Genomic DNA, 55,680 nt, shown 5'->3' with positions numbered 1-55,680 from the left:
GCCCAAACGACGACCTCGGGGTGCTCGTAGAACCTGTAGCCCTGGCCACGGACGGTACGGACCGTGTTGGCGAGGCGGCCCAGCTTGGAGCGGAGGCGGCGGATGTGGACGTCGATGGTGCGCTCGTTGGGGACCTCATCGGCGTTGCGCCACAGGCCCTCAAGGAGTTCATCGCGGCCCACCGTCCGGGTGCCGTTCTCGACAAGGTAATTGAGCAGTTCGAATTCCTTGAACGTCAGGTTCAGCGATTCGCCGTCAAGGTGCACTTCGCGGCGGGCAAGATCAATCAGAACACCGGAAGGACGCGGCTCCTGCGCCTGCTGCAACCGGGTATTGTCGGTGCGCTGCCGGGCATTCACTGTGGGGTCGCCGAAGGTGGAACGTACGACGTCGAGCGCCGAGCCGGGTGCGTTGGCGGGAGCGATTGCCACGGCGGCATAGCTCTCGGCACCTGTAACGAGTGACTGGGCATAAGCCCGGATTTCCTGCGCCAGCTTGGCAATTGAGGTACCTGCGGCCGCCGCAGTCTCCTCGTCGATGCCCATGTAGAGGACGAATCCACGGGCAACCGTGTCGTTGGCGACCGGGCGGACACCGCTGCCGGGACCGGCAATGACCGGGGTGGGGGCGGTCACCGGTGCCGGGTCCGCGGCGGGCACGGCCCGAAGCTGACCATAGGAGTTGGGGTTGTAACCCTGCGGCGCGTAGCTGGAAGCGGAGGGAAAACTGCTGCCCGATCCGGGGACATAGCCCTGCCGGAGGCCGGCTGGCTGGGCCGGCTTGTTGGCGTTGCGGACTGAGATGTGGACGTATCCGGATGCAACTGACATGGAATGCTTACCTCAATGTGAATGGCCGTCATCGCGGCACGAATGCTGAGTTCCCCGGAAGTGTTGGAACACATTCTGGGGAAGTTGCCCGGCACTGGGCTTGTTGGGGACGAATGCCTAAAAACTCTCTGGGGTTTGACAGTTAGGCGTGCATTCGACAACAGCGCATGTCGGCAGCAGCGGGTGTGCTGGGCCAATAATCTGCAGTTGCAGGTGCTGTTGAGTTCTTGTTCACAAATGAAGTGTGCAACGTAACAATAAGAACTTGCAAGTAACAATGGACGCTTTAGTCCGGATAGTGAGACGAATCGGTAGTTTGTGGCGCACATCACGATTCGCTAGAAGACCTCGACTGATAGCACTTTTGCGCTTGACAGAGCCTTAAACCGTAACCAGCCGAATTTTTGAATGAGAAGATCGCCCCAAAGCGGTTTTTCTTCAGTTCTCAATTGAGTGGACTAACCAGCAATGAAAAGTTCCCACAAAGTCCAGCTTTCGACGAGGGGGCTGTTGGGCTGGCATTCATAGCTTACCGAGGGCTCCGTCTTGACCCCCGGCACAATGACGGCGATGGCATCGCACCCCTGCCCCTGCTACCGGGTTTCACCGGCCTTCGTGAGATCAGTCCATTTACTCCTGCGAGGCGCTAACCAGGACTGAATCTTCCGCTTTTTCGGCCTTGGGGTTGTCGGCGAGTTTTAACCAAACGACTCCGCCGATGATCACGGCAAGCCAAAAGGCACGGGTCGGGGTGAGTGTTTCGTTGAAGAAGATCGGGCCGAGGACGGCGGCGCCGACCGAGCCAATGCCGGCCCATACGGCGTAGCCGATCCCCACGTCGATCTTCTTGAGGGCAAGGCTGAGGCAAAACAGGGTCGCAAGGAAGAACGCGAGGGCGGAGATTGACCAGCCCGGGACGCTGAACCCTTGGCTGCCGCCGACGCTTAGTGCGTAGCCGACTTCGAATACGCCGGCCACGAGCAAGACGAGCCAGGCCCCGGTGTTCCTGCTGTCGATGACGGGTGTTGCCCTCATTGTTCTGTCCGTTCTAGAAGAGTGGAAGGAAAAGTGGATGTTCCGATGCGGGGTGCGGGCACCGTGTGTGGAGTCTCACGTGGCTCCACTGAGCTGGAGTCCGACGACACCGATGATGACGATTCCGATGCCGGCTCCCTGGCGCCAGTTCAAGCGCTGACCGAAGAGCAAACCGCCGAGAATGGTGATGCCGACCCCGGCGACCGAAACCCAGAGCGCGTAACCGACGCCGACATCGAAGGTCAGGAGCGCCAGGCTGAGGAAATAAGTGGCGACTGCGCCACTGACGAGTGTGGTGATGGTCCACCACAAGCGGGTGAAGCCATGTGCCTTGCTCGCTGCGAGGGCGACGGCAATCTCGAAGATCACGGCGATACCCAGGTAGATCCAACTCATGATGTTCTCCTTTTTGTTGGTGTTGCGAGGTAGGTACGGGCGATCGCATCTGGTCCCGCTTTCGAGGACGCGGATGGCAATTTACTGCATGTACATGCATGTAAGTAGAGATGGCTTTTTCGAATCGTTTTGCTGGTGAAGCCTATGGCGAGGTGAGGGCACCGATATCACGCAGTGCCCCACTGAGCTGGTGTGCATCGAGTTCCGGAAAGTGCACAGTAATGTTGCTGAGAAGCTCACGCACCCGATCCTCGTACACGCCGCGCACCTCTCGGAGCAGCGCTTCCCCAGGCTCGGTTATGACGGCGTAGACTCCACGCGCGTCGTCGGGGCAGGCGTCGCGGTACGTCAGGTTCTTTTTCTCCAGGCGGCTCACCAGGCGTGTGGTAGAACTCTGGTTCAGACCTATCTGCTGGGCGAGCTCGTTGACGCGCAACTCTTTGTCGGAGGCATGGGCGATATGCGCGAGCGCACGGTAGTCCGTCAGGCCGATTCCATGGGTATCCGTGAGCCACTTGCCTAGACTCGCGTCCACTGCGGAGGCGAATACGGCAACCCGAGACCAAGCCGCACTGATGTCCCCGGACCCCGAGGGGTCACTTTCTTCAGATATCTGCATGTGCATACAGATAACTTACCGCAGCCGCACCCGCACGGCAAACACTTGTCCGAAAGCCTCCGTCGCGACTCCCCCGACGGCCCGTTCGCCGCGAGGAGTGGCTCAGCAAGAGGAGGGGCGGGCGGCCCATCATCCAACCGAGCGGAAATCGAGCGGAAACCCGGCGCCCCCTCGTGATCTCCGTTACCAAAACGTGACTAAGGTGGCAAACCCCTGTACCGTGGATGGGGTGTGGCCACCGTTCCGGCTGCATGACCGGGTGAATGCCGAGCTCTGCCGCCACCCGGATTCCTCATGATCAGGCAGAGGCGGGGAACCCACAGTCCCGGGCACGAGTCGCCCTAGGGGTGAAGCCATCGCGTGATTGTTCCGCGTGGCCGGATGACCTCATCCGAATCCGACAGCTAACTCCGCAGGCGTTGAGAGGCTAAATCATCATGACTGATTACCAGGATCACGCGCGCGTGAAAAACGGTACGGAGCAGGCCCATGGCCGGCGCCGCACCGCTGAATCAACCGCCGTTCCCACAAGTTCCATCCGCACTGTCCGCAGCCGAGTTGTTGACTCGGCGCATCCGGTACCCAGCCGCCGCACAGCCGTTCTGGGCGTAGTCCGGCGCGCTGCCGTGGTGACGGCGTCCTGCGCCCTGCTCATCGGCGCTGCCGCTGCCGGTCAGGCTGGCAGTAATCCGATGGCACCGGCGTCCGTTGTCCAGGCTGTCTTGCCGGAGTCGGCGGCGAACTCCACTCCCGCCGAGGCGCTTGCTTCAGCAGCGGCGGAGCAGTCCGCGATGAAAGCGGATCCGGTACCGGCGCCTGCGCCTTCCCCGGAGGCGCCTGTTGAACCGGCTCCGGCCGCTGCACCGGCAGAACCTGCTCCCGCTCCGGCACCCGTAGAGCCAGCGCCCGTGGCGCCCGCTCCCGCTGCTGCGCCCGAACCTGTTGCCGTCAACGACCCCGCTGGTGCCCAGGCCTACGCGCTGAGCCAACTGGGTTCCTACGGCTGGGGCGCCGGCCAGATGCCGTGCCTGACCACGCTCTGGACCAAGGAATCGGACTGGACTACTACCGCCACCAACCCCACCAGCGGCGCTTACGGAATCGTCCAGTCACTGCCGGCCGAAAAAATGGCAAGCGCCGGTGCTGACTACCTCACCAACTACCGCACCCAGATCAACTGGGGCCTGAACTACATCCAGGAGCGCTACCAGTCCCCGTGCGGCGCCTTGAACTTCCACCTTGCCAACAACTGGTACTAAAAGTCCTCACGCTCTTTAGCAAGGCGGGGAAGAACTGGCGGGTTCTACCCCGCGTCCCGGTATGGCATGTACTGGACAGACCACTGATTGCCGTCGGGATCGGCAAAGTACACAAAGTGTCCCCAGTCAAGGATCTCCACGTCGCTGACGTCCACGCCCTTCTCCGTGAGGTGCCGGTGCGCTTCATGGATATCGCTCACCACCAACTGGAGATTGGGGGCGGTGCCCGGAAGTGCGTCGCTGATGCCTTCACCGATCGCGATGGAACAGGCTGAGCCGGGCGGCGTCAGCTGCACGAACCGCAAGGTGTCGCTCACTCGGTGGTCATGGTCCGCGTTGAATCCCACTTTGTTGACATAAAAGTCCTTGGCCGCATCGACGTCGGACACGGGCACAAACGCAAGTTCAAGTTTCCATTCCATTCGGACAGGCTAGCCCTGGGGCCGGACAGACGGAAGGGCCGGTTCAATTTGAAGCCGGCCCTTACGTCTATCCAAAGCGGATCTTAGCCCGCTACGCCGTAGAGCCTGTCGCCGGCGTCGCCCAGACCGGGAACAATGTAGGACTTCTCGTTGAGTTTCTCGTCAATGGACGCAAGCACAATGGTCACGTTGGCGTCGGCCAGCTCTTCTTCCAGCTTGGCCAGGCCTTCCGGCGCTGCCAGCAGGCAGATGCACGTAACGTCCGAGGCGCCGCGGCGGAAGAGGAACTTGATGGCTTCGCGCAGGGTCCCGCCGGTGGCAAGCATGGGGTCCAGCACGAAGATCTGCCGGTCCGTGAGGTCCTCCGGGAGGCGCTCGGCATAGGTGATGATGTCCAGGGTTTCCTCGTCCCGGGCCATGCCCAGGAAGCCGACCTCCGCGGTGGGAACCAGCTTGGTCATGCCCTCGAGCATGCCCAGACCGGCGCGCAGGATGGGAACCACCAGCGGCGTGGGCTTAGTGAACGCGGTGCCGATAGTGGTGGCAACGGGCGTTTCAATGGTGACGTCCTGGGTACGGACATCGCGCGTGGCCTCATAGGCCAGGAGCGTTACCAGTTCCTCGGTCAGCTGCCGGAAGACCGGCGACGGGGTGTTTTTGTCGCGGAGAACGGTGAGTTTGTGGGCGACCAGCGGGTGGTCCACGACGAGTGTGCGCATGAGGTCAAAACTATCATCCGGTCACTGAGGATTTTATTGCCGGCTGGGTCCGCCGGGCCGGCCGGAGTCCTCCGCATTGTGCGTGATCTCTTCCTTCACCACGTCCCGTACTATAGGCCTGTCGAACGACGGGGCCGGGCCCACGTGCTCGCGGCGGGCGATGGCGTAAAAGAGCCGGTGTGCCAGAATCACTATCCCCAGCCACGCGAGCCCCAACAGCCAGGCGGCCACGACGTCGGTCAGCCAGTGATGGCCCAGGTACACCCTGCTGAGACCCATTGCGATGATAAACAGCGAGCCTGCCGTGATGGCGGTGATCCTGGCCCAGAGGATATCGAACTGGAGGCACATCACGTAGACCAGCACGCCGATTACCACCGTGGTGTTGAGGGTGTGCCCGCTGGGAAACGAGGGTGAGGTTTCAAACGGCGGGACGGCGTCGATATGGTCCGGACGGGTCCTGCCTACCAATCCCTTACCCACGGTGGTGGCCGTGGTGGACACGGCGGCGGCGCCAGCCACCAGGATTAACGGACGCCAGTTGCGGCCCAGATACATCAGCCAGACGGTGAGGACGGACGCGAGGATGGGCATACCGATCCCGCCGCCGACGTTGGTAAACGCCGTCATGGCGGCATCAAGTTGGGGGGTCCGCAGGCTCTGCGCGTACTGGAGCGCGGGGATATCCAGGGAGGCCAGCCCTTCCTCATCCACTACGCTCTCGTAGACCTCCGCCCCGGCCAGGGCCAGGACAATCACCAGGAAGCCGCCCACCGCCATGGTGATCCACAGGGCCGCATATGGTTTGTACCAGGTAAGCAGCCGGTCCTTTATCGAGTCCATCATTCCCCTCCGGGTCTCAGGCCAATCGGCAACCGGGTAAATATCGAAACTATCATTGAGCCATGTTCGCGGCAGAAAATTCTTTTCCGGCTGATGCTATGGTCCCGGCCGAGGCGCAGCGCTTTGCCTGGATGGAGCTGGCGTTGGCGGAAGCCCGCCGGGCCCTGGAGACGGACGACGTGCCCATCGGCGCCGTCGTAGTAGGCCCTGACGGCACCATCCTTGGCTCCGGCCGCAATGAACGCGAGGCATCCGGGGATCCGACGGCGCACGCGGAGGTGATTGCCATCCGGCAGGCTGCCGCCCGGTTGCGCGTGTCCGGTCCAAGCGGAGGCGACGGGTGGCGGCTGGCCGACTGCACGTTGGTGGTCACCCTGGAACCCTGTGCCATGTGTGCCGGCGCGACAGTGCTGGCCCGGATTCCGCGCGTAGTGTTCGGCGCCTGGGACGAGAAAGCAGGAGCGGCCGGCTCGGTGTTTGACGTGCTCCGCGAGCGCAGGCTCAACCACTGGGTGGAAGTGTACGCGGGCGTGCGCGAGGACGAATGCGGGGCCCTGCTGCGGGACTTTTTCGCCGGGCATCGGGTCTAACTGCTTCCCCGCCTGCCAACCTGCGCCGGCGCCACGGCGGCAAGGACGGCCTGGGCGGTTTGGTCCCAGCCGGGCAACCGGCCGCGCGATTCCAGCGCTGCCGCCCGCCACGACTCCTGCACCTCCGGTTTGGTCAGCCAGCGGTTGAGGGCAGCCGCCAGCGGTGCCGGGTCCTCTTCCCCGCCTATTGCTTCGTTAAGTCCGACGGCGGCACCCGGGATGGGTGCGCCGTCGGAGGTTCCCAGCGTGAGGGCTTCTTCCGCGCCAGTTCCCGCGCGGACGATCACGGGGATGCCGCGGGCGAGGGACTCGGTGACCGCCATGCCGAAGGTTTCACTGCGGGACACCAGCAGGCTGAGGTTGCTGCGCTGCCATTGGGCGGCCAGGGCGTCCCCGGTGAGCTCGCCAGTCATGCTGATCCTGTCCCCCAGCCCCAGCCGCCGGACCTCGTGCCCTATGGCCGAGGCGTACTCCGGATCCGTCTCCGTCGAGCCCACCAGGGACGCCGTCCACGGTAGGTCTGCGAGCAATCCCAGCGCCCGGACTATGAGGAGCTGCGCCTTGTTGGGCCGCAGCGCGGCAATCACGGTGAGGTGCGGCGGCGTCGACCCTTCCGCAACAGGGCCCGGGTGTGTGCCTGGCACCGCCACCACCGGCTGCAGGCCGTACAGTTCCTGCACCTCCCGGGCGGCCGTCGCACTCGGGCAGGTGACGCCGGCCGCGGCCGCGAGCGCCCGCCGTTCGCGGGGCAGATCCTCGCGCAGCGGCATGTGCAGCAGCACCCAGGGAGCCCGGCGTGCGAGCGCCGCATACTCCAGTTCGTCAGGGCAGGCGGAGGCGATCAGCCCGTCCACGAGGGTGACCGGGACTGCCTCGCCGCTGTCCTCATTCCACGCGCCGAGCAACCCGGCCACCCGGCGTCGTTCCTCCGCGCTGGGGGCCGGCCAGCCGCCGTCGACAGGCACCACCTCAACCCGGGCACCCAGTCTTGCCAGTGCCTCGGCGAGGCTGGCGTTATAGATGTTGCCGCCGGAGGAATGCCGGATATTCCCGGGAATCAGCAGGCACAGGGGCGGAAGGGCGACGATGTCAGGCCCCCGGAAGGTCCATGCTGTAGCTGGCCCAGGCGTCCGGGTTTTCGCGCAGGGTGACGTCGAGGCCCGCCAGTGCGGGGCCGTCCACGGCGTCTTCCAGCCGGGCAGCCACCTTACGGGCGATATATTCTGCCAGCGCTTCCGTGGTGCTCAGTTTGCCGGCAAAGTCCGGGTGTTCGTCCAGGTTCTGGTAGTTCAGGCCTTCCAGCACCTCGTCAATGATGGCCCCGGCTTCGCCGATGTCCAGCACAATCGCGTTTTCGGTCAAAGTACGACGGCGGAAGGTCACCTCTGCCACGAACGTCGCCCCGTGCAGGCCCTGGGCAGGTCCGAAGACGAGGCGCGGGAGACTGTGGGCGATCATAAAGTGGCGGCGGACGGTCAGGCTGAACAAAGGGTTACCTCGCGTTCTCGTGGGCGGTCTGGACTGTTTCGGGGTCTTCGGTGGCCGGATATTCGATGACGTGGCACAGGGCCTGCAGGCTGCCGTCGGCCAGCCCGCGAACCACGCCCGGGAGCTCGGCGAATGGTGACGATCCGGTGAGGAAGGCGTCGAAGACCGGATCTTGCAGTAGGCTGACGGCCAGGTTCAGGCGGTCGCTGGTGGTGCGGCGGTGCCTGCGTGCCCGCGCGACAACGCCTACCTGGCTGGCACGGATGGCGAGCCGGCGCGCGTGGAAGTCCTCACCCAGCGGGATGGTAACGCTGCGGTCCGCGTACCAGGACATTTCGACGACTTCGCCTTCGTCGCCCACCAGCTGGAGGGAGCGGGCCAGCCCGTCGTCGGAACCCGAGCAGTGGATGACGATGTCGCAGTCCGTTTTAGCCTGTTCCGGGGTGGCGAACTCGACATCCAGCTGGTCTGCCAGGTGCTTGCGCCCGGTGTCCAGGTCTACCAGTTGCAGGCGGGCCAACGGGAAGGTGCGCAGTAGCGTGGCCACCATGCCGCCCACCAGACCGGCACCCACGACGGCAATCCTGTCACCTAGCCGCGGACCGGCCTCCCACAGGGCGTTGACCGCAGTTTCCACGGTGCCGGTGAGGACGGCGCGGCGGGACGGGACGGCGTCGGGAATCCTTGTCAGTTGATCTACCGGCACCACGTAACGGTCCTGGTGCGGGTTCAGGCAGAACACGCGCTGCCCCACCCAGTCGGCTGGGCCCTGCTCCACGATGCCAACGGAGAGATAGCCGAACTTCACCGGTCCGGGGAAGTCACCTTCCTGGCGCGGTGCGCTCATCCTGTCCGCCACCCGGTCCGGCACGGCGCCGCGGTGGACCACCAATTCGGTGCCTTTGCTGATGCCTGAATAGAGGGCGCGGACTATGGCTTCATCGTCTTTGGGTGCGGGCAGTTCTTCGGCGCGGAGCTCGCCGTTCTCGGGACTCACGGTCCAGTAAGCGGTGGCCTGGCGGGTTTGGGCTGGAATAATCATCTTGCTTACGAATCTAGCGCCGCCCGCCCGTTTTGGGGAAGCGGGCCGCACTCCGGTACCCTAGTCAGGTTGGTGACGTGTCCGAGCGGCCGAAGGTGCAACACTCGAAATGTTGTTTGGTGTAAAAGCCAACGTGGGTTCAAATCCCACCGTCACCGCCAAGTAGCAAGGCCCTTGGTTTCCTCTGTAATACGGGAACCAGGGGCCATTTGCTTTGCCTTGAGGGGGTTCCAGCGGTAAAGCGTGCCGTAGTAGATTTCTTCATGTCCTGCTGTACTGGATCCTGTGGACATCAAGCCATGTGCAAGGCCAATCCGAGAGGACAATTCCTTGGACTCAGAAGCAAACAACCATCCGGCGAACCCCTTCGAGATAATCTTGCCGGTCCAGGACTGGACGCTTATCGACGCGACCATGGACAACACGATGGTCATCGCAGACCAGAATGGTGATGTGTTCACCGCGGAGCAGAGCCGCATCGTCAGGATGGCAGGCTGGGCAGCAGCCGGCCATCACCCTAAGGCTGAGCAGGGGTGGGGAGGTTGGCCGCCCCCGGACGAAAATTTGAGTATCGAACTGCCGGCCCCCACGTGGCACTTCATAGTCGGCCAGCTGCGACGTTGGGACGAAATGAACTCTCTCATGAATCCTCGCAGGGACGGTGAGCCGGAAGCGGGGAGCCTGGAGCTGGCCCAAATGCTTGAAGTACAGCTCAGCTGAGCCCTGATTGGCCCTGCTCAGTCTCGCGACTTTGTTGCAGTCCCTCGGGCGGGCGCAGTCGCTCCGGCGGGTGCAGGTCAATGATCGGAAGGTGCCCGTCAGTGCGGATGGCGTCTCCGCCACCGTTGCGGTGGTGGTAGCCGCTGGAGTAGTTACGAATGGTGTGCACCCCTTCAACAGCGTTGGCCGAGCGGAGCGTCTCGATAATGAAGTCGCGTTCCTCATCAGTGCGGTCGGCGATCTTATGGGTGATCTGGAAGGTGAAGAGGGACAGTCCTACGCTTCGGTCGTAGGTACCCGCCCCCACCCAGTCCACGGCCAGACCCCCGGGCAGCATCCACCCGGTCGGGCACTTCCAAAACCGTACGTGGTGCCGTTTGCGGGGGTTCCCGTCAATCTCGCGCTGGAAGGCGAGGTCTTGTTTGTTTCCGAAAACATAGAGAGAGCTCACCGGTGCTTGCGGGTAGCTGCGTCCCATCACTGTGGAGGTCAAGGTTCGCCAGGCCGTGGCCGGGGTGATGGGATCGGCTTCCACCCACCCGGCGGTCCGCATGGCTTGCCGCAGCTCCCTCTCGGGTCCCACAACCGCCAGGTTCACGGGGTCGCCGAGCACGCCGTCACCGGTCCTGGTCCGTCCTATGAAATAGTCCGGGATGTACAGGCTGCTGAGGATCTTGTGGACGCGCGGCAGCAGGGCGTATGCCAGGATCAACCACACCGGCAGGAACACCCACGCCTGCTCCGGGCCACGCGCAAGCCGGGCAAGCAGGAAATAGTAAACAGCCCAACCCACTGCCGCGGTCACCACCAGGTACAGCAGCCGCTGCAGGACTGCCAGGACAGTGGCCCATCTGCTTTGCCTGCGTTCAACCGGGTTGCTGGAACGTGAGTGGTCCGGCTCATGCGGAGCGGCCGGCTTCTCCCCGTCAGTCATCACAAGTCACGGAAAACCTTCTTGTTTACCGGTAGCTCAGTCGCCTCCACCGCCGCCGCCTCCATCACTGCCGCCGGCGGCACCAGCGCCAGCATCGGGGCCATCGTTGTTACCCATGAGAGCTGCTCCCCCTGCAACAGCAGCAGACCCGCCGCCGTCGTGTCCTTGGGTTGAGCTCTTTCTATGCTCAGACTTCCTGGCGCTCCTTACCACCCCGAGGATAATAAGCACCGCTACTACAAGGATGAGCCCGAAGATCAGTGCACCAGTTGGTTCCATGGTCAGATTCCCGTCGTTTAGATCTCGCTTCAGTCTTGGAATCTACACCGACACCTACGACACCCACGAGAGGAAAGCAGTCCTACCGCTTCGAATTGTTGACCCGAACCCGCTACTTGAGTTGCTCGTGCGGCATTGGAATGTGCACTGCGGGGTCGCACTCGAACATGGGCGGGTTCTGATCCAGAGGATCCAGCAGACACCGACTCTCCTGGCCGTCGAATACTACCCGGACGTATCCGGGTTCTCTCGGTCTCCTCGGGGTGTGCACGAAGCGAATAACTTCGCCACCCCTGGACTCCACCTTGGCCGTGATCTCTGCTTCACTCTGGGCTCTTCCACCAGGTAGATGTAGGACAGATTTGCCCCTACCGTCAGTAGGACGATAGCCATGAACACGTTGCGCACCGGGTCCATGACTTGCCGGCGTCGCTTCCTGCGCTCTATCCGGAGCTTCCTGGCACGGATCCCGGACCCGCTGCTTGAGCTAGTCATGCGGCACTGGGATGTACGCTGCGGGGTCGCACTTCGAACACGGCAGGATCCTGCTCCAAAAGGTGCAATGCACAGCGGGTCTGCTCGCCTCAAACACGACATCCCTCCCGCTCCCGTTACCTGCGCTGGTCATAGGGGCCATCTTTGCCGGCCACGCCCAGCCCAATAGCAAAAAACACCCTGTGCACTCCTTTCCGGAGCGCACAGGGTGTTCAGACCAGCAGGCCTACTGTCCAGCGGCAGCCAGGGTCTGGCAGGCCGCGATGTCGTTCCCGACTACGGTCTCCATTGCCGCGACTTCCTCGGGCAAAGCACCGGTCTCGTGGCCATGGGCCAGCATGAACTCATAGAAATCTGAGTAAGCGGCCTGGTTTGGGCCGGGAGCAGAGGCGAGTGCCTTGAATACCGCCGACGACGCAGCATCCCTGTCTTCCTCATTGGCGGCGGCTATGTTCGTTATGCCCTCCGTCAGCACTGCACAGAATTCCGGTGATACCGTTCCGGCGCCCTGAGCGGAATCAGTGGGCAGCTCACCGGTGGTCACGGGGGTTTTCTGCTGTGCGATGGCTTCCTGCTGCTCTGCGACATCGACTGCTGCCTGGCCAGCGGAGATACCGACCATGATCATTACGACGATCATCACGGCACCCGCCACAATTCCGACATAACCCAGAATCACGCCGGCCAGCGCGAGGCCACGGCCTTTTTCGCCTGTCCTTTTAATCTGGGACAAGGCGATGTGCCCGGTGATGATCGCAGCCAGGGAGACGACGAAAGCGCTCACTAGCGAGATGATCGCCAAAACGTTGTACTTCGGCTCGGGCTGCAGCTGCGGCGCGCCCTGGTAACCGTTCCCGTGGGGGTAGCTTTCCGTGGGGACAGCGGGCGCGTCAAAGGGCGGGATGTTGTTGCTCATGGAGTTCAGGTCTCAATTTCATTTTCTGGGTGAACGACTAGCAGGTAGAGCTTCTTCACCTTTAGCCTAACGTATGGAGTAACTCGGCCAAGAGCCAGAAGCTCGGGGACAACTGGCATATCTCGCTGGTAGTGCCACCAATTCAGCAGGAAACCAACGGGATCATATTCAGTGAGTTCAGCCGCGGACCTGCATGTCCACCCAGACGAGACGGTGGTCGCTGCTGGGAAATGGATAAACACCGGTCAGCCGCGAAAGAGGGTCAGCCTGGGTAGGCCAAAACACCCCGGCGTCGAGCACTTTGGACCCGCGTGAGGGCAGCACGTAATCCGCCCTCAGATTCCCGGGTGCGGTGTCCGCGAAGTCAGCGGTGTCATAGCGAGGGTCACCGTCATGCGTGGCATTCGCGCCGCCCTGCAGTGCTGCTGCTTCCGGCGCACCTTCGGAGGCCGGCAGCGGGTCCACAACACGCTTGCTGTCAAGGAGCTGGTTGATCGCGGCGTCAACAGAGTCACCATCAAACGGGTCGGCATTCTGGTCGCCCACGATGACGAACGGTTCGCTCGGCTTCAGCCCACGCCCGGTACCTTCGTCGTCAACAATGTACGCCGACTTGCCCGGGGTAACGTAGTCAGCCCAGAACCGGATCTCATCATGGTTGCGGCGGCCGTTCCGGTCCTCGGGGCCGTCGAAAGTTGGCGGCGTTGGGTGGGAGGCGAGCACGTGCACCGTTTCGCGACCGACCTTCACCGGAACATCCCAGTGCGACTTGCTCGACAGGCGCACCACATCAAGCTCCTCCGGGGAAAACCAGTCCGCCGGTTCGGGCGTCGCCAGGTCGTCAGGCAAAAGCGCACCTGGCATGTCTTTCCACAGGAAGTTCTGGAACGTCCGCACTTCCTCCGTCACGATCGGATACTTCGACAGGATCGCCATGCCGTATTGGCCCTCAAACGCACCGAAACCGAAGGCGTCGTCGCCCCCCGCTATGCGCCCGTCATTGTTCAGGTCGAATCCGCTGGGAATTCCGGTGTTCGACGGCGCTACGTAGGCGTAGGGGTAATCGACAGGGTCTGCCCCGCCTTGACTGACGGCGAGGTAGTTGTCGCGGAACAAATCGGCCGCACGCATTCCCGGCACGTAGTCGAACTCGTTCAGCAAGATGATGTCCGGGTCCGCCCGCTGAATGACCTCGGCAACGGTACGCGCCTGCTGGTCATCCGGGGTGCTGAGATCCGCCTCAAGCTCGCCGGCGCTTGCCCGGTTGAGCGACAGATTGTAGGTGGCAACCCGCAGGTCGACCGCGTGATTCTTCTTGGGCTCTGCGGCTGCCGGGACTCCGCCGAAACCGACGGTAAGGCCGCCAAGAATGACAGCGGTGACGGCGGCGGTGAGTGGGCGGTTCGTGGACATGGAAACTCCTTGGCGGCGGAAATGGCGGGACGAAGGACGGAACTCTATGGAGATGCCCGGCGCGTGCTGCGCCGGGCATCTTTACTGCGCTGGTTCAGTTCACGGAAACGTCATTTTCCGCGTGCTGACGGCGTCGGAACAGCAGGAATGCGGCACCCAGCAGCGCGAGGACAACACCCGCCCCGGCGATCAGCAGGACGTTGGTTCCGGTCTGCGCCAGGTTTCCGCCGGGACTGAAGTAACCACCGCCGTCGCTTCCAGCGCTGGAACCATCACCTGAACCACCGCCAGCGATCGGATCCACGGACGGCTCGGTCGTCGGCCCGTCGGTCGGGTCGTCGGTCGGCGTAGGTGCCGGGCCGGGCTCGACGGCGATTGCCGCTCGGCCCAGTGGAGCCGGCTCGACAATGCCGAACTCCTCGAAGTATCCGACGGCCGCGATGAGATCGATCTGGCCGCTGTCTGCCCGGTTCGTGCCTGCAGCGAGGGTCGTGAAGTTGTCGCCACCGGCGGCCAGGAACGAGTTGGTCGTCACCCGGAACACTTGACCATCGGTGACGGGCTCACCCTGGAAGTACATGGCGACGATGTGCTCACCGCGCGGCGCATCAGGAAGGTACGTGTAGGTGAATCCTACCGAGACGCCGAGGTGCAGCTTGGACCGTGACGAGCCTTCCGGCTGCCACTGCTCTTCGAGCACCTGCTTCAGTTGGACTCCCGTGAGGTCCATGGTGAAGAGCGTGTTGCCGAACGGCTGCACGCTTGCCACCTCCTTGTACGTGACGGTGCCGTCCTCGCCATACAGCAGATCAGCACGAAGGCCCCCGGGGTTCATCAGCGCGATCTGCGCGGACTCACCGCCGAAGCTGTCATTCGACGTCGCCCACAGCTGCATGTCCGCAACGAGGTTTCCGAGGGAAGACTCGACGCCGCGATCGGAACCATTCGTCCCGCCGCGGAGAATGTCAGCGGTGATGGAGCCTACCGGTTTAGCGCCTTCTTCCGCAGCGGCCGCACTGGCTGCAGCAACAATGCCTGCAACTTCCGGGTCCGCCTCGTACAGCGGAAGGTTCTCCTTACCGACCTCCTCGGTCAGCGGCAGCAGCGCCGACGAAATCGACACAATCGTGTTGTCGGCACGGTCCACCTCAATCTGCAACTGGTCCAGCGTGGTGCCGTACTGGCCCGCCTGCAAAACGGGCCGCTCCCGCCCGTCCTCCCAGCCGGCTACCGGGAACGAACAGTTGTACTGCTGGTGGGTGTGGCCGGAAAGGATCGCGTCGATCCCGACACCAGCGCCACGCACCAGCTGTCCATACGCCGTCGCCTCCGTGGCAATGACGGCACAGTCGTCGGTTTCAGAGCCATCATGGGCGAGCAATACCAGGACGTCGGCCTCCCCGTTGGCGGCGTCGCCGTCCTTGAGCTGCGCCGCCACTCGGTTGGCTGCTTCGAGCTGGCTGCCGAACTTGAGCCCCTCGATTCCGGCAGGTGAGACTGCCGACGGCGTTGACTCGGTCACGGTGCCAATGAAGCCGACGCGAACACCATCGACCTCTTCTATGTAGTACTCATCCAGCGCGGGCTCACCTGTTCCGGCGTCGTACACGTTTGCCCCAAGGCCAAACTGCGTGCCGCCGTAACCCGGCAGTACGCGTCCGGTCAGGTCGGCGAAACCGCGGTCGAACTCGTGGTTGCCCACGGCGGAGGTATCCAGCCCGGCCTCGCGGAGAGCGTCGATGGTCGGGGTGTCCTCCTGGGAGAAGGACGTGAACGTGGAAGCGCCGATGTTGTCACCGGCCGAAACGAAAAGCGTGTTCGGGTTGGCGGCCCGCAACTCGTTCACGGCACCGGCCAAAACGGCTGCGCCCGCTTCCTCGCCGTTGGCCTCGATGTGCCCGTGGAAGTCGTTGATACCGAGTACCTGGATGGTCGTTAGATCAGAAACGGTGCCGATGCTGAAGAGTGTCGTGGTGCCGGACACCTCATTGCCTACGGCGAGCATCGGCTCCCCCGTTGGCGAGCCGTCTGCGGGGATGAAAGCCAGCCCCTCGGGGCCAAGATCCCCCGCCTGTGCCAGGTCCCCGCCATCTTCCACGGACTGGGAGAAGTCCCGGTTGTTCACATAGGTGACGAAGGTGCTGGTGGCGGGATCGGTGATGTCGTAGACGGCGATGCCACCGACACGCTCGAAGCCCATAAACGCGTAGGTGCGCCCGCCTACCTCACCGATCGCGAGGTTCTCGGGCTCCGGGCCCTTGTCGTCGCTGCGGCCCTCGAGGTTTGACTCTGAATGGTTGGAATTGAAGAAGGCAGGGTTGGCGGCGGCGGTGATGCGTTCAAAATCCTCCCCGGAGTCAAAGACCTGCTCACCAGTGGTGGTCCAGATGGAGAAGGAGCGGCTTCCGAACGCGTAAAGCTCTTCGTAACAGCCTGCACCGGTAAGTCCGCTGGCCGTGCTGATGTTCAGGCGGCCGAGGTCGGCGTCGCCGGTTAGACCGATGAGCGGGCTCGTCTCACAAAGCGGCGCCAGGCCGTCCTCGCCGAGATCCTTGATACGTGCGGGCTCGGCGTAACTGCCCCATTCGCGGGCGTCTCCCTCATTGGCGGTTACCAGGTACGTCTGGCCGCCGGCAGTGTAGGCGTTGATCCCGTCCGGCATGTACAGACCGTTCAAGCCCTCAAAGGTGCGGATATTCACGGCCGGCGCGCCTTGGGGATCGCGGTCCGAGGCGTCGAGCCCGTTGCCGGGAAGCCCGTGATCCTTCGCACCGAGTGGCCAGATGCCGGTAACGGTGGCAGTAGCGAGGTCAACGACGGCTACTGCATTTGCCTCCTGCAGCACGACATAGGCGGTACCGCCGTCGATCGCCACGTACTCTGGCTCCAGGCCCTCCGACACCGGCTTCATCGAACCTGGTATCCCCGCGAAGACACGAACGCCATCGGGCAGTACCTTGCCGCCGCCGGCCTCGAAGGCGCCGAAACCCGCGGTGCGAACCGCTTCCTGGGCGGGCGCGGCGACTATGCCGGGAAGCGAGACGACGCTCATCGAGCCCTCGGGATCGACCGAATAGTCGTCGTTTGGTTCGCCCTCGTTGGCAACGACCGCCACGGTACCGTCCTTGGAGATGCTCACCATGTCCGGCAGCGCGCCGACCTGCACTGAACCGAGGGCGCCGCCGTCGCCTGCTGCGTTGAAGAAGACGAGCGATCCGGGCTCGGTCTTGACGGGTGCTTCAAGCGCAATGACGCCGAGCCCGTCCGGGCGAATCGAAACCGAGTTCGCCACGCCGTCGCCCTCGATGGTGAAAAGCTTGACCGGAGCGGTCGGATCGGCGACATCAAGCACGTCCACCGCGCCCAGCTGGGCGTTCACGACGAACATGCGCTTGCTGCCCGCGTGATAGGCGACTATCTCGGCCGCTGACTCGTCAAACACCCCGCTCTCGTAGGAGCCGAGCGGAGTCAGGGCCAGCGCGGCGCCAGGAGCCGAGTAACTGATGGGAGAGGGTACGACGGCGGCACTCGCCGGGAGTGCCAAGAGGCAGGCGCCCATCACGGCGGCGGCAGCAACGGCTGCAACACCTTTCGTGATCATACGAGGGAACGAACTGGACGGAGGCATGTTTCTCCCGGGTCGAAAGTCGGTGGCGTCCTTGCCTGTATACGGTCCGAAGATGGAGGCAAGATGAACGGATGGCGACAGCCACGTGGCAGCCCTGGGGACCACTTGGCGAAGCGTGGACTGCCTGCGGTTGTTGCGCCTCAACCCAGCACCCCGTGCCGTATACGCCTGCCACCCGTCTTTGATGAAATCGCCATCCCACCCGACGGCGACACCGCCGGCCGGTCCCAGCAATCGTCTCCGCAGTTCATGCCGGGAACCGCGCACAGGTTGTTAACTGCCTGAAGGTTGCACCGAGCGTTCGTCGATGCAACCTTCAGCATGTGCTGCAGCGTGTCATCGAGGATCGAAGCGGTGTCCTTCCGCCTTGGACGGCATCAACGCCAGAATGTAAACAACCAGACCGCCAACAAAGGGAACAAGCCCAAAGAACGCAAACGGACCTGCCAGATTTGCATCATGCAGGCGCCGTCAGAGCAACGACAGCTGAGGCACCAACAGCGCCAACCCCAGAACGACGACAAGAATGAAACCAACCACCATCAGACCGCCAGTAGGCGCGTTCACGATCCCGGGAGGGCCTTCATAGAAAACTTCCTGCCCCGTGGCCGGATCGAAACCCATGGACTGTACGACAGGGTTCTGCTGAGCCCAGACAGTACTGGCCACGATCCCGGCCGTCATCGCGACATACGGCACCACCATCACCAGAAAAACAAAAAGCTGGCTCCACCAGAACTCACTCCGCGAGGCGCGACCCGCGAACTTGGCATACTTCGCAAAGAACCGCTTCACCGACCTACCAAACGACGCGCCATAATGAGGCGCCTCAAAAAAATTTCACTGAATCGAAATGCATACCGTCCCGGACTCATGGCGCCATCAGGCCACCCAAGCAAAACAGCCTTGTGGTTTCTGACTTGATCGACACTGGTCCGCGCTTCCTTTGGACCGCCAACGGCACCATAGCTTTCCAGCTTCTCCGCCTCGGTATAGAACTGTCTCGTCGTTCAGATGCCTAGAAGTAGTGAGCCCCGTGGTTGCCGCCTCCGGAGATAGACACATAAGATTCCAGCGTGGTACGGCCCGCCTTGCGAATCGCCGAACATCTGAATGTAGTCCAGATACGCCTCGGTTCACTGGATAACGGGCGACCCGTTCAAGCGCTGCCGCCGGTGGCGACTTCTATTGCCGCTGCCCGCAGTTCCCTCAGCAACTTTGCGACACGGTCATTCACCTCGACATCCGCTTTTCCGTCAACCATGACCACTACGTCATTTAAGCTGCCCGTGCCGCGATATGCCGAAAGGATGCCTCTGGCGACTTCCTTTTGCCCCCCTGGGAAACTACTGGACGCACGGAGAGCCGACAACATGCCTTCAAAAAATCCCGCCTCTGGCTCATAGGAGAAGCTCCTAAAAACCGTGGCAAGTTCTGCCGTGATCTGCTCCAAAGATGAGGTCATTTCAAACTCCATGAATCGGTGACATTGACGTTCGAGAGTGTCCAAGGCTGCTCAACCAGAATCTGTTCTGTGCCACCCATATACAATCCTCCCTGGTTCGCCACTTCACCCCTGTATATGACGGTACCTGGGGGAACTGTACGGCAAATCCTGTGTCAAGCGGGGCACGCTTTCCCCCTGGCCACACCGGAGGAACCGCTTTATCGATACGCGTTTGCCCGGGCAAACCGTCGCAAATGCTCGAAGCAGTAGCCGGCGGCGAAAAGGGGATACGGTTCTCTGACGGCTGTGGCGGGGCACTGGCCGTGGACAGCTCGGGACTGACTGTAACAGCCCTGCAGATCACGCCCCAGTGCACCGTGCGGGCCAGTGTCGGGAACTTCACCGAGCTTCAATCTCCGAGTTTCGGCATCACGTCGCGGGAAAGCTCCATCGGCTGACGTTCCTCATGCCAGGCGGCTCACCATCACCGGCGTCGTGCAAAAAAGACGGCCACCCCGTCGTCGGGATGGCCGTCAGTTTCCGTTCGTTGTGGGGTTAGTGCTCCGCTTCTGCGGCCGCCTTCTTGGCGTTCTTTTCGGCGTCCTTCTCGGCGCGCAGCACCTCTGTGTCGTGCTGTTCTTCCGCTTTTTCCTGGTGGATAACCTCGGCGAAAAGCTTCTCCATTTCCTTGGCGACGCCTGCGGCTGAGGCCGGGTTCTGGCCGGTCACCAGCCGCTCGTCAACCACCACCTTCTCCTCAAAAACTTCGGCGGAGACGTGGGTGGCGCCCTGTTCCTCAAGTCGGTCTGCCAGGAAGAACGGGATGACCTTGTCCTTCCCTGCGGCAACCTCTTCGTCGTTGGTGAAGGCGGCCACCTTCCGGCCTTCAACGAGGCGGAACCCGTTGTCCAATTCCACGTTCAACAGACCCGCCGGGCCATGGCAGACCGCGCCAACGAGGCCGCCGGCGTTGTACACGCTGGCCACGAGGTTCTGCAGGCCTTCGCTGTCCGGGAAGTCCCACATGGTGCCGTGGCCGCCTACGAGGTAGACGGCGTCATACTGGTCGGGATCAACGACGTCGACCCGGGCAGTGTTGAAGAGGCCGGCGCGGGTAGTCTCGTCCTCCGTGAAGGCCACCTGGATGGGGTCTGATGTGTCCACTTCATCGCGCGGTGGCTGGCCGCCCTTAATGGACGCAAAGTCGACGAAATGCCCGGAATCCTTGAAGACCTTCCAGGGATGTGCAGCCTCGGCCACGTTGTAGCCGGTCTTCTTTCCCGTATTGCCAATCTCGGAAACGCTGGTCAGTACCATGAGGATTTTCTTCATGAAGTGCTCCTTTCGTCCAACTTCCACCCTACTCCCGTCACTACAGGCCCCGCTCCCCCAACCCGGCTACTGGCTGGGTTGGCAACGATGCGGACAGCAGCAATCAGCTGTTTCCGGCCTTGGCGAACTATTGGGAATGGTACAGAATGCGAGCATGGACATCACCGATAACGGACCACAGCCGAACGCCTTCAACATCGAAAGCGCCACGACGGAAAATGCCGCCTACCGCCGCGTGGCCTGGACGGGCAAGCACCTGCAGGTGACGCTCATGTCCATCGAACCCGGCGCTGCGATTGGCCTTGAAGTGCATCACGGGACCGACCAGTTCCTGCGCATCGATGCCGGGAAGGGCCGCGTGAAGATGGGGCCTTCGAAGGACGATCTCCCGTTCCAGAAAGACGTCACGGACGGTTGGAGCATTCAGGTGCCGGCAGGCACCTGGCACGACGTCGAGAACACCGGAGACGAAGCACTCCGCCTCTACACAATCTACGCGCCCACCCATCATGCCCAGGGCATCGTCCAGGAGACACCTGAGGATGCTGACAAGGACGAGGAGAAGGGCCTTGACGAGCCGCCGGAATGGGTCGAGGAAATTGACGACAAGGGCGAAGAGACCGCCTAAAGCGCTGACCTGAGGTTTCGACGGCGGCAACCGGACAGCATGCCCTCTGTTACACACCCGGACTTCCGGGGCCCTCAGGCGTCCGTTGCACATCGGCCGCCAACCGGCGCAGCCGTTTCAGGGCAGCCTGCTGGCTTGGAGCATCGCGTCCCAAGGCCAGGTGTACGAGGCTTAGCGTCACCCTCGTTGCCAATTTCACGGGAAGTGGAATGGGACCGACCCGCGCCGTTTTTAAGCCCAGCAGCTCCCGGTACTTCGGCTCCAGGCTGGTCACGGCGGCTGCGAAGAGCACCCTGTAGCCGGGTTTGAAGGCCGGATGGATGGGCGGATCCTTAATAAAAGCGACGGTTTCCGCAACCCGCTCGTCGGAAACCAGCTCGCCGTCGTCGTACCATCGGTCCAGCTGCCGGCGCATCTCCTCCTCGGTGAGCGGCGGCGAGGGCACTCCCATCAGTAACCCCGCCTGCGCCCATTCGCGCACGTAGGCATCCGGCCCTCCGGGAATGGGACCGCCCCAGAGCTTGTGGGCAGCGAGGAAAGCGTCCGTGAAAGCTATGTGGACCCAGCGGAGGAGCTCGGGATCGTTCGCTGAATAGCTTTGGGAACGGCCCGCGCCATCCACATATGTTCCGCGCACGCGTTCATGCAGCCGGAGGACCCAGTCAGAGGCTTCACGGGCGGCCGCAGTGGAACCGTAGCTGACAGTGAAGACCCACCGGATGGTCCCGGCGAGCCGGCCTAACGGGTCTTCGCGGAAACGGGAGTGGTCGTGCACGCCGGCGAGCGCTCCTGGATGCAACGCCTGCATCAGAAGCGCCCGAATTCCGGCTACGATCGTCGGCATTCCCCCATGCACTGTCCAAACGGCCGAACCAGGCAGGTGATAGCCGGCATCGTCTCCCTCGGCGAGCCTGCTCACCCATTCCGGAACCGCGTCCGGCGTGCCCGTAAAGGTCCGTTTAAGTTCGCCCCGCCACTTCGTGAGGAAGTTGAACATCCCGCATCCTTTCCTGCCAATCCGCGGGTTTGCACAGCGGGGACGACCCAAAGTGGAGCAATTCCGCCGGCAACACGGCGGATGCAGCCCTACATCGGGTCGGTGCCGGACCCCATCCTGGTGCCGGTCCCGCCGCTGCCACCCTGATCCCCTTTATGCCCACGCAGGTTTTCCTGGACCTTTCCGAACAGGTCCTTGATGGTGGACTCGGTGTTGGTCAGCACGTCCGGCTGAAGGTAGATGGTCTGGCTGGTGGAAAGGGTGTAAGCGGACTTCAGGTCGCCCTGGTCCGAGGCCCCCTCCAGCGCGATGGTGGTGGTCCCTCCGCGGCGGGCGATGGCCGCGATCCTTCCAAACACCTGGACTTCGTCATCAGTCTCGAAACTGACGGTCTGGCCTACATGGGTTCGGTTAATTGCACCGACTGACGTTGCCTTTTCATTGCCGGTCCCTGCATAAGTCATGGTGCCCTCCTGAGGCAATGGCGGCGGCTGATGCCAGCAGTCTAGTTCCGTCCGCACTGCCCGGTACAGGACTAAACGGCGTAACTTTTGCGGCACGGAGCGAGTGCCCACCCAGCAGGTTCTCGGACCTCTGCCGTCGGCGTGCCCATAAGTGACGCATTCCGCAAGCGGAGTCCAGGCCAGCGGCCAATCCTTTAAGGGGGCTGCCCCGAATCCCAGTAGAATCTAGAGCAACCGCCGGCCCAGCAACCAGGAGGAACCCGTGCACCACAGCAGTGCCACGGTTCCACCGCACCAGGCCCTGAGCCGCAAGGTCCCCTTCCACGCGTTGCGCGCAGGCATGGTGGCCAGTGCCGTCGTCGGACTGGCTGCTGGTGCGCACGTCATCGGTGGCGGCGCCCTTCCGGCGCTGCCCATCCTGCTGGCGATCGTGACGCTTACGGGACTGGCGTCCACCACCGCCACCCGCTTCAGATTGAACGCCCCCGCCATGCTTGCCGTGCTGGGCACCGGGCAACTGCTCCTCCACGAGGCGCTGACCGCACTGAGCGCCGCCCCCGTTGCCAGCCAGAAACTTCCGGGCAGCCATGCCGGCCACAGCAGCCAGGAGCACGGTGAAGTGTTGGCCGCCATCGCCGTTGGGGGGCAAATCACGGCGGAACAGGACCACGGCTTCGCCGGCATCGGCATGGTCCTGGCGCACACCGCGGCAACACTGGCCTGCGCCGCGCTCCTGTCCCGCGGTGAGGCCGCCTTCTGGGCTCTGGCCGCGTGGTTGCGTCCGCTGGTCAACCTCCCTGAAGCTGTAGCTTTCGACGCCGGTCACTCACCGGCGGCAGCCAGCCCGCCGCCGTCGAACACCCACCGCCCTTGGCGGAACCTGAGGCAAGACAGCCGACGCGGCCCGCCTTCCGCCGTCGTATTTTCCTGACCCCACTCAAAAATCCCGCCCCGCAACGGGGCATTATTTGCCGCACGCCGTGACCATTCCGGGGTGCGCGAAAGGCACACCATGAACAGCTCCACCATCCGTCGCGCCATCTCCGCAACCGCCGTGGCCGGCGGCACAGCCGCGCTCCTGCTCACGGGCATCGGCCCGGCAGCTGCGCACGTAACCGTCACCCCGGACAAAACCGGCGCCAACGGCTACGCAGTCCTCAACTTCGCCTTCTCACACGGTTGTGAGGGTGCCGCCACCAGCAAGATCACCATCACGCTGCCGCAGGAACTCAACGCCGCAACGCCCACCGTGAACCCGAACTGGACCGTGGAAAAGGTCACCGAAACCCTGGCCGAACCCCGCACCCTCGCAGACGGCAGCAGCATCACCAGGCGCACCAGCCAGATCGTCTACACGGCCAAGGAACCCGTGGCCGATGGCCTGCGGGACACTCTGGCCCTCTCCGCCAAGCTCCCGGATATTGCCGGCACCACGCTCTTCTTCCCCACCCTCCAGACCTGTGAGACCGGGCAGACGCATTGGGCGGAGATCCCCGCGGCGGGCCAGGATCCGCACGATCTCGAGGCTCCGGCACCATCACTGACCGTTACGGAGGCAGCGGCCGAGGGAGCCGACGGGCACGGCGCGGACCAAAAAGCAGAGCCCGCCTCGGCAAGCACAACTGAGGACGCCGGAGCGAACGTCCGCAGTTGGGGAGGGCTGGTGGCGGGACTCGGCGGCCTGGCCTTGGGCGGCGTGGCGCTGGCCCGCAGCGGACGCTCCCCCAAGCAGGGCACAACAGCCGGCAACTGATACCTGAGCTGGGGAAACAGGGACTTGATGCCCGGAGCATTACGATCCGGGCATCAAAACCGGCCCAAAGCCGCGCCGCCGTTGACTCGCCGCTGCCGTACCGAAAAGGTGGAGCGATGAGGTCTCAGCGATTCACCCACGGTATTCTCCTGACGACGGCGGCCGCGGCAGGCGCCCTTCTCCTGGCCGGCTGCGGCCCAAGCCAGCCACAGACGCAGGAAACACGGACGACGTCGGCCGCCCCGACGTCGTCGATCTCCCCTTCCAGCCCCAGCACTTCGCCGAGCGCACAGCCGTCCCCGCCCTCCACCCCCGGTGCGAAGAGGTGCACCACCGAAACCCTGACCGCGTCCACCGACGCCAGCGGCGGCGGCGGCGCGGCGGGCAGCGTCTACATGACCCTGCTGCTCACCAACAGCGGAGCGGAGACCTGCATGCTAATGGGCTATCCGGGCGTGTCCCTGACCGCCGGACCGGAAGGCGAGCCCATCGGCGACCCGGCTGCACGGGAAGAATCCAAGCAGCCGGTGGAACTGCTGCTGGCCCCGGGCGAATCGGGCGGGGCGGTGCTGAGGTACGTGCAGGCCGGCAACTACCCGGACTGCACTATGACTGATGCGGCGGGCTACCGGATCTACCCGCCGGAAGACTTCGGTTCACTGTTCATTCCCCAGCCAACACGCGCCTGCAGTAACGCGGGAATCGGCCTGCTGACCATCGAATCTTTTCAACCGATGGGCTAGCAGTTCTTCGATCCTCCCTTGATACCCATCGCTTCATAAGTAGACTTACTAAATCTGCTGTTGAATCGATGGGTATTAGTGGACAAGGGCAATGACCCGGAACGGACTGCACCATGACCTCGCTGTGGCTTGACCGGAAGACCGAATTTTCCAGTGATGCATTTGTCCCAGGGAACATGTACGACACCGTTGTAGCCGGCGCCGGACTGACCGGCCTGGTGACGGCCTTGCTGCTGGCCCGCTCCGGCCAGAACGTGCTGGTCCTCGAAGCCCGGCAGCCCGCAGCCGTGACCACCGGCAACACCACCGCCAAGGTGACGCTGCTCCAGGACACCGTGCTCTCACAACTGGGCCGCCAGTACTCGCCGCGAGTGGTGAATGCCTACGTGGAGATGAACCGCGAAGGCCAAAGCTGGCTGCTCCGCTACCTTGATTCGAACAACCTGCCTTACCAGCGCCGCACGGCCTACACCTACGCCACCACCTCCGAAGGCGCGGAGAAGCTGCGGATGGAGTTCGCTGCCGCCACCTCGGTGGGCTTGGATGTCGACTACGTCCGGACTGCCGGACTGCCGTTCCACATCTCAGGCGCCATCGCACTGGCGGAGCAGGCCCAGATCAATCCGTTGGACGTCATCGAGACCCTTCTTAAGGACGTGAAGGCCCACGGCGGAACAATCGTAAGCAACGTCAGGGTCACAGGCGTCAAGGGCTCAGGACCGGCAACAGTGGAGACAAGCCGCGGCAAGGTCCGGGCGACGAGCGTAGTACTCGCGACCGGCACGCCCATCCTGGACCGGGGCCTGTACTTTGCCAAGCTCAAGCCGCAACGCTCCTACGCGGCGGCCCTGGAGATGCCGGGAACAATGCAGGCGCCGGAGGGCATGTACCTCTCCGTCGAACAGCCCACCCGGTCCTTGCGCGACTACCCGGCGGACGGAATTATTGCCTCGGATGACGGCGCCGGCGCGGGTGGCAGCGCGGGGGGTGCCAAGCCGCTGCTGCTGGTGGGCGGCAGCGGCCACCCTGTGGGCAAGGCAGATTCCGAGCAGGCGCACCTGGACGATCTGCTGAACTGGGCGCAGGCGCACTTCCCCGGCGCCCGCCCCACCCACACGTGGTCTGCCCAGGATTACCAGGCCGTCAACCTGATGCCGTTCTTCGGCAGGCTCCCCCGCGGCCGCGGGGACATCTACTTCGCCACCGCCTACAACAAGTGGGGGATGACGAATGCGGTGGGCGCCTCGTTGGGTATCTCCGCCGATATCCTCGGCGGCCAGATCCCCTGGGCGGATACCATCCATCGCCGGATCACCGCCCCACCGGCGGCCGCGTCCGCCGTCGGGCTTAATGCTGAAGTCGGAGCGACACTCGCCAAGGACTGGGCGAAGCTCCTGAAACGTCCGACGCCGGACGGGGCACCTGAGGAGGGCACCGGCGTCGTCACCCGTTCCGGGATGCGCCCGGTGGCGACCTCCACGGTGAACGGTAAAACCTGCGCCGTCAGCGGCAGGTGCACGCACCTGGGCGGCATCCTGCACTGGAACGACTCGGAGAAGACCTGGGACTGCCCGCTGCACGGTTCGCGCTTCACGCCTGAGGGCGAGAACCTGGAAGGGCCGGCCACCAATCCCTTGGCGAAGATGTCGGACTCCAGCAAAGGGTGAGGTGCGACCGTTTCCCGAGCCCGGTGTCACTGCTGGCTTCACCCGTGTCATGGCGCTGCCCGCGGTAACCCAGTTCATTCGGCGGTTCCTGTCTTGGCTGGCCGCCGCCCGTCCGCCTATGAGGGAAGCACGACGCCTGCTGGTCGAACGCCTCGGGTAACATCGCGCAGGTGACTATTGGTGCGTTAGGGACAGAGCGGAGGGACGCTGCTGCCAAAACGGGGCGCCCCGCAACCCTCCTTGTCGCCGCGCTGTTGGGGGCGGTGCAGTTGCTTGTGGGCGCGCTCACGGCGCGGTACCCGTCTTACTGGGCTGATGAAGCGGCTACCCTCACGGTGGCATCACGGCCGCTCCCTGACATGCTCAGGGTTCTTGCTGACACGGATGCGGTACACGGCGTCTACTACGCCGTGCAGGGCGCCTTCATGGCGGTGGCGGGCACGAGCCCGTTCCCTTCCCGTATGCCCTCCGTTCTCGCGGTAGCGCTGACCGTCTCCGGGGTTGTAATCCTTGGTGACCGGCTGGCAGGGCCGAAAGCTGGTACCTACGCGGGCATCGTCGCACTGTTCCTGCCCGGCCTCGCATGGACCAGCACCGAGCTTCGGTCCTTCTCCTTTACCGCGCTCCTCGCGGTAGCCGTGCTGTTGCTGCTTGAGGTGGCGACCCGGAAGAACGCTGCAGGCTGGTGGGTGGCTTATGGGCTGGTTCTTGCGCTCTCGGTGTGGGTGTTCGTGTTCTCGGCGTTACTCGTTATCCCCGCTGTGCTAATGGCGTGGTCGAGGTTGCGGCTGCGGGCGTGGCTTTGGTCTACGATTGCCGCGGCGATCGCCTCAATCCCTGTTCTGTGGTGGAGCGCCGGGCAGGCAGGGCAGGTGTCTTGGATTCAGGATGATCCGTGGGAGCTAGCTCGCAGCGTCCTTGTAGGACAGTATTTCTTTGGCCAGCGCCCCAACGAAGCTGACGGGAGCGGACTCGCACTCGTCGTCCTCCTGCTCGCCCTGGTGACAGCGGCTGCGTTGGCATGGTTCGCGATCCGCCGAGAGCCCACCCGTGAGACGTGGACACTCATCCTGTGGGTCGCCGGGCCCACACTGGTCCTGGCCGGGGTCACCCTTCTCGGGAAGCCGCTCTACGTGGAGCGGTATCTGACTTTCACAGCCCCGGGCTTGTGTCTCTGGTTCGGTGTTGCGCTGGCATCCATGCCGAAACGCGCCGGGCTGGCCGTCCTTACGGCCTTCGTCTTGGTCGCCACGCCGATCCTCGTGAGCCAGAAGATGGAGGGCTCGAAGCGGGACAACTACGCGGCCATGGCGCGATTCGTTGCCGAGGAAAAGGTGCCTTCATCCGCGGCGATCTACTCCGCGGCACAGTCCAGGGGAGTGCTGACCTCCTACCCGGACCAGTTTGCCGGTGTCGAGGACGCACTGCTGGTCACCGGGCCCGCGGAGACTAACTCCTTCTGGGGCGTGAACGAACCCGCAGACACCTTCCGGGCGGACACGTTGTTGGACCGCCAGGTATTCGTGTTCACCCAGACCGTCTACCCTCTCGACCACCCGCTCATGGCTGACCCCTACCGCTTACTCGGGGATGATCCGTACGCAGCACGCCTGCTTGACGCCGGGTGCCAACTGGACGGCGAACCGCTCGTAAACACCTACATTATCTACGTGCTCGATTGCTAAAAAGAGGCCCCATCCTTGACCGGGGTGGGCTTTCCTGCGTTTGAGATGGGCTATGAGCGGCACGCGCACGAGAAGCATTTGCACCGGCGAATTTGGACTGGCGGCGTGAGCTACCCATGAAAAAACGCTGATTTTCCTCATCATGCCAGATTTATGTGCCGCACTGGTTTGGTTTCGCGGACAGAGCTGGGGATCAACCAGGCGGCGTTCGTTGGACATCTCCGTTTCGGCGGCACGGCCATGTCAGTGGCTTGAGGCATGATGGAGAAATGCAGGGTCAGGAGCTTCTAGGAATGGACCGGTTCAGCCGGCCCACCCGTGAGTGGTTCCTGGGCGCCTTCACTGTTCCCACGCCTGCACAGGAGGGGGCCTGGAACGCTATCTCTTCCGGCCAGCACGCCCTGGTGGTGGCGCCTACCGGCTCCGGTAAGACCCTCGCCGCGTTCCTCTGGGCCCTGGACCGGCTCCTGGTCTCGGCGCCCGCTCCGCCGCCGGAACTTCCCGGCATGGGGGAATCCAAGCCTCGCGGCCGCATCCGCGCGCCGAAGCGTAAGACCCGCGTCCTCTACATTTCGCCGCTCAAGGCCCTGGGTGTCGACGTCGAAAGGAACCTGCGTGCCCCGCTGATCGGCATTACGCAGACAGCAAAGCGATTGGACCTCCCGGCACCGCTGATCACGGTCGGCGTACGCTCCGGCGACACCCCCGCGTCGGACCGGCGGGCACTGCTGACCAACCCGCCTGACATCCTGATCACCACCCCGGAGTCGCTGTTCCTGATGCTGACGTCCCGGGCGCGCGAAACGCTCAGCGAGGTGGACACCGTCATTGTGGACGAGGTCCACGCCGTTGCAGGCACCAAGCGCGGCGCGCACCTGGCAGTCTCGCTGGAGCGTCTGGACGCACTGCTCTCCAAGCCCGCCCAGCGCATCGGCCTGTCCGCCACTGTGGAGCCGCGCGAACTGGTGGCCCAGTTCCTGGCGGGCAGCGCGCCAGTGGAAATAGTCGCACCGCCATCCCGCAAAACCTGGGACCTCACTGTCTCCGTGCCTGTGGAGGACATGTCAGATCTGCAGGGCGCCGCGGGCGCCTTCGATTCGGGGCCGGCGTCGGGATTGCAGCCACAAGCGTCCATCTGGCCGCATGTGGAGGAGAAGATCGTGGACCTGGTGCTGGACAACCAGTCCACCATCGTGTTCGCCAACTCCCGCCGCCTTGCAGAGCGGCTTACAGCACGGCTCAACGAGATCTACGCGGAACGCCAGCTGGTGGCCGCGGCTGGCGGCGGCTGGGATATTCCGGCCGAATCCGCTGCCACCGTTCCCTCCTCCACCGGCACGCCTGCCCACATGATGGCCCAGGCCGGCAGCACCTCGGGCGCCGATCCGGTGCTGGCCCGGGCCCACCACGGTTCCGTCTCCAAGGACCAGCGGGCTCTGATCGAGGACGACCTCAAGTCCGGCCGGCTGCGCTGCGTGGTGGCCACCTCATCCCTGGAGCTGGGCATCGACATGGGAGCTGTTGACCTGGTGGTGCAGGTCGAATCGCCGCCCTCGGTGGCCAGCGGGCTGCAGCGGGTGGGCCGCGCCGGCCACCAGGTGGGCGAAGTTTCCCAAGGTGTGTTGTTCCCCAAGCACCGCGCGGACCTGGTTCACACCGCCATCACCGTGGAGCGGATGCTGGACGGCAAGATCGAACGGCTCGCCATCCCGGCAAATCCGCTGGACATCCTGGCCCAACAGACCGTCGCGGCTACCGCGTTGGGAAGTATCGACGTCGAGGAATGGTTTGCCACGGTGCGCCGCTCTGCACCGTTCGCATCGCTGCCCCGTTCCGCATACGAGGCCACGCTTGACCTGCTTGCCGGCCGCTACCCTTCGGACGAATTCGCCGAGCTGCGGCCACGCATCATCTGGGACCGGAATGCCGGCACCATCGAAGGCAGGCCCGGGGCTCAGCGCCTGGCCGTCACTTCCGGCGGCACTATCCCGGACCGCGGCCTGTTCGGCGTGTACATCATCGGCACCGAGCAGGAAGGCTCAGCCAACCCGGGAACCGACGGAAAACCAGCAGCTTCCCCGGCCAAGGGCGGCCGCCGCGTGGGCGAGCTGGACGAGGAAATGGTGTACGAATCCCGGGTGGGAGACGTCTTTGCGCTGGGCGCCACCAGTTGGAAGATCGAAGACATCACTCACGACCGCGTGCTGGTCTCCCCCGCCTTCGGCCAACCGGGGAAACTGCCGTTCTGGAAGGGCGATTCACTGGGCAGGCCCGTGGACCTGGGCCGGGCGCTGGGTGCTTTCGTCCGCGAACTGTCAGCGTCCGACGTCGGGCCGGCCATGGAACGCTGCAAAGCCAGCGGCCTTGATGACTTCGCCGCCGGGAACCTGATCCAGTACCTGCGTGAACAGCGCGAGGCCACCGAGGTGGTGCCCAGCGACACCACCCTGGTGGTTGAACGGTTCCATGACGAACTTGGCGACTGGCGCGTCATCCTGCACAGCCCGTTCGGCATGCCGGTCCACGCGCCGTGGGCCCTGGCGGTGGGCCAGCGGCTCCACCAGCGCTACGGCATGGACGGTTCCGCAATGGCCGCCGACGACGGCATTGTGCTCCGCGTTCCCATGATGGAAGACGAGCCACCGGGCGCCGAACTGTTCCTCTTTGAGCCTGACGAACTTGAGGAAATTGTCACCGCGGAGGTGGGCGGCAGTGCGCTGTTCGCCTCCCGGTTCCGTGAGTGCGCTGCCCGCGCGCTGCTTCTGCCGCGCCAGACTCCCGGCAAGCGGCAGCCGCTGTGGCAGCAGCGCCAACGGTCCGCCCAACTCCTGGACGTTGCCCGGAAGTATCCAAGTTTCCCGATTGTGCTCGAAACCGTCCGCGAGTGCCTGCAGGACGTGTACGACCTCCCCGCACTGAAGGACATCGCCGCGTCCGTGGAGCGCCGCGAACTGCGGATCCTCCAGACCACCACGCAGCAGCCCTCGCCTTTCGCCAAGTCCCTGCTGTTCGGCTATGTGGCGCAGTTCCTGTACGAAGGCGATTCCCCGCTGGCCGAGCGCCGCGCCGCTGCCCTGGCCCTCGATTCAACACTTCTTAACGAGCTCCTGGGCAGGGTGGAGCTGCGCGAACTGCTGGACGCCAAGGTCATCGAAGCCACCGAGGCGGAGCTGCAGCGCCTCGCTCCGGGACGCCGCGCCCGCGGGCTGGAAGGCGTGGCGGACCTGCTCCGGCTGCTGGGGCCGCTCACGGCGGAGGAGGTTGCGGCGAGGCTGGAGCCCGTCGAAACCGAAGCCCCGGTGGCTGAGCCTGCCGAAACCGAAACCCCGGTGGTTGAGCCCGTCGAAACCGAGGGATCTCGACAAGCTCGATCACCAGAAGCCGCGGCCCATCTCACGGCACTGCAGCGCGCCAACCGGGCCATCAAGGTCAACATCGGGGGCGTGGAACGTTTCGCTGCAGTGGAGGATGCCGCCCGGCTCCGTGACGCCATTGGGGTGCCATTGCCCATGGGTGTGCCCCTGGCTTTCATCGAACCGGTGGATGACCCGCTGGGTGACCTGGTTTCCCGCTATGCCCGCACCCACGGCCCCTTCACCGCTGGGGAGGCAGCGGCGAGGCTGGGGCTTGGTGCCGCCGTCGTCAGTGCCGCACTCAAGCGGTTGGCCGGCGAGGGCCGAACCGTGGAGGGAGAGTTCCGACCGCACCCAACGGCCACGGAAGCGGGGGACGCTTCCGCAGAGCTTCCTCCCCCGGCTCCTTCCGCACCGCCGGCCAGCGAATGGTGCGATGCCGAGGTGTTGCGCAAACTGCGGCGACGTTCCCTGGCGGCCCTGCGCGCCGAGGTGGAGCCGGTTGATGGCGTCGCATACGGCCGGTTCCTGCCGGCCTGGCAGCACGTTCAGACGGGTGGACAACAGGGCCAAAGGGGCCAACCCGCACTTCGCGGACTGGATGGTGTGCTCACTGCCGTAGACCAGCTTTCCGGCATCCCCGTTCCGGCGTCGGCGTGGGAACCGCTGATCCTGGCCAGCCGGGTATCCAACTACCAGCCAGCCATGCTGGATGAGCTGATGGCCAGCGGCGAGGTCCTATGGTCGGGCGCCGGCGCGCTTCCGGGAAACGACGGCTGGGTCAGCCTGCACTTGGCCGAGTCCGCCGAATTGACGCTGAATCCATCGCCCGAATATGAACCTGGCGACGCCGCGCAAAGGATCCTGGACCACCTGCAGAACAACGGCGGCGGCTACTTTTTCCGCCAGCTCACGGAAGTCGCCGGCGGAATGGACGCAGTATTGAGCGACGCCGATGTCACGTCCGCCCTGTGGGACCTCGCCTGGGCCGGACGCATCACCGGGGACACTTTCGCGCCAGTCCGGGCCCTCATCGCCGCCGGACACACCGCACACCGGCAGACCGCCAAGGCGCCCCGCGCCAGGGCTCCCCGGCTCAGCCGGTTGGGCCGTTCGCACGGTACCGGCCTGCTTGGTTCGCCGGGACTGGCCGGCGGACGGTACAGCTCTGGTGGCGCGGCGCCCACCCCGCCAACTGCGGCGGGCCGCTGGTCAGCACTGCCGCTGCCCGAACTGGATCCCACCATCCATGCGCGGGCCACCGCTGAACTCCTGCTCGACCGCTATGGCGTAGTCACCCGTGGATCCGTGATGGCCGAACAGATCCTGGGCGGCTTCGGCCTGATGTACAAGGTGCTGGCGCGCCTGGAAGAGGCCGGGCGATGCCGCCGCGGTTACTTCATAGAGCACCTCGGCGCCGCCCAGTTCGCCGTGCCCGCCACCGTAGACCGGTTACGCACCTACGCGGAGGACGCCGCTATGTCCAAAGCCCAGCCCTCCGCACTGGCGCTGGCAGCCACTGACCCCGCCAACCCTTACGGCGCCGCCCTCCCCTGGCCGGCCATGCAGGTGGAAGCCGGGACGGGGCACCGGCCGGGGCGGAAGGCGGGGGCGCTGGTGGTAATGGTCGACGGCGCGCTGGTCCTTTACGTCGAACGTGGCGGCAAGACGCTGCTCGCCTTCTCCGAAGAGCCGGACGTACTCACCGCTGCGGGCGCTGCGCTGGTGAATGTGGTCAAACGGGGGGCAGTGGACAAACTGATCATGGAAAAGGTCAACGGGCACGGCATTCTGGACACCCCAATTGCCTCTGTACTGGCGGCGGCAGGCGCGTACTCCACGCCCAAGGGGTTGCGGATCCGTGCCTGAGGGGGATTCTGTATTCCGGGCGTGCGCCGAGCTCCATGCTGCCCTGGCCGGGCAAACCCTTACTGCCACCGACTTCCGGGTGCCACGGTTCGCCACCTTGAACCTCGCCGGCTGGACAATGGAGGAAGTAGTGCCCCGCGGCAAGCACCTGCTGATGCGGGTAAAGAGCCCAGACGGCAAACGGCTCACCATCCGGTCCCACCTCAAGATGGAGGGAAACTGGCAGGTATACCCACCCGGCGGCCGTTGGCGGAAACCCGGCTTCACGGCCCGGTGCGTCCTGCGCACCAGCGTTGCCGACGCCGTCGGATTCTCCCTGGGCGAGCTGGAAGTGGTCCGGACGGATCAGGAGGGTTCCGCCGTCGGGCATCTGGGGCCGGACCTGTTGGGACCCGACTGGGATCCCGAGGAAGCTGAACGGCGGGTGCGCGCGGCCCCTGAGGTCCCCATCGGGGTTGCGATCCTGGACCAGCGGAACCTGGCCGGGATCGGCAACATCTACCGCTGCGAGGCGTGCTTCCTTGCCGGCGTCCACCCCGCCACAGCGGCACGGGACGTTGCTGACCTGAAGACGTTGTTCGCGCACGCCAAGTTGCTTCTGGAAGCAAACCTCGGGCCAGGGAGGCGCATCACTGTCCTGCCACAGGCGGGAACCTACCGGGACAGGACCATGCTGGCACGGGGAGGGCGACCTGCACGGTATTGGGTGTACCACCGGGAGAACCAGCCGTGCCTGCGCTGCCGCACGCCCATCAGGCATGCCCTCCTTGGAAAGCCAGGCGGCGAGGAGGAGCGGGATATCTATTTTTGTCCGCGGTGCCAGCCCACCCCGGAAAGTCCATAAAGTTGCAGCTTATGCTGCGGTGGTGGGAGCTTCTGCTTGCAGGTGCCGTTCCACTGCAGGTCCTGACGCCGGTGGCTTAGCCCGCTCCGCCACCGCGAACAGCGGCATCAGCCACTGGACCAGCGGACCGATGGCCAGCGCGTAGACAACGGTCCCGACGCCCACGGACCCGCCCAGCAGCCAGCCCGCTGCCAGGACCACCACTTCGATCAGGGTGCGGGAAACCCGGACAGACCAGCCGGTGCGCCTGGCCAGGCCGGTCATCAGCCCGTCCCTGGCGCCCGGGCCGAACCGTGCGCCGATGTAGCAGGCGGACGCCACGGCGTTGGCCAGCACGGCTCCCGCCAACATCGCTATCTGGCCGCCGAGGTGCGAAAACTCCGGCAACAACGCCAGTCCGACGTCGGCGAACAGGCCCACCAGGATGGCATTGCACAGGGTCCCGAAGCCAGGCCTCTGGCGCAGCGGGATCCAGAGCAGCAAGACCAGGAAACTGACGACGATCACCACAGCACCAATGCTCCAGCCCGACTTGAGGGAAATGCCCTGATGGAACACGTCCCATGGATCCAGCCCCAGACCGGCGCGGATGAACATGGCCAGGGAGAAGCCGTACAAGGCAAGGCCGGTAAAGAGCTGAACGAGTCTGCGAATCATCATGACAACCATGGTCGCGGAAAACTGGCATCGAAATACATAGCCAGTCTGCGATACTGGCTTTATGCCCGGTCAACTCTCAGCCCCAGCCCTCGCCCGTCTCCTTGGCAGGTGGCAGGCAGGTGCTGCCCCGGCTTATCGCGAGCTTGCCGACGTCGTGCGCCTCCTCATCCTGGATGGCCGCGTCCCGCTGGATAACGCACTTCCCGGCGAGCGTCCACTGGCCGAAACCCTCGGCATCAGCCGGACCACGGTCACGGCGGCTTACGCCCAACTGCGTGAGCAGGGCTTTCTCAGCAGCGGACAAGGCGCGAAGGGCCGTACCCGCCTTCCCCGCTCACCGGAAGCTGCAGCCGTTCCGGGAATCAATGCCCCGGACGGAGTCCTTGACCTGGCGTACGCCGCCCTACCCGCCAGCGGCGAGGCGGTGCACCGTGCATTTGCTTCAGCTTTGACCGAACTCCCGGCCCTGTTGCCCGGGTTTGGCTACGAAGTCCAGGGACTGCTGGGACTTAGGGAAGCCATCGCGGAGCGTTATACCGCGGCCGGTGTGGCTACAACGGCGGACGCAATTCTTGTGACGTCGGGCGCGCAGCATGCGCTGAACGTTGCCCTCCGTGCCCTGATCACCCGGGCCAGCGGACGCCAGGACAAGGTGCTCGTGGACCACCCGAGCTACCCAAACGCCCTGGACGCGATCCGGGGTGCCGGCGCCAGGGCCGTGCCGGTCCCCCTTCCAGCGGCACCTGGCAGTTGGGATATTGAGGCCTGGGAATCCGCGCTCGACCAACATCGCCCCACCATCGCGTACGTCATTGCGGACTTCCACAACCCCACAGGGCGCCTGATGCCAGATCACCAGCGACGGCGCCTCGTGCGGGCAGCGGCCCGCGCCGGCACCGTTCTGATCGCTGATGAGACGCTGCGGGAGTTGAACCTGAACAGGACCCCCAGCCTGCCGATGGCGGCGTTCGGCCCGGGCGTGGTGTCCATCGGTTCGCTGAGTAAGTCGCACTGGGGCGGGCTGCGGACGGGATGGATCCGTGCCAGCGCAGACCTCATCAATCGCTTTGCACCGGCGCGGACCAGTCTGGACCTGGGTGGGCCCGTGATGGAGCAGTTGGCTGCCGCACACCTGGTTCGAACACTTGACCAGCCGCTCCCGGACCGGCTGCAGTCGCTGCGCGGAAACAGGGCGGCCTTACTGGAGTTGCTGGGCAACGAATTGCCGGACTGGAAACCGGAAATTCCCGACGGCGGACTGTCGGTTTGGTGCCGGCTGCCGGGCCCGATCAGCACCTCCCTGGCCTTGGTCGCTCCGGAGTTCGGCATCCGGCTGGCGGCCGGCCCTCGATTTGGACTAGGGGGAAGCTACCAAAGTCATCTGCGGATCCCGTTTACGCTGCCCCCGGAGCGGCTTCGGGATGCTGTTTTGGCACTGCGTGCGGCTCAGGAACGGCTGGCGGCAGCTCCCCGGTTGCGCAGGGAGCTTCGGGACTCACCTGTGAACGCGATCGCATGAATAATTCTTTCGCGCCGACTCCCCCAATAGTTGCCGGCGCGAAAGAAGGCACTGCTCGCGGTAAGCCTTTCGGCTCGGCCGTACTCCGCCCAGAAAAGGCGGAAGGTTTTATAACGCAGTTACGAAACAATGTAATGAAACAATGCAGAGTATGGCAAGACCAGTGGTCCACGATGAGGCACTTCGTCAGCGCCTGCTGAACGTCACTGCCCAGCTGGTGGATCGCGAAGGCCCTGACAGGGTCACTATCCGGGACATCGCAGCCGCCGCAGGCACATCAACATCAGCTATCTACTCATTGTTCGGCGGCAGGCCCCAGCTGTTAACTGCGGTGGTGGATTACGGATTCCGGTCTTTCCACGCTTCCCAGGAAGCGGCAGGTAAGCAAGGCCTGAAGGCTCTTGGTTGGGCGTACCGGCAATGGGCGCTGGAGCATGACTCCCTCTACAGGCTGATGTTCGGTGGCGGCATGGCCCCTTACGCAGGCGGAGGATCGGGCGCGGAGCCGTCTGACGCGATATCAGTGGACGCCATGGCGCCGTTGGTCAACGCGGTCACAGCGGCGCAGGCCGAAGGGCTCCTCGGCCCATACAACGTGATGCTGATCGCCACAGCCTTCTGGGGCCAGGTCCACGGGCTGGTCAGCCTTGAGCTGGCCCGCGGCGCCTCAATGCCCATCGACTGGGAAGGGCTTTACGACGCCACCTTGGACGCCGGCATCCGCGGCTGGGCACCCACGGCCGGGTGAACCGGGCGGTGGGGCAAGCGGGCAGCAAAGTAGAATGGACCAGTGATGCAATCCCCCCTTCCCGTGCGCGACGGCGTAAATGCCGCCCGCCTGCGCCTTCCGGAGGACGGTCCCTGGACTACCGCAATCGACTATATGATGCACCGCTGGGGCCACATCGATCCGCAGGGCATTGAGGACAGGTTCGACGCCGGCGAGATCGTTGGCGAGGGCGGCGTCCCCCTGGACCGGACCACTAAGCTCCAGGACCACACCTTCATCTGGTACTACAGAAGCCTGCCGCCGGAGGACCGCATCCCGGTGGAGCTGAACATCCTGCACCAGGACCAGCACCTCCTGGTAGTGGACAAGCCGCACTTCCTGCCCACTACCCCGGGCGGCACCTACATCCAGGAATCGGCGCTGGTGCGGCTGCGCAACCAGCTGGGCCTACCGGACCTGATTCCCATGCACCGCCTGGACCGGATGACCGCAGGCATCCTGCTCCTCTCCACCAACCCGGAAACCCGCGGCAGGTACCAGGTGCTGTTCGAGAAACGGCAGGTCCAAAAAGAGTACGAGTGCGTGTCCGCAGCGGACCCTGCGCCCGGGTATCCCGCCGTCGAATTTCCCGTGGTGGTGCGGAACCGGATGACCAAGTCCCGCAGCTACCTCCTGGCCGAGGTAATCGAGGGCGAACCGAACGCGGAGACCCGCATCGAACGCCTGGAAACGTTCGACGCCGGCACTTCAGCAGGTGCCGCAGCACACCACGGAACCGGGCAGAGGGCGCTGTACGGGCTCGAGCCGCACTCGGGCAAGACGCACCAGCTGCGGGTTCACATGGCGTCGCTGGGACTGGGCATCGTCAACGACGCGTTTTATCCCGAGCTGCTGGACAAGGCGCCGGACGACTATTCCAGACCGCTCCAGCTCCTGGCCCGTGGCGTCCGCTTCGTCGATCCTATTTCGGGCAAGCCCGTGGAGTACCGGAGCCTGCTGCAGCTTAGTGAGGCTCCGCCCACACGGCGTTGAACTCCTCCGCCATTTCCGGGCTGAACAGAACAAACTCCACCAGCTCAATGGAGGTTTCCGGGTGCGCGGCTACAAATCCTTCCAGCGCGGTGGAAGCTGCCTCTGCCACCTGACGGCCAGTCCAGCCGTAGACCCCGCCCCCCACTGCGGGAAAAGCAAGGGACTTGGCGCCCAGCGCATCTGCCACCCGCAGGCTTTCGCTGAAGCAGGAAACCAAGAGGGCCTTGTTGGTCTGGCCGGCATGCCGGTTGGGGCCCACGGTGTGAATGATCCAGCGCGCCGGCAACTCAAATGCCGGCGTTGCCACGGCGGCCCCTGGTGCCAGTCCGTTCGGCAGGTCCGTGGCGCGAAGTTCCTTGCAGGCGGCCAGCAGCTGCGGCCCCGCAACCCGGTGGATGGCGCCGTCCACCCCGCCACCCCCCAAGAGCGTGGAATTGGCCGCATTGACGATGGCGTCCACGGCCCTGGTGGTGATGTCGCCCTGCAGGATCTTCGCGTGCATGTTCCAGTTTCCCACTGCCGGACCCACAGCGACAGAAGTGGTCCCCGGCCGTGCCGGCCGGGGACCACCGTGGGGAGGGATCCGCTCTGCTGCTTTGCGCTACAAGGCGCCGTGGCGTCCGCGTGGTGCCAACCGCCCTACCCGCAGCCTCTGCGTGCGGTGTCCGTCCCCGCCTGTTAGGCGGCGTTTATCTGTTGCTGCCTGCCTTTGGTCTCGATCTCGATCTTGTGGGGCTTTGCCTGTTCGGCCACCGGGATCCGTATGGTCAGGACGCCGCCGTCGTATGCGGCCGTAACCTTCGCAACGTCCAGGGTTTCGCCCAGGACCAGCTGCCGGCTGAACACGCCCCGGGGACGTTCGGAAGCGAGCAGCTCGGTATCTTCGCCGACTGGCTCCTTCCGTTCGGCGCGCACCGTGAGGACATTCTTTTCAACGTCCAGGTCAACCGAATCGACGTCCACGCCGGGCAGGTCCAGCGCGACCACAAATTCATTCCCCTCGCGCCAGGCGTCCATCGGCATCGCTGCGGGCCGTGCCGCCGTGCCCAGAACCTGTTGGGCGAGCCGGTCGAACTGGCGGAATGGATCGTTGAGCATCAACATCGCATACCTCCTATGATCGTTTGACCGCCGGGATGTATATCGGCTGATATAGATTTAATAGCACCAGGAGCGGGGTATCGCAAGAGGTTTTTTACCTGGTGTTGATACCGGCTCCGCCATCAACAAGAGATGATGGCGGGTTGGCGATGGCAGGTGACGTGGGCCCCTGAAAGTGCGGTACGTTATGCCCATGGACGTTGGCAGCGTTGACCTCTGGGGGGCCGCGATCTATTTCTGGATCATCCCCGCAGTGCTCGGCGATGCCATCTTTCCGCCCATCCCGTCCGAGCTGGTGGTGATCACCGGCGGAGCACTCTCTGCCGAGGGCCGGGCCAATGTATTCCTCGTTGTAGCCTTGGCCGCACTGGCTTCCTGGATCGGCGACGTCGTGGTCTTCCAGCTGTTCAAACGCCGCCTCAGCCACGTGCTGGACCGTTGGCGATGGGGCCGGAAAGCCCACGCCGGCATCCATAAGGCCATCGCCAAAGCCGGCCGCTCCTCCACCTACGGCACCATCATAGGAGCGCGCTTTATCCCGGGCGGACGACTTGCGACGTCGGCTGCCGCAGGCATCGGCGAGGTCACCACCCGGAGCTTCAGCCTCTGCGCCGGCCTCGGCGCCCTGTTGTGGGCGTGCTGGCTGGTCGGCCTGGGCTATGTCACCGGCTCCACCACCGGCCTGCCGTTCTGGGCCAGCTCCCTCATCGGCGTAGCCCTGGGGCTGGTGGTGGGTGCCGCCGTCGGAATTATTGTGAGCCGACGGCGCGGCACCCGCTCGCCCGTGGACGAACCCGGCACCGCGGCGCAGACTGATTCCTAGACCGGCGCCCAGCGTCCGCGGTTCCGGCGCAACACCATCAGCGAACCGGTCAGGGCAACACGTTCGACGGCGTCACGCATCATCGCTGCCGACTCCAGGGCCTGCTGGTTCTCACCGCTGTATTCGGTGGCCTCCACGAGGAAACGCAGGTTCAGCTGGGGCACGCCGCCGGCAATGTCCAGCTGGTTGGACTCCACGTGGTGCCGGGTTTCAAGGGCCTCCACAGCGGCAGCCATCACGGATTCGGGCGGGTTGCCGGGCAACAGCCCGGTGATCTTGAGACGGGTCTGAAACGAAGGCATGCCACCACCCTAACCACAAACGCACGGCCAGGATTGCCCGCCAGCGCCGAGCGGGAACCCTACCCGGTGTTGCGCAGTCCCGCCGCCACGCCGTTGACGGTGATAAGCATGGCCCGTTGCAGCCGCTCGTCGATCTCACCGCCGGAGATCGTGGCCTCGGAACTGGGAGCAGCAGTCTCCCGGATACGGCGGAGCAGTTCCACCTGCAGGTAGCTGATGGGATCGAGATACTGGTCGCGGACTTCGAGGGAGCGCTTCAGGGTGGGCTGCGCGTCAAGCAGGATGTTCTCACCTGTCAGGGCCTGGACTTCGCGGACCGTCAGCTCGTACTCCTCACGGATGGCCTTGAAGATATGGTGCAGCTCGGGAGGAACCAGCGTGGAGACGTAGTATCCGGCGATGTCCATGTCCGTCTTGGCCAGCGTCATTTCGACGTTGGAAAGCACCGACTGGAAGAACTGCCAGCCTTCCATCATCTCGACCAGCTGCTCGGAGCTGCCTGCTTCCCGGGCCGCTTTGAGCCCGGACCCCACGCCGAACCAGCCCGGCACAATCTGGCGTGACTGGGTCCAGCCGAAGACCCACGGGATGGCGCGCAGGCCACCCAGGCCGGCTCCGGAATCGGGGCGCTTGGACGGCCGGGAGCCGATGTTCAAGGAACCAAGCTGCTCCACCGGCGTGGAAGCCAGGAAGTAGGCGGGAAGGTCAGGGTGGTCAACCAGACTGCGGTACCGGTCAAAGGCGGCATCAGAAATGACTTCCATTACGTGGCCGTAGCGCACGCGCTGGTCCTCGGACGTCCGCGGGCTGCGGTGCAGGGCGGACCCCTGAAGCACAGCGGCCAGGGAGAGCTCCAGATTCTCACGGGCAAGCTCCGGCAACGAGTACTTGTCCGAAATAACCTCACCCTGCTCGGTGAACTTGATCTCACCTTCCAGGACGCCGTTGGGCTGGGCCATGATGGCCTCATAAGTTGGCCCGCCGCCACGGCCCACGGAACCGCCGCGACCATGGAACAAGCGCACCCGTACCCCGTGTTTCGCGGCAACATCGCGGAGCTTTCGCTGGGTTTTGTGGATCTCCCACTGGCTGGTCATGACGCCGGACTCCTTGTTGGAGTCCGAGTAACCGAGCATGACTTCCTGCACGTCTCCCCGCAGGCGCACCAGGTCCCGGTAGGCCGGAACGGAAAGCAGCTGGTCCACGATCTCGGCAGAGGCCCGCAACTCCTCCACGGTTTCCAGCAGCGGCGCAAAGCCGATCTTGGCCCATGGAGACTCGCCGAACAGGTTGACCAGCCCGGCTTCCCGGGCCAGGACAGCGGCGGCCAGGACGTCATCGGCGCCGCGGGTCATCGAAATGATGTAGGTCTCGATGACATCGGGGCCGTATGTCCTCAGCGCACGTCGGATTTCACGGAAGACGTCGTAGGTGCCGTCAGCGGCGCCGTCGAGCTTAATCGGGTGGCCGGAGAGCGGCCGGCGGGACGCGAGCTCGGAACCGAGTACGTCGAACCGTTCGCTGCGGCTGAGCTCGGCGTAGCGCAGCCCGGGGCCGCCCAGCCGGTCCATGAGCTGGCCGACGGCGTCGTGGTGCTGGTCGGCGTGCTCACGGATATCAAGCGTGGCCAGGTGCAGCCCGAAGGAGGCAACAGCACGCTGGACCCGGGTGAGTGCGCCGTCCGCAGCCAATACGCCGGAGTGGTTGCGCAGGGAGGCTTCCAGCAGGGCCAGGTCCGCCAGGAGTTCAGGCGCCCCGTTGTAGTCGCGGCCGTGCTCATGCGAGGAGTTGTTGGCTACCCGCTTGCCGGTGTTGATGAGCTTGGCCTTGATGCAGGTGAGCTTCAGCCGGTAGGGCTCCTGCGCGTTGAGCTCAAGGACCCGGCGGTCCAGTCCTGGCAGGTTGATGAGGTCCTCGTCGATGGAGGCCTGCAGTTCGGCATCCACCCCGGACAAGGCCGTGGAGTTGGACAGGATAGTGATGAGTTCATCGATCATGCCGATGTTCAGGCGGATGGCCTGCTGGTTTTGGATCTGCAGGATTTCCCTGGTGACCGCGGCGGTCACGTTGGGGTTTCCGTCGCGGTCACCGCCGATCCAGGAGCCGAAGCGGATGGGCGCCGCCTTGCCCGCCAGGCTCACGCCCTGCTCCGCGAGGAGCTCGGAGAAGTCGTCCAGCATTTCGGGCATGGCGTCCGTGAGGATGGTGCCAAGGTAGTAGATAGCGTTGCGGGCCTCATCCACGGGAGTCGGCCGAACCTGGCGAAGCTCGTCGGTCTGCCACATCTGATCGATGATCTCCGCGAGCTCGCGGTCCTGACGGCGCCTGGCCGAAGATCCTTCCGCTGCAGGCCTGGCCAGGATGTCGGAGAGCTTGCGGATCTTGTCCAGGACCGAGCGGCGCGATGCCTCGGTGGGGTGCGCGGTGAAAACGGGCCGCACATCCAGCGAATCAACCACGTCCTGCAACGCTCCGGGACCGGCCTTATCGGCGATGTCCGCCACGGCCTTGGCCAGCCAACCGTCCTTTTCCTCCCGGGTCCGCAGCCCGCGCACCCGGTGAACCTGCTCCGCCGCGTTGGCGAGGTGGAAGTAGAAGGCGAAGGCGCGGACCAGGTCTGTTGCCTGCTCAAGCGGCAGGGAGGCGAGCAATTCGCGGACCTGGGCCACGACGTCGTGCGCGCTCCACGGCCCGGTGGCATCGGCGCCGCCCCGGGCGGCTTCCTTGGACTCCTTGGTCAGGAGCCGGACCTGCTCCACCAGTTCCAGGAGCTCCGGGCCGTGCTGGCGGACCAGGGATTCGCCCAGCAGGGTGGACACCCGGCGGACGTCGGCGCGGAGCTCGGCAGCCAGGTGGGTGTCAAGGTCAATGCCCTTGTTGAATGCAGTGTGAGCCATGGAAGCTTCTTTCGAAGGTGTGGACTTGGGCCCGTACACTGCGCTGGATACTGTGAGCCACGTTACTGCTTAATGATATTACCGGCACCGGGGCTGTACTCAGGAATTTGTGTCAAAAGTGACTGCACCGGGCTGAGCTGCCAACGCTATCGGCGCGGCTGTCCCGGGTTCGTTGGAACGCCCTGCGAGGGAGGGTTGATCTTGGGCCCGGTGGTTGCCGGGGATACCGGCGAACCCTGCTGGGATTGTGTCACTTCAGGGGTGCTGGGCGCGGCAGGGCCACTCGGCTCCGCCCCCTCCTGCAGCGCGGTCAGGCGGTGCTCCAGGATTTGGATTACCGGCAACCTGTTCCCGTGCGCGCGTTCATAGGCGAGGACCTGGCCGAGCTCCGATTCGCTCAGGCCGTTGATCCGGGAGGGCAGGGTTCCGGTAGGCAGGTGGTCGTAGTCGGGCAGCGGTAGTTCATCGTGCTGCGGGACATCTGACTGCTCTGGCGTATCGTTCACGGTTCCATCCTCCTTCTCGCGTCCGCCGGGGCGGCGGGCGGGTAGCGGCAGCAGGCGCTGCTTTCCAAATTAGCAGCGGTGCCGGTGCCATGTAAGGGCCGGTGGGATGTGCTGGAATGAACAGCATGCGGCCGCGGTTGTACCCGGGCACAGAGGCAATGGAGGATCACATGGGCACCACCACCGATCAACGGCTCGAGCGCTGGCAGCGTTTCCGCAGCAGCCGGAACCGTGCCCTCGCGGCCCCCCACGGCTGGCTGACCCTCACCTCCTTCCAGTGGCTGGAAGACTCCCCTTCCGCCGTCGACCTTGCCCCCGGGCTCTGGTCCACGGACGGCATCACGGCGGCACTCACCGCTGGTGGGGAGGACGGGCTGACGCTCGTGGAGGGCGGCACGCCGGTCAGCGGAACGGTTACAACGACCTTGCTGGACGAGGAATCCCTGATGTGGGTCCAGTACGGCGGCGCGGACGGCACCCAGGTCCAGGTGGAGCTGGCCGTGCGCGGCGGTAAGTACGCCATCCGTACCAGGGATGCCGGCTCGCCGGTGTTCACGGAGTTCGACGGCGTTCCCACCTTCGGTTTCGATCCCGCTTGGGAAATCACCGGGCGCTTTGAGCCATATCCCGAACCGGTCGACGTACCGATCGCCACGGCCAACCCGCTGGTGGACGGCGTCCACCACTCAGTGGGTGAGGTGGTTTTTCGGGTTCCAGGAATCGGGCACGAGCTGCGGCTGCAGGCTGAGGAAGAAAAACTGGGCGCCATCAACGTCACGTTCCACGATGAAACAAACGGCATCAGCACAGACGAATGGCGCAAGGTTCTCATTCCGCGGCCCCGCCCGGATGGCTCCGTCGTCATTGATTTCAATCGCGCCATCAATTACCCCAGCGCATTCACCCCCTACGGGACCTGCCCCATGCCCGTCCGGGGGAACTCATTGGACGTGGAAGTAAAAGCCGGCGAGAAACTGCCGCGCTAATTCAGCGGTTAATTTTTGTGTAGCGGGCAGAGTCCTGCTAGCTCCAACAGGCCTGCCTGGAATCCGCAGTACCCTCGAAAGAGGGCGCGCTCCCCTCTGATACGGATGAAAAGCACCCCCTCACGCCGAGAACAATCGACGCTCAGCTTTCACATGCGCCGACAATCTATCCGGGACTATCCGCTAAGTGAACCGCCACTTGTACTTTCGCTCTTTCGCTTGCGTTCGAGGACTAGCTCATTGATAGCGAAAGGTACGATTGCAACCAACGGGATGAGAAATCCCTGCCAAAAAGGAACCATTGAAAGAACCAATGGTAGGAAAGACACTACGAAGATTGCCGGATGAACGTATCGGTACCATTTCATATACTTCTGAAATCCATTCTTTCAACCTAGTATTGGCAATCGCACAGGCATAATTTTCTGAACCAGTTCGGAACCTTCCAGCGAGAATGCAGTAGCAATCTGGGTTCCGTCGGCATCATACGCCCACGGGAACGTGCACGATTCCCACCGGTTCTCCGTCCGCTCCACTGATGCGAACAGATCCAAACACGGAGTCCGAATACGAGAGCATATTGACAGCCAGGCACACCGGCGGAAGCGGGGACGGTCCTGCATACCTACGCGGGTCCGTCTACGTCATTGGCAGTGACATCTAAGGTCTGGACGGAAACCACAACAACCGCATCGGCTGCGAAAAGTAATCAGGTCAGGCTGCTTTTTGCCCGTCGGTTCGGTTCGCATCGGCCGGTTCATCCGTGGTCTGGCCGATTCGGCGTTCGTTCTGTTCGCGCCGCATCCTCCGGTTCCACCGGTAACGGCGGACCAGATCCGCCGTCGCCATCAGGCCCGCGATCGGGGTGAGAACAGCGATCAAATAGACAAACAGCATCCACGTCAGCGTTGTTATGGGCAGGTTCCGGTCATTGAGCATGGACAGCCCGCCAGTCAACGCCACGACCCAGAAAAGGACCACCCCCGCGAGCACCGCGGCTGCAGGGAAATACTCGCTCCTGACAATCTTCCTGACCGTTTCCATCCTTGCCTCCTGCCTGATGTCCGCGCGGGGAGAACCGCTCAATCAGTATGCAACCGGCAGGGGAAGAAAAGCGGCGACACACCCCGATGCGTGATGAAGATAACGCCAACCCACAGGGTAAGCGTTTACTGGAAAGCATTTCCCGGCTAAAAATCATCCTTATTAGGTAATGGCGGAGATACCGGTAACTGCCCGTCCCACAATCAGCGAATTAATTTCGAAGGTGCCTTCATATGTGTAAATAGCCTCGGCGTCGGAGAATATCCGCGCCATCCGGTAGTCACTGACTATTCCATTACCGCCCAGGATGGACCTGCCCATGGCCACACTGCGGCGCATCAGGGCGCTGGTATAGGACTTTGCCAGCGCTACCTGCGCCATGTCCGCCCCGTCGTCTTCCTGGAGCGCGGCAATCCGCACCATCATGCCCATCGACGCCACGGCGTTTCCCAGCATGTCCACCAGCTGCTGCTGGATCAACTGGAACTTCGCCAGCGGCCTGCCGAACTGCTGGCGGTCGACCGCGTACTCCCGGGCGACGTCGAAGGCCGCCAGCTGCTGCCCTACTGCCTGCCAGCCCACCATGATCCGCGAAGCCCGCAACAGCTCCTTGGTGTCCTCGAAGCTGCTGATCCCGACCAGCCTGTCCCGCTCCTCGATCCTGACACCCTCGAACCGGATGTCCGCGTTCTGGACCGTCCGCAGCGCCACTTTGTTCTCGATCCGGCTGCGGCTGACTCCCGGCAGGGTGGCATCAAGGATGAACCCGCGCACCGAGCCGTCGGCCTCATCCCGCGCCCACACCAGCATGTAGTCGCAGAACGTCCCGTTGCCGATCCACCGTTTGGCACCGTTGAGCACCCAGTGGTCGGCACCGTCGTCGGAAACACGGCGGACGGTGGAGGCCATGCCGCCGGCCACATCCGAACCATGATCGGGCTCAGTCAGCGCGAAGGCGCCGGTAATTCGCAGCCGGGACGCGTCGTCGAGGAACCGCCCGCGTTGGTCCTCTGAACCGAAGCGGTGCAGCGCCTCCACAAAGAGATCGTGGTGGACCAGGAAAAAGGTGGCGATTGACGTGTCAGTTCGGGTCATCTCGGCAATGACCAGCCCGGCGAAAAGCTGGCTGTAGCCACGGTGGACCGGTGTACTGAGTTCCAGGGCGGCCAGTTTCGGCAGGATATGGGCGGGGAACTCAGCCTTGTTCCACCACTCTGCGGCAAACGGAGCGATCTCCGCGGCCAGGAATTCCCGCAGCTCCGCCAACTTGCGCCGCTCCGCTTCACTGAGCAGCGATTCGAAGGCGAAGAAATCCGGACCCGGGAGCGTGTGCGGCGGTTTCGGCGCGGATACGGTTGCGGGAAAGTCCGACGGCGGCTGGCTCACTTGGGTGCCATCCTGATGGCACCATCGAGGCGGATCGTTTCGCCGTTGAGCATGGCGTTGTCCACGATGTGCGCCACGAGTTTTGCGTACTCAACCGGAAGCCCCAGACGTGAGGGGTGCGGCACCTGCTTGCCGAGGGATTCCTGCGCCTCGGCCGGCAGCCCTGCGAGCATGGGCGTCTCAAAGAGGCCCGGCGCGATGGTGACCACCCGGATCAGCGAGCGCGCCAGCTCGCGGGCGATCGGCAACGTCATGGCGGCGACGGCGCCCTTTGACGCGGAGTAGGCGGCCTGCCCGATCTGGCCGTCAAAAGCAGCCACGGACGCGGTATTGATAATCACACCGCGTTCGGAGTCTCCGGGGCGGGCGTCACTCCCGGCTATGCCCGGGTAGGACATTACCGGCTCGGTAAGGGCCATGGCTTCGGCAGCCAACCGGATCACGTTGAAGGTGCCCACCAGGTTGATCTGGATGACCCGATTGAACGTCTCCAGCGGCAGCACGCCGTCGCGCCCCAGGACCTTGCCGGGTGTGGCAATTCCTGCGCAATTCACCACGATCCGGAGCGGACCCAGCACTGCGGCAGCCTCAACCGCACCCCGCACGTCGTCCTCGCTGGCGACATCCGCGGGGACGAAAACAGCCTTCGCCGTGGTGTGATTCCCGTTCATCAGGGAGGCGGCCGTCTCAGCGCCCGAACTGCCGGGGAGGTCAACCAGCACCACGGAAGCACCGGCGTCGAACAGCATTCTGGCGGTAGCGGCACCCAGACCGGACGCCCCACCTGTAACCAGCGCTACGGCTCCTGCTACGTCCATACATCCTCCTTGATGCGGCACCGGGCCGGTAGGCCTTAGTTAACGCATGCTAACTGAAATCTGTGTCCGGCGCACCCCCACCCCGGACGGCGATAGGCTGGCCGGATGACCCAGCCGGATACCACCACCATCGACTGGTCCGCGCGGGCAGACGAGGCCGCCCGCTCCGTGACACGAAGGTTTGGCCGGAAGTTGCTGTTCCTGCCCGGCACCCACATCGCGGCCACCGCCTGGCCCGCAGGGAAGTTCCGGAACCGGCCCCTCCCCTGGCATTACTGGTGGCAGGCGCACTACCTTGACTGCCTGGTGGACGCCGGCCGGCGCGAACTGGATCGTGGTGCTACGCCCCGGGACCGTTTTGACGGCCCGGATAACCCAAGTGCCGGCCGGCTGGCCTCACGGCTCCTCAGGGGTATCCGGCTGCGCAACCTGCTCACTTTCGTCAACAACTACTACGACGACATGGCCTGGCTGGCCTTGGCTGCGCTGCGCCTCGACACCCTGGCTGCGTCCGCCGGCAAACGGGGCCGCCGCCGCTATGCCAAAGTCCAGCGCAGCCTCACTCCGCAGTTCATGGCTGCCTCCACCGACGACCTCGGCGGCGGCACCTTCTGGAGCACCAAGCGGGACTTCAAGAACACGCCGGCCACCGCCCCCGTGGCCCTCTATTTTGCCCGCACCGGCCAGCAGCAGCGGGCACAGGCCCTGGCGGACTGGCTCGATGCCACACTGTTCGACGCCGGACGGGGCCTTTACCTTGACGGCGTGCGGCTGGGAATGGATGGCCAGATCCAGGTAGAAGACAACGTATACACCTACAACCAGGGCCCCGTCCTGGGCGCGCTACTGGAGCTTGGCGGGGCACGCAACCTGGGACGGGCAGTGGAGGTGATTGCCGCCGTCGAACGCCACCTCACGGTGCGCACAGGCACCACGGAGGTGCTCCGCTGCGACGGCACCGGCGACCGCGGGCTGTTCACTGGAATCCTCTGCCGCTACCTGGCCCTCGCCGCACGGGACCAGCGAATACCCCACGGGTGGCGCAGCACCGCCGGGCGGCTGATCCTGGACACCGCGGACGCATTCTGGAACGGCAGCCGCAGCTCACCCGAAGCCACAGAAGAACGTGTTTTCGCAATCCACGCCGCCAGCACAGCCGACGAGGATTACCCGCCAGGTTCCGCCGTCGAGCTTTCCACGCAGCTCCAGGCGTGGATGGTCCTGGAGGTCGCCGCTACCCTCCAAGTGAATTAGAGAACGCAATAGTTACGTAATGCATGTGATCCTTGTCACTTAAACCGAATCCCTCTAGGTGGCTTAGGAATGCCTAACCTAAAGTTCATTTCGAATGAGCCGACACCCCCACTTCCCCTCGGCTCACCGGACCACGTCCATTCGAGAAAGCAGTCCCCCATGAAGCTCCCCAACAACGCGCTGGCCGGCGTCGCACTCGCGGCCACCGCAACCCTGGCACTGACCGCCTGTGGCGGCGGGACGGCAACCCCTGCAGCCACTCCTTCCGAGTCCGGCACCGTTGCCTCATCCGACAAAGTCGTGACGCTCTACAGCGGCCGCAGCGAATCCCTCGTCAAGCCGCTGCTGGAAGAATTTACGGCCGAGACCGGCATCAAGGTTGAGGCCCGCTACGGCGACACCGCGCAGATGGCCGCCCAGTTGGTTGAAGAGGGCGGCAAATCCCCCGCCGACGTCTTCCTGGCCCAGGATGCCGGCGCCCTTGGCGTCGTAGGCAAAGAAGGGCTCTTTTCCGATCTGCCCGAGTCCTCACTCTCCGCCGTGCCGGAGTCCTACCGGGACGCCAACGGCCAGTGGGTCGGCGTAACCGGCCGGGTGCGTGTGCTGGTGTACAACAAGGATCTTGTGCCCAGCGCTGAGCTGCCATCCACGGTTCAGGAACTCAATGACGCAAAGTATGCAGGCAAGCTGGGCGTGGCCCCCACCAACGCTTCCTTCCAGTCCTTCGTGACTGCGCTGCGTGAATCCGAGGGTGACGAGGCAGCCACCGAATACCTCACGGGCCTGGCAGCCAATGATGCCCAGATCCGCGAAAAGAACGGCCAGATCGTGGCCGACGTCAACGACGGCAAGTTCCCCTTTGGGCTGGTTAACCACTACTACCTTTACCAGCTGGCCAAGGAGAAGGGCGTGGACGCGGCAGAACTGAAGGCTGCCAACCACATTTTCCCCGACGGCAACATCGGCTCGCTCATCAACGTCTCCGGCGCCGGCCTGATCAAGCACGCAGCGGATGCTGACGGCCAGGCACTCCTGGACTTCCTCCTGTCTGAACGGGGTCAGAAGTACTTCGCCGAAAAGACCCACGAGTACCCGATGATTTCCGGGGCCCCGAGCCCTGCCGGCCTGCCCACCCTCGCGGATCTCAAGGCTCCTGATGTCGACCTGAACGAGCTCGATGATCTGGCCACCACTGTCCGGATGATCACGGAAGCAGGCCTGGCCTGATAGTGGTTCCACCCGATCACGCCGTAGGACGGCGGCGCCCTGCCGGTGCCGCCGTCCTTCGGCGTTCCAGGAGCGATTCCTGGCCGTCCCGTCATCGGGTGCTTACTGCCGGCGCAGTGGCCGCGGTTGTCATCGCCCTGATCCCCATCATCTACCTCATAGCCCGAACGGCTGAATACTCCCCCGCCGTATTGCTGGAGCAGCTGGGAACCCCCCGCATGGCCCGGCTCGCTTCCACCTCCCTGGGCCTTGTTGCCGCCTCAACAGCCTTCTGCCTCATGATTGGCGTCAGTCTCGCCGTCCTGGTGACCCGTACAAGCCTGCCGGGCCGCAAAGCCCTCGCGGTCGCTGCAGCACTGCCCCTGGCCATCCCCAGCTACGTCGCCGCCTTCGGCTGGTCCTCGCTGTCGGAACTGGTTAATCCGCTGGGCACCCTCCAAGGGTTCGGCGCGGCAGTCTTCGTGATCACCCTGGTGAGCTATCCCTATGTGTACCTCCCGGTCTGTGCTGCGCTGCTGGCGGTGGATCCGGCACAGGAAGACGCCGCGCGGGCCCTCGGACTGCCTCCGGTCAGCGTCTTTGTGCGGATCACCGCGCGGCAGATCCTGCCCGCCACCGCTTCCGGTGCCTTGCTGTGTGCGCTCTACGTCCTCTCGGATTTCGGCGCGGTGTCCATCCTGCGCGTGGATACGTTCACTCGGGCCGTGTTTACATCTTTCAGCCTCGGTTTTGACCGGCTGGGGGCTGTTTCCCTTTCGTCCGTCCTTCTCGCCCTGACAGTGCTGGTTCTCCTTGTCGAAGGGCGTTTCCGCCGGACGAGGACCCGCTATGCCAAGCTGGGCCCCGGAACGCGTCGGCCAACAGGCCTTCTCAGCCTTGGCAGGTTTGCAGGTCCCGTCGCTTTGGCTGCCTGGCTGGTGGTGGCGGTGGCTCTTGGGGGTCCGCTGTCCGCGTTGGCCCTTTGGAGCATCCAGGGGGTGTCCCGTCCCGGCTCCTTGGCCGAACTTGGCACCGCATTCCTCGGATCGGTTTCCGCTGCCGGCGCCGCAGCCCTGTTCACCACGCTGCTGGCCATACCGCTGGGACTGATGATCGCCGGAAGCCGGTCCCGCCTCGCCAGGTTGATGGAACGCCTGGTCTATCTGGCTCATTCGTTGCCGGGAATCGTCGTGGGCCTCTCAGTGGTTTACCTGGGAATCAATCTTGCCTCAGGCTTGTATCAGACGCAGTGGTTACTGACTCTGGCCTACGCAACGCTGTTCCTTCCCCTTGCTGTTGGGCCCATCGCCGCGTCGGCCGCGTTGACGCCGCCACAGGTTGAGGAGGCCGCGCAGTCCCTGGGGAAGACACCCTTGGCCGTATTTCTCCGTATATCGCTACCCTTGGCATTACCGGGAGTGGCGTCCGGAGCGCTTATGGTCCTCTTAACTGCTGTCAAGGAGCTTCCAGCCACGCTTATGCTACGTCCAACCGGCTTTGAGACCCTTGCCACCCGGCTGTGGACCTATACCTCGGTGGAGTCCTACTCGGCGGCCGCTCCCTATGCTGCCCTGCTGGTGGTTCTGGCCATTACCCCCACGTGGATCCTTGTTGCACGTGTTTTTAAGGAACCAAAATGAGTGGCACCAGCAGCGGCATGCACCTCGCGCTCCGTCATATCGGTAAAAGCTTCGGTGGCGTCACCGCTTTGGACGACATCAACCTCGAAGTCCCCCGGGGCGCCATCACGGCCATAGTGGGCGCCTCCGGATCGGGAAAAACCACACTCTTACGGATCATCGCCGGATCAATCGGTGCTGACACCGGCGAGGTGGTTTTGGGAGACAGGGTCCTCGCAGCAGGGCGCCATCTGGTCCCCGCGCATCTGCGGAACATCGGATACGTGGCGCAGGACGGCGCCCTTTTCCCACACCTGAGCGTTGGTGCCAACGTGGCGTTCGGCTTGGACCGGAAGCAGTTCCGGACACGGGCTGCCATTGCGGCCAAGGTTGAGGAACTGTTGGCCATGGTCTCGCTGGATGCCGCAACCGGGTCCCAACGGCCGCATGAGCTCTCCGGTGGGCAGCAGCAACGGGTTGCACTGGCGAGGGCAATGGCCCGCGAGCCCGAGGTCATGCTCCTGGACGAACCCTTCTCCGCCCTGGACGCAGGGCTTCGAGTAGCCACCAGGCGGACAATCGGCAGGGTCCTGGCCGATGCCGGTGTGACAACTGTCCTGGTCACCCATGACCAGGGCGAGGCACTGAGCTTCGCGGACCAGGTGGCGGTGATGCGCAATGGGAAAATCGCCCAGACCGGGAGCCCGTTCGTGGTGTACACCCGCCCCTCCGACCGGGCTACCGCGGAGTTCCTGGGCGACGCAGTCATTCTAGACGCCTGGCTGGAAGGCTCACTGGCCACGTGCTCGCTGGGAGCTATCCCGGTACGGCGGCCGCCGAGACAAGGCAAAGTCCAGCTAATGCTGCGTCCAGAACAGATCAGGATCGCCACCGAATCCCCGATCAGGGGCATCGTGACCGAATGCGATTACTTTGGCCCGGAGTCAACAGTGCGGATCAAGTTGCTGCCTCCACCCTGGCTGCCCGTTCCTGATCAGGGCCTGGCTGCCGGTGATGAGATCATCACCATTCGCCACTGGAATTCCGCCATCGCACGTCCGGGGACGGAGCTGCACTTGCGCGTGGTGGGCGAAGGCGTGGTCTTTCCGTACTGACCCTGCCGTTCCCCTCCTGTCCTGGCCCTCCCGACGAGAGGCAGTGGGCGCCTGTGTCCCCGCCGTCTAGCCTGGTTCGCTTTCCAGCTGCCCTGCGGGCTTTTTCTTCTGCGGAAACGGCGCCTCACCGCGGGCCAGCATCTCCACAAATCCGGCGATTTTCCGGGCCCGGGTTTCTGCCCTCTTGACCGAGTTAGTGCGGTAGATCAGGGCGTAGCGGTTGACGCTGGTGAGGACGTCAAACATGGCCTGCGCCACCGGGACCGCGGCTATCGCCGCCGCCAGGTCCTCCGGAACTTCAGCAGTGGCCTGCCCGGAATATGCGGCGTCCCAGCGGCCGTCGGCTTTGGCACTGTCGACGGCGGCACGGCCGGCGTCGGTCATCTTGCCTTCGGCTTCAAGCCGGGCTACATGGCCCACATTAATCAGCGACCAAGGGCTCTTGGGCCCCCGGCGGGTCATCCTCCGAAAGCTGGTGTCATCGTCTCGCTTTCTGGACTGGCCGTCGATCCAGCCGAAGCACAGGGCTTCATCCAGTGCGGCCTTGTAGTCCAGTTCCGTGGCCTGGCCGCCTTTCTTGTGCAACGCCAGCCACACGCCGGGGCTGGTGGCATGGTTTTCAGCCAGCCAGGCGCGCCACTCATGGGCGTCTCTCACCAGAAGTTCGCTCAATTCAATGGCCATGCCACAAAGGCTACTCCCAGCCCCTGACACGCTCCGGAAGCCAACCGGCCCGCACCACCGTTGCGTAACGAGTGACGAATGGCGGGCGGCGAGCCAATGCCGCTGAGGCCGCCGCGAAGTAGATTATCCCGCCACTCGATGGGGCGGCCGGGCCTCATGGGGTAGAACTTAACCCATGAACGTTCGAACCCCCGACCCCAATCCAGGCTGGCTTTCGCAGGAGGACCTCTTCGAAGCCCGCGGACGGCTCCCCATGGTTTACGTGGAGGCGGTGCCCGTTAGGCTCGATCCCTTAGGGTTCGTCAACGAAGTGGGCACACTGCTGCAGGGTGACCAGGATGGCAGCATGGTCCGCTCGCTCGTTTCCGGGCGTGTCCTGTACCGCGAGACCATCCGTGCGGCCCTGCTCCGGCACCTGGAAAAAGACCTCGGTCCGCTCGCGTTCCCGCAGCTTCCTATCAGTCCGGTTCCCTTCACGGTTGCCGAATACTTTCCAGCGCCCTCGCAAACGGGGTTCACCGATGACCGCCAACACGCCGTGGCGCTGGCCTATGTTATTCCGGTGACCGGCGAGTGCGAGCCACGCCAGGACGCCCTGGAACTCACCTGGATGACCCCCGACGAGGTGCTCAGCGAAGGGGTCCAGCAGGAATTCGTTGGCGGCCGCGGGGCCCTTGTCCGGCAGGCGTTGAGCTTTGCCGGAGTCGGCTTCTAGGCGCATCCGCCCGGCCCGCGTCCCCGATTTCCGGGGTGCCGCTTTGTAGACTGGTGGGCGGACCGCAAGAGAACCAAAGGATTTCCGATGACTCAAACCCCAGCCGAACCGCAATACCGGAACCAACAGGCTGGAACCCTGGGCATAGGAGACCGCCTGCTTCTTCCGGATGCCGTCTCCAGCGCCGAAGTCCAGGAAATCCACATTGATGCGGACGACTACGGCACCCCCGCAATCGTCGTCGCCACGCTCGTGGATGGCCGGACCGTCCGCATCGCTTCGGGTTCCGAAGTCAAGATTGTCCAGGAAACGCACGACGCCGTGACCCCCCTTTTCACCAAGGGGAACCTTGATGGAAGTGAGGGTTCGCCGGCGGGACTGCCTGCCGAGGGGCAGGACAGCGACGGGCAGGACGGCGAGGGAGCCGCGACAGCGCCTGCCGCCGTCGTCGTCCCCCCTCTTCCTGTGGCCGCACCTGCAGTCCCCATCGCGACCGAGGTGGAACTGGCCCTGATTCCTGAGCCTGCCGGCACACCGGAGTCCGTGGTGGAGTCCGTGGCTCAGAACCATCAGGATTCGATCGGCGTCCTGCTGCTGGCGGACAAGCTGGCCAAGGGGATTAACCCAAAATCGGGCAGTTGCCTCAAGGACCTCAGCGACCTTTCCCATGAGCTGTTCATCACGCTCAAGGACGGTGACGGCGCGCTGGTTGTGGCGGATCTACTCAACGTGCTGCCCTACGACGGGAATCCGGGGCGCTGGGCCTCGGTGCAGGCGTCGCTGGCGCTGTCCAGCTACATCTGCAGGCAGGATGGGCAGCCGGAGCGGGCCGCTGTGTACGAGAAACTGCTCCGGAGCCCGGAATCCCGCGAG

Annotated in this window: 52 protein-coding genes, 1 tRNA gene, 1 pseudogene and 1 riboswitch (2 of these 55 running past the window's edge); of the genes and pseudogenes, 25 read left to right on the top strand and 29 right to left on the bottom strand. The window is 64.3% G+C overall.

The genetic code is table 11. From position 1 onward, the window contains the following. The 4 genes from ACWA13_RS03795 to ACWA13_RS03780 all read right to left on the bottom strand — a co-directional run. A protein-coding gene (locus tag ACWA13_RS03795) for a winged helix-turn-helix domain-containing protein (RefSeq protein ID WP_463936847.1) crosses the window boundary here: on the bottom strand, positions 1-830 show its 5' portion. Its footprint begins 22 nt before the window's first position; only the first 830 of its 852 coding nucleotides appear in the window; its start codon is at positions 828-830; its stop codon lies beyond the left edge, outside the window. 630 nt (positions 831-1,460) lie between these two features. Next, on the bottom strand, positions 1,461-1,865 hold the full coding sequence (locus ACWA13_RS03790; RefSeq protein WP_463936846.1) for a DMT family transporter: 405 nt from the start codon (positions 1,863-1,865) through the stop codon (positions 1,461-1,463). A 75-nt stretch (positions 1,866-1,940) separates the two neighbouring features. After that, a complete protein-coding gene (locus tag ACWA13_RS03785; RefSeq protein WP_463936845.1) occupies positions 1,941-2,261 on the bottom strand; it encodes a DMT family transporter in 321 nt (106 codons plus the stop codon). A gap of 142 nt (positions 2,262-2,403) precedes the next feature. After that, on the bottom strand, positions 2,404-2,886 hold the full coding sequence (locus tag ACWA13_RS03780) for a MarR family winged helix-turn-helix transcriptional regulator (RefSeq protein WP_463936844.1): 483 nt from the start codon (positions 2,884-2,886) through the stop codon (positions 2,404-2,406). Positions 2,887-3,134: 248 nt separating this feature from the next. Continuing rightward, a riboswitch (cyclic di-AMP (ydaO/yuaA leader) is annotated at positions 3,135-3,313 on the top strand. A 4-nt stretch (positions 3,314-3,317) separates the two neighbouring features. On the opposite strand from ACWA13_RS03780, the gene ACWA13_RS03775 reads away from it, so the two are divergent. After that, positions 3,318-4,139, top strand: coding sequence for an aggregation-promoting factor C-terminal-like domain-containing protein (locus ACWA13_RS03775; protein WP_463936843.1), 822 nt, complete (start codon positions 3,318-3,320; stop codon positions 4,137-4,139). Positions 4,140-4,183: 44 nt separating this feature from the next. Here the strand turns inward: ACWA13_RS03775 and ACWA13_RS03770 are convergent, their stop codons facing one another. From ACWA13_RS03770 to ACWA13_RS03760, 3 genes are all read right to left on the bottom strand, one after another. Next, entirely contained in the window at positions 4,184-4,561 is a 378-nt protein-coding gene (locus tag ACWA13_RS03770) for a glyoxalase superfamily protein (protein WP_463936842.1), read from the bottom strand. A gap of 83 nt (positions 4,562-4,644) precedes the next feature. Beyond that, positions 4,645-5,280, bottom strand: a complete 636-nt coding sequence (upp, locus tag ACWA13_RS03765) for a uracil phosphoribosyltransferase (protein WP_463936841.1) — start codon at positions 5,278-5,280, stop codon at positions 4,645-4,647. A gap of 33 nt (positions 5,281-5,313) precedes the next feature. Next, entirely contained in the window at positions 5,314-6,126 is an 813-nt protein-coding gene (locus ACWA13_RS03760; RefSeq protein WP_463936840.1) for a phosphatase PAP2 family protein, read from the bottom strand. Between the two features lie 95 nt (positions 6,127-6,221). On the opposite strand from ACWA13_RS03760, the gene tadA reads away from it, so the two are divergent. Beyond that, positions 6,222-6,713: a tRNA adenosine(34) deaminase TadA gene (tadA, locus tag ACWA13_RS03755; protein ID WP_463937816.1), complete on the top strand. Its 492-nt coding sequence runs from the start codon at positions 6,222-6,224 to the stop codon at positions 6,711-6,713. On the opposite strand, the gene ACWA13_RS03750 is transcribed toward tadA, so the two are convergent. The 3 genes from ACWA13_RS03750 to ACWA13_RS03740 form a co-directional block, all read right to left on the bottom strand. Continuing rightward, positions 6,710-7,681, bottom strand: a complete 972-nt coding sequence (locus tag ACWA13_RS03750; RefSeq protein WP_463936839.1) for a glycosyltransferase family 4 protein — start codon at positions 7,679-7,681, stop codon at positions 6,710-6,712. The two genes, tadA and ACWA13_RS03750, sit on opposite strands and share 4 nt — an antisense overlap. A gap of 121 nt (positions 7,682-7,802) precedes the next feature. Further along, positions 7,803-8,201: a 6-pyruvoyl trahydropterin synthase family protein gene (locus tag ACWA13_RS03745; protein ID WP_463936838.1), complete on the bottom strand. Its 399-nt coding sequence runs from the start codon at positions 8,199-8,201 to the stop codon at positions 7,803-7,805. A 4-nt stretch (positions 8,202-8,205) separates the two neighbouring features. Continuing rightward, the gene (locus ACWA13_RS03740; RefSeq protein WP_463936837.1) at positions 8,206-9,243 is read right to left on the bottom strand and encodes a zinc-dependent alcohol dehydrogenase; all 1,038 of its coding nucleotides are present in this window, start codon (positions 9,241-9,243) and stop codon (positions 8,206-8,208) included. Positions 9,244-9,314: 71 nt separating this feature from the next. Here ACWA13_RS03740 and ACWA13_RS03735 point away from each other — a divergent pair. Further along, positions 9,315-9,404: transfer RNA gene (locus ACWA13_RS03735), tRNA-Ser, on the top strand. Positions 9,405-9,573: 169 nt separating this feature from the next. Then, a complete protein-coding gene (locus ACWA13_RS03730; RefSeq protein WP_463936836.1) occupies positions 9,574-9,963 on the top strand; it encodes a hypothetical protein in 390 nt (129 codons plus the stop codon). On the opposite strand, the gene ACWA13_RS03725 is transcribed toward ACWA13_RS03730, so the two are convergent. Beyond that, complete coding sequence (locus ACWA13_RS03725) at positions 9,956-10,897, bottom strand: LssY C-terminal domain-containing protein (RefSeq protein WP_463936835.1); 942 nt, start codon at positions 10,895-10,897, stop codon at positions 9,956-9,958. The two genes, ACWA13_RS03730 and ACWA13_RS03725, sit on opposite strands and share 8 nt — an antisense overlap. Positions 10,898-10,918: 21 nt before the next feature. Between ACWA13_RS03725 and ACWA13_RS03720 the strand changes: the two genes are divergently transcribed. Then, positions 10,919-11,071 carry a hypothetical protein gene (locus ACWA13_RS03720; protein WP_463936834.1) on the top strand — a complete coding sequence of 51 codons (153 nt, stop codon included), beginning with the start codon at positions 10,919-10,921 and terminating at the stop codon, positions 11,069-11,071. Positions 11,072-11,897: 826 nt separating this feature from the next. On the opposite strand, the gene ACWA13_RS03715 is transcribed toward ACWA13_RS03720, so the two are convergent. The 5 genes and pseudogenes from ACWA13_RS03715 to ACWA13_RS03695 all read right to left on the bottom strand — a co-directional run bounded on the left by ACWA13_RS03715 (position 11,898) and on the right by ACWA13_RS03695 (position 19,093). After that, on the bottom strand, positions 11,898-12,587 hold the full coding sequence (locus ACWA13_RS03715) for a DUF4190 domain-containing protein (protein ID WP_463936833.1): 690 nt from the start codon (positions 12,585-12,587) through the stop codon (positions 11,898-11,900). A gap of 177 nt (positions 12,588-12,764) precedes the next feature. Next, complete coding sequence (locus ACWA13_RS03710; protein ID WP_463936832.1) at positions 12,765-14,000, bottom strand: endonuclease/exonuclease/phosphatase family protein; 1,236 nt, start codon at positions 13,998-14,000, stop codon at positions 12,765-12,767. Positions 14,001-14,094: 94 nt separating this feature from the next. Continuing rightward, positions 14,095-17,601: a choice-of-anchor I family protein gene (locus ACWA13_RS03705; RefSeq protein ID WP_463936831.1), complete on the bottom strand. Its 3,507-nt coding sequence runs from the start codon at positions 17,599-17,601 to the stop codon at positions 14,095-14,097. Between the two features lie 363 nt (positions 17,602-17,964). Beyond that, positions 17,965-18,423 (bottom strand): annotated as a pseudogene (locus ACWA13_RS03700) (DUF805 domain-containing protein). Positions 18,424-18,787: 364 nt separating this feature from the next. Continuing rightward, the gene (locus ACWA13_RS03695) at positions 18,788-19,093 is read right to left on the bottom strand and encodes a hypothetical protein (protein ID WP_463936830.1); all 306 of its coding nucleotides are present in this window, start codon (positions 19,091-19,093) and stop codon (positions 18,788-18,790) included. A 236-nt stretch (positions 19,094-19,329) separates the two neighbouring features. Between ACWA13_RS03695 and ACWA13_RS03690 the strand changes: the two genes are divergently transcribed. After that, the gene (locus ACWA13_RS03690) at positions 19,330-19,533 is read left to right on the top strand and encodes a hypothetical protein (RefSeq protein WP_463936829.1); all 204 of its coding nucleotides are present in this window, start codon (positions 19,330-19,332) and stop codon (positions 19,531-19,533) included. 97 nt (positions 19,534-19,630) lie between these two features. Here ACWA13_RS03690 and ACWA13_RS03685 read toward each other — a convergent pair whose 3' ends face one another. Then, a complete protein-coding gene (locus ACWA13_RS03685; RefSeq protein WP_463936828.1) occupies positions 19,631-20,407 on the bottom strand; it encodes a type 1 glutamine amidotransferase domain-containing protein in 777 nt (258 codons plus the stop codon). A 154-nt stretch (positions 20,408-20,561) separates the two neighbouring features. Here ACWA13_RS03685 and ACWA13_RS03680 point away from each other — a divergent pair, with 154 nt between their 5' ends. Beyond that, positions 20,562-21,035: a cupin domain-containing protein gene (locus ACWA13_RS03680; RefSeq protein WP_463936827.1), complete on the top strand. Its 474-nt coding sequence runs from the start codon at positions 20,562-20,564 to the stop codon at positions 21,033-21,035. Between the two features lie 49 nt (positions 21,036-21,084). On the opposite strand, the gene ACWA13_RS03675 is transcribed toward ACWA13_RS03680, so the two are convergent. After that, on the bottom strand, positions 21,085-22,032 hold the full coding sequence (locus tag ACWA13_RS03675; protein ID WP_463936826.1) for an oxygenase MpaB family protein: 948 nt from the start codon (positions 22,030-22,032) through the stop codon (positions 21,085-21,087). 89 nt (positions 22,033-22,121) lie between these two features. Next, positions 22,122-22,496, bottom strand: coding sequence for a hypothetical protein (locus ACWA13_RS03670; RefSeq protein ID WP_463936825.1), 375 nt, complete (start codon positions 22,494-22,496; stop codon positions 22,122-22,124). Positions 22,497-22,758: 262 nt separating this feature from the next. Between ACWA13_RS03670 and ACWA13_RS03665 the strand changes: the two genes are divergently transcribed. The 7 genes from ACWA13_RS03665 to ACWA13_RS03635 all read left to right on the top strand — a co-directional run bounded on the left by ACWA13_RS03665 (position 22,759) and on the right by ACWA13_RS03635 (position 34,410). Then, positions 22,759-23,427, top strand: coding sequence for a hypothetical protein (locus ACWA13_RS03665; RefSeq protein ID WP_463936824.1), 669 nt, complete (start codon positions 22,759-22,761; stop codon positions 23,425-23,427). 81 nt (positions 23,428-23,508) lie between these two features. Further along, complete coding sequence (locus ACWA13_RS03660) at positions 23,509-24,249, top strand: YcnI family copper-binding membrane protein (protein WP_463936823.1); 741 nt, start codon at positions 23,509-23,511, stop codon at positions 24,247-24,249. 116 nt (positions 24,250-24,365) lie between these two features. Further along, positions 24,366-24,992: a DUF4232 domain-containing protein gene (locus tag ACWA13_RS03655; RefSeq protein WP_463936822.1), complete on the top strand. Its 627-nt coding sequence runs from the start codon at positions 24,366-24,368 to the stop codon at positions 24,990-24,992. Positions 24,993-25,105: 113 nt separating this feature from the next. Then, positions 25,106-26,659, top strand: a complete 1,554-nt coding sequence (locus ACWA13_RS03650; RefSeq protein ID WP_463936821.1) for an FAD-dependent oxidoreductase — start codon at positions 25,106-25,108, stop codon at positions 26,657-26,659. A gap of 170 nt (positions 26,660-26,829) precedes the next feature. Continuing rightward, positions 26,830-28,344 (top strand): glycosyltransferase family 39 protein, encoded by a 1,515-nt coding sequence (locus ACWA13_RS03645; protein ID WP_463936820.1) that lies wholly within the window; start codon positions 26,830-26,832, stop codon positions 28,342-28,344. A 269-nt stretch (positions 28,345-28,613) separates the two neighbouring features. Then, positions 28,614-33,566, top strand: coding sequence for a DNA glycosylase AlkZ-like family protein (locus tag ACWA13_RS03640; protein WP_463936819.1), 4,953 nt, complete (start codon positions 28,614-28,616; stop codon positions 33,564-33,566). Continuing rightward, entirely contained in the window at positions 33,559-34,410 is an 852-nt protein-coding gene (locus ACWA13_RS03635) for an Fpg/Nei family DNA glycosylase (RefSeq protein WP_463936818.1), read from the top strand. Before ACWA13_RS03640 ends, ACWA13_RS03635 begins: the two co-directional genes overlap by 8 nt. A 9-nt stretch (positions 34,411-34,419) precedes the next feature. Here ACWA13_RS03635 and yczE read toward each other — a convergent pair whose 3' ends face one another. Then, complete coding sequence (gene yczE, locus ACWA13_RS03630) at positions 34,420-35,070, bottom strand: membrane protein YczE (RefSeq protein WP_463936817.1); 651 nt, start codon at positions 35,068-35,070, stop codon at positions 34,420-34,422. 61 nt (positions 35,071-35,131) lie between these two features. Between yczE and yczR the strand changes: the two genes are divergently transcribed. The 3 genes from yczR to ACWA13_RS03615 all read left to right on the top strand — a co-directional run bounded on the left by yczR (position 35,132) and on the right by ACWA13_RS03615 (position 38,351). Next, complete coding sequence (yczR, locus tag ACWA13_RS03625; RefSeq protein WP_463936816.1) at positions 35,132-36,589, top strand: MocR-like transcription factor YczR; 1,458 nt, start codon at positions 35,132-35,134, stop codon at positions 36,587-36,589. A gap of 151 nt (positions 36,590-36,740) precedes the next feature. Then, on the top strand, positions 36,741-37,337 hold the full coding sequence (locus ACWA13_RS03620) for a TetR-like C-terminal domain-containing protein (RefSeq protein ID WP_463936815.1): 597 nt from the start codon (positions 36,741-36,743) through the stop codon (positions 37,335-37,337). 45 nt (positions 37,338-37,382) lie between these two features. Then, positions 37,383-38,351: an RluA family pseudouridine synthase gene (locus ACWA13_RS03615; RefSeq protein WP_463937815.1), complete on the top strand. Its 969-nt coding sequence runs from the start codon at positions 37,383-37,385 to the stop codon at positions 38,349-38,351. Here ACWA13_RS03615 and ACWA13_RS03610 read toward each other — a convergent pair. Next, a complete protein-coding gene (locus ACWA13_RS03610) occupies positions 38,323-38,853 on the bottom strand; it encodes an O-acetyl-ADP-ribose deacetylase (RefSeq protein WP_463936814.1) in 531 nt (176 codons plus the stop codon). The genes ACWA13_RS03615 and ACWA13_RS03610 overlap by 29 nt on opposite strands. A gap of 176 nt (positions 38,854-39,029) precedes the next feature. After that, entirely contained in the window at positions 39,030-39,455 is a 426-nt protein-coding gene (locus ACWA13_RS03605; protein WP_463936813.1) for an Hsp20/alpha crystallin family protein, read from the bottom strand. 184 nt (positions 39,456-39,639) lie between these two features. On the opposite strand from ACWA13_RS03605, the gene ACWA13_RS03600 reads away from it, so the two are divergent. Beyond that, on the top strand, positions 39,640-40,275 hold the full coding sequence (locus ACWA13_RS03600) for a DedA family protein (RefSeq protein ID WP_463936812.1): 636 nt from the start codon (positions 39,640-39,642) through the stop codon (positions 40,273-40,275). Here ACWA13_RS03600 and ACWA13_RS03595 read toward each other — a convergent pair. The 3 genes from ACWA13_RS03595 to ACWA13_RS03585 all read right to left on the bottom strand — a co-directional run bounded on the left by ACWA13_RS03595 (position 40,272) and on the right by ACWA13_RS03585 (position 43,980). After that, positions 40,272-40,577 carry a hypothetical protein gene (locus ACWA13_RS03595; RefSeq protein ID WP_463936811.1) on the bottom strand — a complete coding sequence of 102 codons (306 nt, stop codon included), beginning with the start codon at positions 40,575-40,577 and terminating at the stop codon, positions 40,272-40,274. The genes ACWA13_RS03600 and ACWA13_RS03595 overlap by 4 nt on opposite strands. Before the next feature lie 59 nt (positions 40,578-40,636). Next, positions 40,637-43,474, bottom strand: coding sequence for a phosphoenolpyruvate carboxylase (ppc, locus tag ACWA13_RS03590; RefSeq protein ID WP_463936810.1), 2,838 nt, complete (start codon positions 43,472-43,474; stop codon positions 40,637-40,639). 146 nt (positions 43,475-43,620) lie between these two features. Then, complete coding sequence (locus tag ACWA13_RS03585; protein ID WP_463936809.1) at positions 43,621-43,980, bottom strand: DUF8129 domain-containing protein; 360 nt, start codon at positions 43,978-43,980, stop codon at positions 43,621-43,623. A 170-nt stretch (positions 43,981-44,150) separates the two neighbouring features. On the opposite strand from ACWA13_RS03585, the gene ACWA13_RS03580 reads away from it, so the two are divergent. Then, positions 44,151-44,966, top strand: coding sequence for a DUF1684 domain-containing protein (locus ACWA13_RS03580; protein WP_463936808.1), 816 nt, complete (start codon positions 44,151-44,153; stop codon positions 44,964-44,966). A 714-nt stretch (positions 44,967-45,680) separates the two neighbouring features. On the opposite strand, the gene ACWA13_RS03575 is transcribed toward ACWA13_RS03580, so the two are convergent. The 3 genes from ACWA13_RS03575 to ACWA13_RS03565 all read right to left on the bottom strand — a co-directional run bounded on the left by ACWA13_RS03575 (position 45,681) and on the right by ACWA13_RS03565 (position 48,214). Beyond that, positions 45,681-46,010 carry a hypothetical protein gene (locus ACWA13_RS03575; protein WP_463936807.1) on the bottom strand — a complete coding sequence of 110 codons (330 nt, stop codon included), beginning with the start codon at positions 46,008-46,010 and terminating at the stop codon, positions 45,681-45,683. Between the two features lie 162 nt (positions 46,011-46,172). After that, complete coding sequence (locus tag ACWA13_RS03570; protein WP_463936806.1) at positions 46,173-47,396, bottom strand: acyl-CoA dehydrogenase family protein; 1,224 nt, start codon at positions 47,394-47,396, stop codon at positions 46,173-46,175. After that, complete coding sequence (locus ACWA13_RS03565) at positions 47,393-48,214, bottom strand: 3-hydroxyacyl-CoA dehydrogenase (protein ID WP_463936805.1); 822 nt, start codon at positions 48,212-48,214, stop codon at positions 47,393-47,395. The genes ACWA13_RS03570 and ACWA13_RS03565 overlap by 4 nt, the downstream gene beginning before the upstream one ends. A 105-nt stretch (positions 48,215-48,319) precedes the next feature. Here ACWA13_RS03565 and ACWA13_RS03560 point away from each other — a divergent pair, with 105 nt between their 5' ends. The 4 genes from ACWA13_RS03560 to ACWA13_RS03545 all read left to right on the top strand — a co-directional run bounded on the left by ACWA13_RS03560 (position 48,320) and on the right by ACWA13_RS03545 (position 53,408). Further along, positions 48,320-49,468 carry a glycoside hydrolase family 76 protein gene (locus ACWA13_RS03560; protein ID WP_463936804.1) on the top strand — a complete coding sequence of 383 codons (1,149 nt, stop codon included), beginning with the start codon at positions 48,320-48,322 and terminating at the stop codon, positions 49,466-49,468. A 159-nt stretch (positions 49,469-49,627) separates the two neighbouring features. Next, positions 49,628-50,695: an iron ABC transporter substrate-binding protein gene (locus ACWA13_RS03555; RefSeq protein ID WP_463936803.1), complete on the top strand. Its 1,068-nt coding sequence runs from the start codon at positions 49,628-49,630 to the stop codon at positions 50,693-50,695. A 2-nt stretch (positions 50,696-50,697) separates the two neighbouring features. Beyond that, positions 50,698-52,314, top strand: a complete 1,617-nt coding sequence (locus ACWA13_RS03550; RefSeq protein WP_463936802.1) for an ABC transporter permease — start codon at positions 50,698-50,700, stop codon at positions 52,312-52,314. After that, positions 52,311-53,408 (top strand): ABC transporter ATP-binding protein, encoded by a 1,098-nt coding sequence (locus ACWA13_RS03545; RefSeq protein WP_463936801.1) that lies wholly within the window; start codon positions 52,311-52,313, stop codon positions 53,406-53,408. Before ACWA13_RS03550 ends, ACWA13_RS03545 begins: the two co-directional genes overlap by 4 nt. 66 nt (positions 53,409-53,474) lie before the next feature. Here ACWA13_RS03545 and ACWA13_RS03540 read toward each other — a convergent pair whose 3' ends face one another. Further along, positions 53,475-54,092, bottom strand: a complete 618-nt coding sequence (locus tag ACWA13_RS03540) for a YdeI/OmpD-associated family protein (protein WP_463936800.1) — start codon at positions 54,090-54,092, stop codon at positions 53,475-53,477. A 175-nt stretch (positions 54,093-54,267) separates the two neighbouring features. On the opposite strand from ACWA13_RS03540, the gene ACWA13_RS03535 reads away from it, so the two are divergent. Both ACWA13_RS03535 and ACWA13_RS03530 read left to right on the top strand, forming a co-directional pair. After that, a complete protein-coding gene (locus tag ACWA13_RS03535) occupies positions 54,268-54,807 on the top strand; it encodes an NUDIX hydrolase family protein (protein WP_463936799.1) in 540 nt (179 codons plus the stop codon). 87 nt (positions 54,808-54,894) lie between these two features. After that, positions 54,895-55,680, top strand: partial view of a DUF6707 family protein gene (locus ACWA13_RS03530; protein WP_463936798.1) — the 5' portion only. Its footprint extends 243 nt past the window's final position; 786 of the gene's 1,029 nt are visible here — the first part of the coding sequence; it begins with the start codon at positions 54,895-54,897; its stop codon lies beyond the right edge, outside the window.

Source organism: Pseudarthrobacter sp. TRD_SC_9 (genome assembly GCF_055361265.1).
This window is presented reverse-complemented; position numbering and strand designations above follow the sequence as displayed.

Bases quoted from the DNA above. Each gene is read 5' to 3' on its own strand.
- ACWA13_RS03790 (WP_463936846.1), bottom strand. From the start codon at position 1,865: ATGAGGGCAACACCCGTCATCGACAGCAGGAACACCGGGGCCTGGCTC.
- ACWA13_RS03785 (WP_463936845.1), bottom strand. From the start codon at position 2,261: ATGAGTTGGATCTACCTGGGTATCGCCGTGATCTTCGAGATTGCCGTC.
- ACWA13_RS03780 (WP_463936844.1), bottom strand. From the start codon at position 2,886: ATGCACATGCAGATATCTGAAGAAAGTGACCCCTCGGGGTCCGGGGAC.
- ACWA13_RS03775 (WP_463936843.1), top strand. From the start codon at position 3,318: ATGACTGATTACCAGGATCACGCGCGCGTGAAAAACGGTACGGAGCAG.
- ACWA13_RS03770 (WP_463936842.1), bottom strand. From the start codon at position 4,561: ATGGAATGGAAACTTGAACTTGCGTTTGTGCCCGTGTCCGACGTCGAT.
- upp (WP_463936841.1), bottom strand. From the start codon at position 5,280: ATGCGCACACTCGTCGTGGACCACCCGCTGGTCGCCCACAAACTCACC.
- ACWA13_RS03760 (WP_463936840.1), bottom strand. From the start codon at position 6,126: ATGATGGACTCGATAAAGGACCGGCTGCTTACCTGGTACAAACCATAT.
- tadA (WP_463937816.1), top strand. From the start codon at position 6,222: ATGGTCCCGGCCGAGGCGCAGCGCTTTGCCTGGATGGAGCTGGCGTTG.
- ACWA13_RS03740 (WP_463936837.1), bottom strand. From the start codon at position 9,243: ATGATTATTCCAGCCCAAACCCGCCAGGCCACCGCTTACTGGACCGTG.
- ACWA13_RS03725 (WP_463936835.1), bottom strand. From the start codon at position 10,897: ATGACTGACGGGGAGAAGCCGGCCGCTCCGCATGAGCCGGACCACTCA.
- ACWA13_RS03715 (WP_463936833.1), bottom strand. From the start codon at position 12,587: ATGAGCAACAACATCCCGCCCTTTGACGCGCCCGCTGTCCCCACGGAA.
- ACWA13_RS03710 (WP_463936832.1), bottom strand. From the start codon at position 14,000: ATGTCCACGAACCGCCCACTCACCGCCGCCGTCACCGCTGTCATTCTT.
- ACWA13_RS03705 (WP_463936831.1), bottom strand. From the start codon at position 17,601: ATGATCACGAAAGGTGTTGCAGCCGTTGCTGCCGCCGCCGTGATGGGC.
- ACWA13_RS03695 (WP_463936830.1), bottom strand. From the start codon at position 19,093: ATGACCTCATCTTTGGAGCAGATCACGGCAGAACTTGCCACGGTTTTT.
- ACWA13_RS03690 (WP_463936829.1), top strand. From the start codon at position 19,330: ATGCTCGAAGCAGTAGCCGGCGGCGAAAAGGGGATACGGTTCTCTGAC.
- ACWA13_RS03685 (WP_463936828.1), bottom strand. From the start codon at position 20,407: ATGAAGAAAATCCTCATGGTACTGACCAGCGTTTCCGAGATTGGCAAT.
- ACWA13_RS03680 (WP_463936827.1), top strand. From the start codon at position 20,562: ATGGACATCACCGATAACGGACCACAGCCGAACGCCTTCAACATCGAA.
- ACWA13_RS03675 (WP_463936826.1), bottom strand. From the start codon at position 22,032: ATGTTCAACTTCCTCACGAAGTGGCGGGGCGAACTTAAACGGACCTTT.
- ACWA13_RS03670 (WP_463936825.1), bottom strand. From the start codon at position 22,496: ATGACTTATGCAGGGACCGGCAATGAAAAGGCAACGTCAGTCGGTGCA.
- ACWA13_RS03660 (WP_463936823.1), top strand. From the start codon at position 23,509: ATGAACAGCTCCACCATCCGTCGCGCCATCTCCGCAACCGCCGTGGCC.
- ACWA13_RS03655 (WP_463936822.1), top strand. From the start codon at position 24,366: ATGAGGTCTCAGCGATTCACCCACGGTATTCTCCTGACGACGGCGGCC.
- ACWA13_RS03650 (WP_463936821.1), top strand. From the start codon at position 25,106: ATGACCTCGCTGTGGCTTGACCGGAAGACCGAATTTTCCAGTGATGCA.
- ACWA13_RS03640 (WP_463936819.1), top strand. From the start codon at position 28,614: ATGCAGGGTCAGGAGCTTCTAGGAATGGACCGGTTCAGCCGGCCCACC.
- yczE (WP_463936817.1), bottom strand. From the start codon at position 35,070: ATGATGATTCGCAGACTCGTTCAGCTCTTTACCGGCCTTGCCTTGTAC.
- yczR (WP_463936816.1), top strand. From the start codon at position 35,132: ATGCCCGGTCAACTCTCAGCCCCAGCCCTCGCCCGTCTCCTTGGCAGG.
- ACWA13_RS03620 (WP_463936815.1), top strand. From the start codon at position 36,741: ATGGCAAGACCAGTGGTCCACGATGAGGCACTTCGTCAGCGCCTGCTG.
- ACWA13_RS03615 (WP_463937815.1), top strand. From the start codon at position 37,383: ATGCAATCCCCCCTTCCCGTGCGCGACGGCGTAAATGCCGCCCGCCTG.
- ACWA13_RS03610 (WP_463936814.1), bottom strand. From the start codon at position 38,853: ATGCACGCGAAGATCCTGCAGGGCGACATCACCACCAGGGCCGTGGAC.
- ACWA13_RS03605 (WP_463936813.1), bottom strand. From the start codon at position 39,455: ATGTTGATGCTCAACGATCCATTCCGCCAGTTCGACCGGCTCGCCCAA.
- ACWA13_RS03600 (WP_463936812.1), top strand. From the start codon at position 39,640: ATGCCCATGGACGTTGGCAGCGTTGACCTCTGGGGGGCCGCGATCTAT.
- ACWA13_RS03595 (WP_463936811.1), bottom strand. From the start codon at position 40,577: ATGCCTTCGTTTCAGACCCGTCTCAAGATCACCGGGCTGTTGCCCGGC.
- ppc (WP_463936810.1), bottom strand. From the start codon at position 43,474: ATGGCTCACACTGCATTCAACAAGGGCATTGACCTTGACACCCACCTG.
- ACWA13_RS03580 (WP_463936808.1), top strand. From the start codon at position 44,151: ATGGGCACCACCACCGATCAACGGCTCGAGCGCTGGCAGCGTTTCCGC.
- ACWA13_RS03575 (WP_463936807.1), bottom strand. From the start codon at position 46,010: ATGGAAACGGTCAGGAAGATTGTCAGGAGCGAGTATTTCCCTGCAGCC.
- ACWA13_RS03565 (WP_463936805.1), bottom strand. From the start codon at position 48,214: ATGGACGTAGCAGGAGCCGTAGCGCTGGTTACAGGTGGGGCGTCCGGT.
- ACWA13_RS03560 (WP_463936804.1), top strand. From the start codon at position 48,320: ATGACCCAGCCGGATACCACCACCATCGACTGGTCCGCGCGGGCAGAC.
- ACWA13_RS03555 (WP_463936803.1), top strand. From the start codon at position 49,628: ATGAAGCTCCCCAACAACGCGCTGGCCGGCGTCGCACTCGCGGCCACC.
- ACWA13_RS03545 (WP_463936801.1), top strand. From the start codon at position 52,311: ATGAGTGGCACCAGCAGCGGCATGCACCTCGCGCTCCGTCATATCGGT.
- ACWA13_RS03540 (WP_463936800.1), bottom strand. From the start codon at position 54,092: ATGGCCATTGAATTGAGCGAACTTCTGGTGAGAGACGCCCATGAGTGG.
- ACWA13_RS03535 (WP_463936799.1), top strand. From the start codon at position 54,268: ATGAACGTTCGAACCCCCGACCCCAATCCAGGCTGGCTTTCGCAGGAG.